The 48,350-nt window shown below is 70.3% G+C and carries 38 protein-coding genes; 16 read left to right on the top strand and 22 right to left on the bottom strand.

Going from position 1 to position 48,350, the window contains the following annotated elements; all coding sequences use genetic code 11:
• Together KUTG_RS44140 and KUTG_RS44135 are read left to right on the top strand one after the other, a co-directional pair.
• A partial coding sequence (locus KUTG_RS44140) for an alpha-hydroxy-acid oxidizing protein (protein WP_198047519.1) occupies window positions 1-489 on the top strand: 489 nt, incomplete at its 5' end.
• Window positions 490-558: 69 nt separating this feature from the next.
• Window positions 559-1,053 (top strand): hypothetical protein, encoded by a 495-nt coding sequence (locus tag KUTG_RS44135; RefSeq protein ID WP_198047518.1) that lies wholly within the window; start codon window positions 559-561, stop codon window positions 1,051-1,053.
• A gap of 171 nt (window positions 1,054-1,224) precedes the next feature.
• On the opposite strand, the gene KUTG_RS44130 is transcribed toward KUTG_RS44135, so the two are convergent.
• Window positions 1,225-2,478 (bottom strand): M48 family metalloprotease, encoded by a 1,254-nt coding sequence (locus KUTG_RS44130; RefSeq protein ID WP_084580507.1) that lies wholly within the window; start codon window positions 2,476-2,478, stop codon window positions 1,225-1,227.
• Window positions 2,479-2,542: 64 nt separating this feature from the next.
• Here KUTG_RS44130 and KUTG_RS44125 point away from each other — a divergent pair, with 64 nt between their 5' ends.
• Window positions 2,543-3,109: an LOG family protein gene (locus KUTG_RS44125; RefSeq protein WP_043725696.1), complete on the top strand. Its 567-nt coding sequence runs from the start codon at window positions 2,543-2,545 to the stop codon at window positions 3,107-3,109.
• On the opposite strand, the gene KUTG_RS59735 is transcribed toward KUTG_RS44125, so the two are convergent.
• A complete protein-coding gene (locus KUTG_RS59735) occupies window positions 3,085-3,444 on the bottom strand; it encodes a hypothetical protein (RefSeq protein WP_157495222.1) in 360 nt (119 codons plus the stop codon). The two genes, KUTG_RS44125 and KUTG_RS59735, sit on opposite strands and share 25 nt — an antisense overlap.
• Window positions 3,445-3,484: 40 nt before the next feature.
• Here KUTG_RS59735 and KUTG_RS44120 point away from each other — a divergent pair, with 40 nt between their 5' ends.
• Window positions 3,485-5,098 carry a hypothetical protein gene (locus KUTG_RS44120; RefSeq protein ID WP_157495221.1) on the top strand — a complete coding sequence of 538 codons (1,614 nt, stop codon included), beginning with the start codon at window positions 3,485-3,487 and terminating at the stop codon, window positions 5,096-5,098.
• A gap of 4 nt (window positions 5,099-5,102) precedes the next feature.
• Here the strand turns inward: KUTG_RS44120 and KUTG_RS44115 are convergent, their stop codons facing one another.
• Window positions 5,103-5,303, bottom strand: coding sequence for a PLD nuclease N-terminal domain-containing protein (locus tag KUTG_RS44115; protein WP_043725691.1), 201 nt, complete (start codon window positions 5,301-5,303; stop codon window positions 5,103-5,105).
• Window positions 5,304-5,474: 171 nt separating this feature from the next.
• On the opposite strand from KUTG_RS44115, the gene KUTG_RS44110 reads away from it, so the two are divergent.
• Both KUTG_RS44110 and KUTG_RS44105 read left to right on the top strand, forming a co-directional pair.
• The gene (locus KUTG_RS44110) at window positions 5,475-6,770 is read left to right on the top strand and encodes a sensor histidine kinase (protein WP_043732784.1); all 1,296 of its coding nucleotides are present in this window, start codon (window positions 5,475-5,477) and stop codon (window positions 6,768-6,770) included.
• Window positions 6,758-7,399, top strand: coding sequence for a response regulator (locus KUTG_RS44105; protein WP_043725688.1), 642 nt, complete (start codon window positions 6,758-6,760; stop codon window positions 7,397-7,399). The genes KUTG_RS44110 and KUTG_RS44105 overlap by 13 nt, the downstream gene beginning before the upstream one ends.
• A 191-nt stretch (window positions 7,400-7,590) precedes the next feature.
• Here KUTG_RS44105 and KUTG_RS59730 read toward each other — a convergent pair whose 3' ends face one another.
• The 4 genes from KUTG_RS59730 to KUTG_RS44090 are packed head-to-tail and all read right to left on the bottom strand — an operon-like array spanning window position 7,591 to window position 12,235.
• A complete protein-coding gene (locus tag KUTG_RS59730; RefSeq protein WP_157495220.1) occupies window positions 7,591-7,758 on the bottom strand; it encodes a hypothetical protein in 168 nt (55 codons plus the stop codon).
• Between the two features lie 58 nt (window positions 7,759-7,816).
• Window positions 7,817-8,755, bottom strand: a complete 939-nt coding sequence (locus KUTG_RS44100; RefSeq protein ID WP_369794585.1) for an LLM class flavin-dependent oxidoreductase — start codon at window positions 8,753-8,755, stop codon at window positions 7,817-7,819.
• Window positions 8,756-8,765: 10 nt separating this feature from the next.
• Window positions 8,766-11,003 (bottom strand): AfsR/SARP family transcriptional regulator, encoded by a 2,238-nt coding sequence (locus KUTG_RS44095; RefSeq protein ID WP_157495219.1) that lies wholly within the window; start codon window positions 11,001-11,003, stop codon window positions 8,766-8,768.
• Complete coding sequence (locus KUTG_RS44090; protein ID WP_052396116.1) at window positions 11,000-12,235, bottom strand: pyridoxal-dependent decarboxylase, exosortase A system-associated; 1,236 nt, start codon at window positions 12,233-12,235, stop codon at window positions 11,000-11,002. Before KUTG_RS44090 ends, KUTG_RS44095 begins: the two co-directional genes overlap by 4 nt.
• A gap of 246 nt (window positions 12,236-12,481) precedes the next feature.
• Between KUTG_RS44090 and KUTG_RS44085 the strand changes: the two genes are divergently transcribed.
• The 8 genes from KUTG_RS44085 (at window position 12,482) to KUTG_RS44050 (ending at window position 32,833) form a co-directional block, all read left to right on the top strand.
• Entirely contained in the window at window positions 12,482-20,044 is a 7,563-nt protein-coding gene (locus KUTG_RS44085; RefSeq protein ID WP_052396115.1) for a type I polyketide synthase, read from the top strand.
• Between the two features lie 11 nt (window positions 20,045-20,055).
• Window positions 20,056-24,570 carry a type I polyketide synthase gene (locus tag KUTG_RS44080; RefSeq protein ID WP_043725685.1) on the top strand — a complete coding sequence of 1,505 codons (4,515 nt, stop codon included), beginning with the start codon at window positions 20,056-20,058 and terminating at the stop codon, window positions 24,568-24,570.
• Between the two features lie 70 nt (window positions 24,571-24,640).
• A complete protein-coding gene (locus tag KUTG_RS54725) occupies window positions 24,641-28,804 on the top strand; it encodes a type I polyketide synthase (protein WP_052396114.1) in 4,164 nt (1,387 codons plus the stop codon).
• Window positions 28,795-29,640, top strand: a complete 846-nt coding sequence (locus tag KUTG_RS44070; protein ID WP_043725683.1) for a 3-hydroxyacyl-CoA dehydrogenase family protein — start codon at window positions 28,795-28,797, stop codon at window positions 29,638-29,640. The genes KUTG_RS54725 and KUTG_RS44070 overlap by 10 nt, the downstream gene beginning before the upstream one ends.
• 11 nt (window positions 29,641-29,651) lie before the next feature.
• On the top strand, window positions 29,652-29,897 hold the full coding sequence (locus tag KUTG_RS44065) for an acyl carrier protein (protein ID WP_043725680.1): 246 nt from the start codon (window positions 29,652-29,654) through the stop codon (window positions 29,895-29,897).
• 10 nt (window positions 29,898-29,907) lie between these two features.
• A complete protein-coding gene (locus KUTG_RS44060) occupies window positions 29,908-31,041 on the top strand; it encodes an acyl-CoA dehydrogenase family protein (RefSeq protein WP_043725678.1) in 1,134 nt (377 codons plus the stop codon).
• A complete protein-coding gene (locus tag KUTG_RS44055) occupies window positions 31,038-32,093 on the top strand; it encodes an HAD-IIIC family phosphatase (RefSeq protein WP_232241268.1) in 1,056 nt (351 codons plus the stop codon). The genes KUTG_RS44060 and KUTG_RS44055 overlap by 4 nt, the downstream gene beginning before the upstream one ends.
• A complete protein-coding gene (locus KUTG_RS44050) occupies window positions 32,090-32,833 on the top strand; it encodes a thioesterase II family protein (RefSeq protein ID WP_052396113.1) in 744 nt (247 codons plus the stop codon). The genes KUTG_RS44055 and KUTG_RS44050 overlap by 4 nt, the downstream gene beginning before the upstream one ends.
• Window positions 32,834-32,920: 87 nt before the next feature.
• Here the strand turns inward: KUTG_RS44050 and KUTG_RS44045 are convergent, their stop codons facing one another.
• The 5 genes from KUTG_RS44045 to KUTG_RS44025 form a co-directional block, all read right to left on the bottom strand.
• Window positions 32,921-33,637, bottom strand: coding sequence for a hypothetical protein (locus KUTG_RS44045; protein WP_157495218.1), 717 nt, complete (start codon window positions 33,635-33,637; stop codon window positions 32,921-32,923).
• 82 nt (window positions 33,638-33,719) lie between these two features.
• On the bottom strand, window positions 33,720-34,493 hold the full coding sequence (locus KUTG_RS44040) for an ABC transporter permease (RefSeq protein WP_043725668.1): 774 nt from the start codon (window positions 34,491-34,493) through the stop codon (window positions 33,720-33,722).
• Entirely contained in the window at window positions 34,483-35,316 is an 834-nt protein-coding gene (locus tag KUTG_RS44035) for an ABC transporter ATP-binding protein (RefSeq protein WP_043725665.1), read from the bottom strand. The genes KUTG_RS44040 and KUTG_RS44035 overlap by 11 nt, the downstream gene beginning before the upstream one ends.
• On the bottom strand, window positions 35,310-36,797 hold the full coding sequence (locus KUTG_RS44030; protein ID WP_043725663.1) for an acyl-CoA ligase (AMP-forming), exosortase A system-associated: 1,488 nt from the start codon (window positions 36,795-36,797) through the stop codon (window positions 35,310-35,312). The genes KUTG_RS44035 and KUTG_RS44030 overlap by 7 nt, the downstream gene beginning before the upstream one ends.
• On the bottom strand, window positions 36,790-37,050 hold the full coding sequence (locus KUTG_RS44025) for a phosphopantetheine-binding protein (protein WP_052396112.1): 261 nt from the start codon (window positions 37,048-37,050) through the stop codon (window positions 36,790-36,792). The genes KUTG_RS44030 and KUTG_RS44025 overlap by 8 nt, the downstream gene beginning before the upstream one ends.
• Window positions 37,051-37,220: 170 nt before the next feature.
• Between KUTG_RS44025 and KUTG_RS44020 the strand changes: the two genes are divergently transcribed.
• Both KUTG_RS44020 and KUTG_RS44015 read left to right on the top strand, forming a co-directional pair.
• The gene (locus KUTG_RS44020) at window positions 37,221-38,225 is read left to right on the top strand and encodes a helix-turn-helix transcriptional regulator (protein ID WP_157495217.1); all 1,005 of its coding nucleotides are present in this window, start codon (window positions 37,221-37,223) and stop codon (window positions 38,223-38,225) included.
• 184 nt (window positions 38,226-38,409) lie between these two features.
• Entirely contained in the window at window positions 38,410-39,108 is a 699-nt protein-coding gene (locus tag KUTG_RS44015; protein WP_043725658.1) for an alpha/beta fold hydrolase, read from the top strand.
• Between the two features lie 265 nt (window positions 39,109-39,373).
• On the opposite strand, the gene KUTG_RS44010 is transcribed toward KUTG_RS44015, so the two are convergent.
• The 10 genes from KUTG_RS44010 to KUTG_RS62360 all read right to left on the bottom strand — a co-directional run.
• Complete coding sequence (locus KUTG_RS44010; RefSeq protein ID WP_043725655.1) at window positions 39,374-40,321, bottom strand: 3-oxoacyl-[acyl-carrier-protein] synthase III C-terminal domain-containing protein; 948 nt, start codon at window positions 40,319-40,321, stop codon at window positions 39,374-39,376.
• Complete coding sequence (locus KUTG_RS44005; protein WP_043725653.1) at window positions 40,318-41,811, bottom strand: AMP-binding protein; 1,494 nt, start codon at window positions 41,809-41,811, stop codon at window positions 40,318-40,320. The genes KUTG_RS44010 and KUTG_RS44005 overlap by 4 nt, the downstream gene beginning before the upstream one ends.
• Entirely contained in the window at window positions 41,808-42,191 is a 384-nt protein-coding gene (locus tag KUTG_RS44000) for a holo-ACP synthase (protein WP_043725650.1), read from the bottom strand. The genes KUTG_RS44005 and KUTG_RS44000 overlap by 4 nt, the downstream gene beginning before the upstream one ends.
• Window positions 42,188-42,910, bottom strand: a complete 723-nt coding sequence (locus KUTG_RS43995) for a hypothetical protein (RefSeq protein WP_043725648.1) — start codon at window positions 42,908-42,910, stop codon at window positions 42,188-42,190. The genes KUTG_RS44000 and KUTG_RS43995 overlap by 4 nt, the downstream gene beginning before the upstream one ends.
• A complete protein-coding gene (locus tag KUTG_RS43990) occupies window positions 42,903-44,039 on the bottom strand; it encodes an acyl-CoA dehydrogenase family protein (protein ID WP_043725646.1) in 1,137 nt (378 codons plus the stop codon). Before KUTG_RS43990 ends, KUTG_RS43995 begins: the two co-directional genes overlap by 8 nt.
• Window positions 44,039-44,632, bottom strand: coding sequence for an acyl-CoA dehydrogenase family protein (locus tag KUTG_RS43985; protein ID WP_043725645.1), 594 nt, complete (start codon window positions 44,630-44,632; stop codon window positions 44,039-44,041). Before KUTG_RS43985 ends, KUTG_RS43990 begins: the two co-directional genes overlap by 1 nt.
• Entirely contained in the window at window positions 44,629-45,564 is a 936-nt protein-coding gene (locus KUTG_RS43980) for a 3-oxoacyl-[acyl-carrier-protein] synthase III C-terminal domain-containing protein (protein ID WP_043725643.1), read from the bottom strand. Before KUTG_RS43980 ends, KUTG_RS43985 begins: the two co-directional genes overlap by 4 nt.
• A gap of 2 nt (window positions 45,565-45,566) precedes the next feature.
• A complete protein-coding gene (locus KUTG_RS43975; RefSeq protein ID WP_043725638.1) occupies window positions 45,567-45,827 on the bottom strand; it encodes an acyl carrier protein in 261 nt (86 codons plus the stop codon).
• Window positions 45,827-47,095, bottom strand: coding sequence for a type III PLP-dependent enzyme (locus tag KUTG_RS43970; RefSeq protein WP_043725634.1), 1,269 nt, complete (start codon window positions 47,093-47,095; stop codon window positions 45,827-45,829). The genes KUTG_RS43975 and KUTG_RS43970 overlap by 1 nt, the downstream gene beginning before the upstream one ends.
• Window positions 47,092-48,350, bottom strand: a 1,259-nt coding sequence (locus tag KUTG_RS62360) for a preATP grasp domain-containing protein (protein ID WP_232241267.1), incomplete at its 5' end; no start/stop codon positions are given. The genes KUTG_RS62360 and KUTG_RS43970, both read right to left, overlap by 4 nt.

Genomic DNA, 48,350 nt, shown 5'->3' with positions numbered 1-48,350 from the left:
GTCGCTGCGACCGTCGGTCTGTGGGCCCAGCTCTTCGGCAATCCCCTGACCTGGGACGACCTGCCTTGGCTGCGCTCCATCACGTCGCTGCCGCTAATCGTCAAGGGCATCCAGCACCCCGACGACGCCCGCCGTGCCCGCGACGGTGGCGTCGACGGCATCTACTGCTCCAACCACGGCGGCCGCCAGGCCAACGGCGGCATCCCCGCCCTGGACTGCCTCCCTGCCGTGGTCGCCGCCGCCGACGGCCTCCCCGTGCTCTTCGACTCCGGCGTCCGCTCCGGCACCGACGTCGTCAAGGCTCTCGCCCTCGGCGCCACCGCGGTGGGCGTCGGCCGGCCGTACGCGTACGGCATGGCCTTGGCCGGCGCCGGCGGCGTCGTCCACGTCCTGCGCTCCCTGCTGGCCGAGGCCGACCTCCTCATGGCCGTCGACGGCTACCAGGCGCTGGCCGACCTCACCCCCGACTCGCTCCGCCCCACCGCCTGAACCCGCATTTCGGTGTGACGGTAAGCGGGACTCGCGGGGGAACCGGGCCGGGGTGCGCGCGTCCTGGTGATGGTGAGGGGTCGGTATCTCGGGTTTGTGGCGGCGCTGGTCGTGTTCCTGGTCGGGTTATGGCTTCAGATCACGGCCTACAGCCGGATCGCGGCCGGGGCCGACGAAGATATGGCCACGGAGACCTTCCGCACGGGTCGGTCCCAGTTGGCCAATCGGATCGGGGCGTCGTTGAACGGCGTGCAGCTGGACGTCTTGGAGCTCACGGCCTGGGTGCTGCTGGCGCTCACCGTGCTGGTGCTGTTCCGAAAGGCGTTCGCGGCCGTACTGGCGGTGGGGATCGCTTTGCCGTACGCGATATTCGGGGCGGTCAACGAGATCAATACCCTACGCCAAGCACCCAGCACGACGGCCCTGCACGACTGGGCACTGTTCTGCCGGCAGGCCGGCGGCCCGGTGATCGTGGCCGGAGCGATCGCCACCGGGATCACATTCGCACTGGCCCGCCACACGTTCAGCCCCGAACGCGACACCCGCCGCCCGGGCACGCCCTAGCTGAAACGCCCGCTCTCATCCCCGGCAGAACCGCGAGCGCGCAGTCCTTCGCAGAAACCGCGCCGGCCCACGTCGGCATTCCTTGACGAAGCCCCTTGCGCGCGTCATCAGTCTTTGCGAAACCCCCGACGCGCGCCTCCAGCTTTGCCAAAGCCGTTGGCGCGCGTCTGCTCAATCCTTGGCGGAACCGTTGGTGGGCGGCTCGTCGGTCTTGCCGGAACCGTTGGTCGGGGGCTCGTCGGAGGTGGACTCGCCGGCCCGCGAGGAGCCATTGGCCGGCGGCTCCCCGGCCTTGGCCGAACCACCGGCGGACGGCGCGTCCGTCGAACCACCGGCGGGCGGCGCGTCCGTCGAAGCGTCCGGGCCCTCCGGAGCGTCCTCGGAAGCCGAGGGGTTTGGCCGCGCGAACCGCGACCAGACCTTGCCGGCGGCCTCGGAGATCACGCCGCCGACCTCGTTGAGCACCTTGGCCAGCGGATCGGTGGTCTCCACGAAGGCGTCGCGGTAGGAGCGGGCCGCCGACTTCACGTCCTCGGTCCACTGGTTCTGCGGGTCGTCGCCCCGGTCGGGATAGGTGCCGCCGAGAATGTCCCGGTACTCCTCGTCCGCGGCCCACTTCTGCAGCTCGGCGGCCCGCACGACGGCGAGGGGATGGCTCAGGTCGATCACGTTCATCAGCTTGAGCACGCTGTCCCGCACGTCGCCTTCGGTCTCGTACTCCCGGGCCTGGGCGAGGAAGGCCTCGGTGTCCACAGCGGACGGATCGACGGCGCCGGCCATCATGATGTGGGTGCGCAGGGCGACGGTCGGGTCCTGCACGCACAGCAGCCCGGCGCGGTCGGCGGACAGCTCGGCCTTGCGGTACCACTCCTTGAGCGCGGCGATGATGGCCCGCAGGCCCCAGTAGCCGACAGGCATCCACGCCAAGCTGGTGAGCAGGCGGAGCAGCCGCTCAAGCATGGTCCGGTACAGCGCGTGACCGGACAGGGCGTGCCCGACCTCGTGCCCGATGACGAACCGCAGCCCGTCGGTGTCCAACGCCTCGACCAGGCCCGTGGTCATGACGATGAAGGGCTGGTCGAGACCGATCGTCATGGCGTTCTGGACGGGGCTGCGCGTGATGTAGAGCTCCGGCGCCGGGTCGACGTCGAGGATCTCGGCACACTCGTTGCGGATCGCGTCCAGCTCCGGGTACTGGCGGGGGCCGACGCGAATCGAGGAGGACAGGGACATGAGCCGCTCGCCCCGCTCGGCGAACGCGCCGCTGACGGCGCGCAGCACCTGGGCGAAGCCCGGCACGGATCGCAGCGTGGTCAACGCGCCACGGTCCGCCGGGTGTTCGTACGCCCGCGGGCTGATGCCCGGGAACCGCACCCGACCCTCGCTGAGGGCAACACCATCGGTCGAATCGTCCGCAGAAGTCACTCCTCCACAGTAACCACGCCCGAGGGCAGGCGTGGGCGAATCGGGTGATCGTTAGGATCGGGGCATGCGGATTTGCGTTTTCTGTGGTTCCTCCGACGGCGGCGAGGCCTACCTGGAGGCGGCCAGGACGGTCGGTCGCACGTTGGCCGAGCGCGGCATCGGCGTGGTGTACGGCGGCGCCAAGGTCGGCACGATGGGCGCGGTGGCCGACGGCGCGCTGGCGGCCGGCGGCGAGGTCATCGGCGTGATCCCGGAGAGCCTGGTCAACTGGGAGGTCGCCCACCAGGGCCTCACCGAGCAGCACATCGTCGACGGCCTGCACGCCCGCAAGGCGCTCATGGCCGAGCTGTCCGACGGCTTCATCGCCCTGCCCGGCGGCGTCGGCACGATGGAGGAGCTGTTCGAGGTGTGGACGTGGGCCCAGCTCGGTCTGCACTCGAAGCCCGTCGGCCTGCTCGACGTGAACGGCTTCTACGACCACCTGCTGCGCTTCACCGACACCATGGTGGAGGAGGGTTTCCTGCGCAAGCCGTACCGGGACGTGCTGCTCGTGGACGCCGACCTGCCGTCGCTGCTCGACCAGTTCGCCGCGTACCGGCCGCCCACCTACAAGTGGTCGAAGGAAAGCTGAGCAACCGGGTGACATGAGGTAATTCGCCGCCCGGCGGCTGCGACAATCGGTGGCGGGAGGTGCGTCACCATGAACACCCCTGAACCGAACACCGCCGCGCCGAACAACGCCGCACGAACCAACACTGCGCCAACGAACACCGCGCCGATCAACGCCGCGCCGATCGACACCGCGTCAACCAACGCTGCGGCACTCGAGACCGCGCCAGCCGACACCGCGGCAACCAACACCACACCAATCGACACCAGGCCGCACAACACCAGGCCCAGCAACGCTGCGGTAACCAACACCGCGCCAATCGAGACCGGGCCGCACAACACCAGGCCCAACAACACTGCGCTCCCGTTGACCTCCGTCCGTCCTTACTTCTCCGTCGTGGTTCTCGAGGGCGAGGATTTCGCTGCCCTCACCGACTTCCTGCTCACCTCCGGTCGCGGCGATGTCGTGGCCCGGCACCAGGCCGAGGATCTGCTGGCCTTCGTGCGCCGCCGCGAGGACCCGCCGACCTGGGCGGGACCCGACGCGGGTTATGTCGACGTCACCCATCAGCTCACGATTGTGCTGCGGCGTGGTGGTTTTCTCGTCGTCTGCACGGACCGGCCCACCCAGGAGCGGCTCCAGACCTGGCTGGACCGCCAGCGTTCACTGCGGCGCTACCCGTCCGAGGTGTTGGAGAGCGCGCTCATCCGTGGCGAGGTGAAGAACCTGTGGTTACGGGGAATTCACCGGCGCAGCAGCGTCAAGGCCGACGGCAAGGTCCTCAGCGGCACCAGCGTCGAGCAGACGCTCAGCCCGCACGAGGACGGCTCCTACGTCGCCGGCTCCGCCCGCGCCGCGCTGCCCTCACGGCCGGATCTCCTGCTGCTCAAGGGAAACGCCGGGACGACTCCGCGTAACGCCTTGGTGTGGCTGAGCACAAGGGCCGACTTCGAGACCTTCACCGCGATGGCCACCGAGTTACTCGACCTCCTCGAGGAGGCGAGGGCCAACGGCGCCGAACGCCCGGACTTCCTCACCATGCTGGCCAGCCCCGCCGACATCGCCGACGTGCGCGACGCCTTCGAGGTGATCGTCGAGGACCCCGACACCCTGCCGCCGGGCTCGCTCAGCGACGAGCTCCGCGACCTCGCACTGTCTGTACGGGATACTCCTCCTTCCGTCACGGGTTTCCCCGACTCCGCCTCGTTCGTGCTCGACGGCACGGTCGAGGTCACCCCCGAGCTCGCCGGCGACAAGGTCCGCCTCGACGGCGACTCCCCCATCCTCGATACCGACCTGCTCACCGTGTACTACCAGTCGGGGCACTCCTACAGCCGCGGCCGGTTCTGGCAGACACGCGCTCCCGAATACCCCTTTCGCAACTGGCGTTTCGAGGACTTCCACGGCTGGGACATCCGCCGCGAGAAGCCCCGCGCCGACTCGCCGCAGAAGATCCACGACAACATCGGCAGCGACAACTCGCTGTTCGACTGGGTCGCCCGCCACTACGGCCACGGCTGGCTGATCTGTGACGACGGCCCCGGCGAGGTGGCCGACTTCCTGCACATCGACGCCGCCCGCACCCTCAGCCTGATCCACGTCAAGTCGGCCAACAGCCACTCCCGTCTCCGCGACGTCTCGGCCGCCGCGTACGAGGTGGTGGTCAGCCAGGCCGTCAAGAACCTCATCTATGTCAGTCGCGGCCACCTCCGTCCCCAGCTCTCCCGGCCACCCGTCCGCCGGCCCGCGTCCTGGATCGACGGCCAGCGCGTCCGCGGCCGCCGTGACTTCCTGCGCCAGCTCGACGCCCGCGTCGCCACCGACGACATGCGGGTCGTCATCCTGCAACCGCACGTCAGCCAGCGCACCTACGACTCCCTCCGCGGCCCGGCCGGGCGCGGCTCCCCCGGGCTCATGCGGCTGCACCTGCTGGAGTCCATGCTCAACTCCGCACGCCAGTCCGCCACCGGCCTCAACGCCGACCTGGAGGTCATCGCCAGCAAGGAATGACCGGCTAGACCGAGGCCCCGCGGACGGCCCTGGACCTTCGCCCGAACACGAACCACGCCAGCGGGCCCACGACTGGCAGGAACAGGTCGGCCATGACCCAGCCCACCTTGGTGCCACCGTCGATGTCGCGCCGGAGCACGTCCACGATCGCGGCCACCTCCAGCACGAGCATGGGCAGCAGGATCAGTAGGTGAGTGGTGGTCATGTCGCTCGCTCCTTCGTCGATGCGCGTCCGATGAGGACGGTGCAAGCATCGCGCGCCGGGCGCGTGCGGCGCAGTAACGCAGGTATCCGTCTTTGGGGTGGTGCTAGGTACAGGTGAGACCGGGCACTGGTGCCATGGCCGACCCCGCCGGCGATCACTACCGTGGTGCCCATGCCGCTCCAGGTCCGAGCTGTCCTCCGCGCCCCGTGGTCCACACAGGCGTGGCAGGCGACCGTGCACCTGGCGGTGGGCGTCCCGCTCGGGCTGGTCAGCACGGCCGGCGTGGTGGGGCTGGCCGGACTGACGATCGCCTGCGCATCGCTACTGGGCCCGGCGGTGATGGGGTGGCTGGTGCCGCCACTGCAACCGCTGGCCACCGCACGGCCGTGGACGTGGGTGCTGGTCATTCCTCTGTTCACGGCGCTGCTGTGGTGGACCGTGCCGTGCACGAAGGCGCAGGGCCACCGGTTCACCCGGGCACTCTACGAAGTGCTGCCGAATCCGCCCCAGCGGCGGCGCCTGCTCGGCCTGGCGGCGCAGGCCTCCACCTGGCGTCAGCTCACCTACCACCTGCTCGCGGGCCCTCTCGGCACCGTCGAGTTCGCCCTGGTCGCCGCGCTGTGGCTGGTCGGGCCGCCGATGGCGGTGCAGCCGCTGTACATCTGGTGGCTGCCGAGTCACGGCTCGGTGGTCGAGGTCCTGCTGACGACCGTGCTCGGTCTGGCCGCGTTCCATCTGGCGCCGTGGATGGCGATGTGGTGCGCCGAGCTGGACATCGCCCTGGCGACCCGGCTGCTCGGACCGACCCGCCAGCAGCAGATGGAGGAGATGTCCGCGCGGATGCAGTCGCTGTTCGACAGCCGCTCGGACGTGATCGAGGCCGCCGACGCCGAGCGCCGCCGCATCGAGCGGGATCTGCACGACGGCGCCCAGCAGCGGCTCGTCTCGCTGGCCATGAACCTCGGCGTCGCCCGGCTCGACCTCGACGGCGTGCCCGACCACGTGCGCAAGTCCATCGTGGACGCCCACGAGGAAGCCAAGACGGCCATCGCCGACCTGCGCAGCCTTGTTCGTGGGCTACATCCGGCCGTGCTCGACGAACGAGGTCTCGACGCCGCCCTGTCCGGCATCTCCGCCCGGTCGTCGGTGCCCGTGACCCTGAACGTCAACCTGCCCCACCGTCCGTCCCGGACGACCGAAGCCGTCGCCTACTTCCTCGTCTCGGAGGCACTGACCAATGCCGCGAAACACGCCCAGGCGTCCCGGGTGGACATTCGGGTGAGCCATCGCAAGAACATCGTCGTCGTTGTCGTCACCGACGACGGACGCGGCGGTGCCCGTTCGGAGGGCAGCACGGGCCTGCGCGGGCTGATGCAGCGCGTCGGCTCCATCGACGGCTCGCTCCGTATCGACAGTCCCGTCGGCGGGCCGACCACCCTCACGGCGGAGCTGCCATGCGCGTTGTGATCGCCGAGGACTCCGTGCTGCTGCGCGAGGGCCTCGTCCGACTGCTGGAAGGCAGCGGCATCCAGGTCGTCGAGGCGGTGGGCGACGCCGACGAGCTGCTGCGGTCTGTCGCCGAGCACGAGCCCGACCTCGTGCTGCTGGACGTGCGCATGCCGCCCACCCATACCGATGAGGGGCTCCGGGCCGCCCTGGTCATCCGGCGCCAGTGGCCGGCCATGGCGGTGCTGGTGCTCTCCCAGTACGTCGAGGAGCGCTACGCCAGCGAGCTCCTCGCCACCGAGACCGCCGGCATCGGCTATCTGCTCAAGGACCGCGTCGCCGACGTCGGCGAGTTTCTGACCGCCCTGCGCCGCGTCGCCGACGGCGGCACCGCCCTCGATCCCGAGGCCGTCGCCCAGCTCCTGCTCCGCAAGCGCAGTGACCCGCTCAGCGTGCTCAGCCCCCGCGAGCGGGACGTCATCCGCCTCATGGCTGAGGGCCGCTCCAACGCCGGCGTGGCCGACGCCCTCATGGTCAGCGAAAGCGCCGTCGCCAAGCACGTCAACAACATCTTCCACAAGCTCGACCTGCCGCCGGCCGACAACGACCACCGTCGGGTGCTGGCCGTGCTGCGGTTTCTGAAGGGATGACGATGATCAGCGCGGGCCCGCGGGCAAGGGCGCCGGCCAGCCGCGCCATGTCGGCGAGTCGACGTGCTCGAACCGCAGCGGCCTGCACAGCGGCCTGCCGGAAAGCCCGGTGCGCCCGGAGGAACTGGCCGGCGTGGACGTCGCCGCCGTCACCCACGCCGGCGTCGACCACCGGGGCCAAGCCCTGGAGATCACGCGGGCCGGGAGGCGATCCTGGTCGGCGGCGACTTCTCGCTGCACCGGCCGGAGATCGCGGTGCTCCGCATGGGCGGCGTACGGGTGGGCCTGGTCCGGGCGATCGAGCTGCCGCCGGTCGAGGCGGCGATCGCCGTGCGCTGGTTCGGCACGGCCACGGTCATCGCCGTGCACTACCTGCCCGGCACCGGCGCAGCTCGCCGCCGATCTCGGCGAGGACGCTCAGGTCGTCGCGCTGGAGTTCGGCGACGCCTGGACGCACTGACCGGCCAGCTGCCACGTGCGTAGCCGGTCGGCGGCGGAGCGCATGCCGGACTGGATGAGGACGACGTCGGTGGCGCCGGCGTCGAAGTAGCGGCGGATGCCGGCGGCGACCTCGGCCTCGGAGCCGATGAGGGCGAGGTCGGCGGGATGGTCGACGCCCTCGGCGTCGAGGATCTGTCGGTAGGAAGGAATGTCGCCGTAGTAGCCGAGGCTGGCGGCGGCGACGGCGCGGACGGCGTAAAAAAAAATCGGTGACGACGGCGGGCACGGCGGCGACGATGCGTGGCTCGAAGGAGCGCCCCCCGGCGGGCACGATGAGGCGTTCGATGACGCGCGGCCCGGCCAGGAACGGAATGGTGCGTCGGCGAACTCGGCTGTGGCGCGCAGGGTCTGCGGAGCCATGGCGGCGACCAGCAGCTGTACGCCATCGCCGCCGGCCACGGCGGTGGGCAGCGGCGGCCGGGCGATGACGGAGGAGCCGGCGAAGGAGACCTGCTCGCCGTCGAGGGCCTGGTTGAGGACCTCCAGCGACTCCCGCAGCAGCCGAATGGGCGGCGGATACTCCAGCCCGTACGCGGGTTCGAGCAGGCCCCGCACCCCGAGCCCGACGCCGAGGGTGAAGCGGCCGTCGGTGGCGGCCTGCGCGGTCTGCGCCAGGGAGGCGATCACCAACGGGTGCCGCGAGTAGAGCGGCACGACGGCGGTGCCGACCTCGATGCCGGGCACCTCCCGCCCGGCCAGGGCCGCGAGGCTGATGGCGTCGTGGTCGAACAGTTGGGTGAACCACACGGACGTCAGCCCGGCGGTCGAGGCCTCCCGCGTCTGTGCGATCAGCTCGTCGACGATGTTCTTGGCGTGCAAGGCATCCCCGGCCGGCAGCACGGCTCCGATGGTCATGGTGTCCTCCTCAGCCGGCGAGTTCGGCGTGGCGCAGGTGCGGGGTGGTGGCCCAGTCGACGACGGCCAGAGAGCGCTCGGCCAACTCCTGCCAGCCGATCTCGCCGAGCCGGTCGAACATGCCCAGGGCCAGCCCGATCCGGGCGGAAGCCTCGGCGTAGCGGTGTTCCCGCAGGTCGAGCTCGCCGAGCAGGTACTGCATGGCGGCCTCGCCGAGCCGGTCGCCGATGCGTAGCGCCGCCCGCAAAGCGCATTCGTTGCTGTCGCGCCAATCGCCGAACATCCGTTGGGCCCCAGCCAGATCTGCGATGGCGACGGCGAGGTTCCAGCAGTGCTCGACGGCGTCGACCGAGGCGGCGTGGCGCACGGTGTCGAGCAGGGCAGCGCGTTCCTGCCCGTACCAGCCGGTCGGGTCGGCCAGCGCGGCCGTCTCGACCGGCCACCGGGAGGCATCGCCGCGCGTGCCGAAGCCTTGCCGTAACCGGGCCTCGTCGGCCAGTGCGAGCCAGGCGCCGAACAGGCGGGACAGGTAACCATCATTGTCTTGCACGGCAAGGAGTTCACGGGCATGGATCCGCGCCAGCTTGTGCAGACGGTAGCGGGTGCCGACGCCGGAGCCAGTGACGTCCACCAGCCGGGCGTCGACGAGCCCCTCCAACGCGTCGGCGGCGGTCACGGTGTCCAGGTCGAGCAGCGGGGCCGCCACCCAGGACGCGAAGCTGGCGGTTTCCAGTGAACCCAGCCGGGCGAACAACTTCCGCGAAGCCTCGGACAGGGCCGCAAACCCCCGCTGGAAGCTGGCCCGCACCTGCGGGTCGAGGTCGTCGCGAAGCCGGGCGACCAGATGCGCGAAGGTCCAGTGTGGACGGGCCGCGAGCATGGACGCCGCACGGCTCAAGGCGAGTTGCAGACCGCCGCAGAGGTCGACGACCTGGCCGGCCTCGGCCATCTCGGCCCACACGCGGTCCCGCCCGACCATGGCCGACAGCAGCTCGATGCCGTCCTGACCACGCAGCACATCCAGCTCGAACACCGAGGAACCCGGCAGCTGGGCGATCCGCGCCCGAGTGGTCATGATCAGGCGACTCGACGCGGCACAAGGGACCAGGGACCGGATCTGGGCCAGATCGTCCACGTCCTCGACGATGGTCAGCACGCGCCGGTCGGCGATGGCGCTGCGGTACAGCGCCGCCCGCCCCTCGACGTCGGCCGGGATGGCAGTGAAGCCCAGGGCCAGCAGGAACCGTTCGAGCACGTCGGCCAGGTTCTCGGTCATGCGGGCGTACAGCTGCCCGTCGGGGAACTGCTTGGCCAACGAGTGCGCGGCCTCAACGGCCACGGTGGACTTCCCGACGCCGCCACGCCCGGTGATCACGGCCACCAACGGGCCCTGATCATCGGTCAGCTGAGCCCGGAGGGCCATCAGCACAGCGCCGCTGCCGGTGAAGTACGGCACCCGCGCCGGCAACATCCGCGGCACCGAACCCGTCGAAGCGGCGGGCTTCGACGCCGGCTCGGCGTGGCCGTTGAGGATGTCCTGGTGCAGTCGACGCAGCTCATCGCCCGGTTCGAGGCCCAGTTCGTCCACAAAGGTCTGCCTCACCGCGCGGTACGCGGCCAGCGCCTCCACGCGGCGGCCGCAGCGGTGCAGCGCGGTCATCAGCTGGCCGACGAAGCGCTCCCGCAGCGGGAACTCCTCGACCATGGTGGAGATCTCGCCGACGATCTCGTTGTGCAGGCCCAGTTGCAGCTCGGCGTCGAAGCAGTCCTCGAACGCCTCCACCCGCCGCTCGGCGATGCGCACCTGGTTGGCCCGCACGGTGCCGCTGTCGACGCCGGTCAGCGGCTCCCCACGCCACAACGCCAGCGCGGATCGGAACGCCTCCCGCGCGGCCTCGGGCTTGGCCGCGGCCAGCTCGGCGCGGCCCCGGCTGACCAGGTCCTCGAAGACGTGCAGATCGAGCTCGGCCGGGGCCAGTTCGATCGTGTATCCCAGGCCGCGCACCCGGATCCGCTCGCCGACGCCGGCGGTCACGAACAGCCGGCGCAGCGCGGAGATGCTGGTCTGGATCTGCGCCCGGGCGGTGGCCGGCGGTGTGCCGCCCCACAGCGCGTCGAGCAGGCTTTCCAGCGGCACCACCCGATTGGCGTTGAGCAGCAGCATGGCCAGCACCACCTGCTGGCGGCGCGCGGTGACTCGGGCGGACCGGACCTGGAGCAGCCCGAGCATCCGGAAACTTGGCGTCATCGTCTCCACTTGGACTCCCCCAGAACGTGTGCCGTGCCGCCGACGAGCACCTCGCGCGGCGGCGGATGGCCGAGGAACGCGGTCGGGCTGGCGGTCAGCCCGTACGCCCCGGCCTGGAAGATCGCGATCAGGTCACCGACCTCGGCGCGGGCCAGCTCGACCTTGTCCCCCAACAGGTCGAGCGGCGTGCAGAGGCAGCCGACGACGGTGACGGTCTCCACAGTGGACTCCGAGGTGGCGACCGTGAGCGGATAGTTGCGTCGGATCTTCTGGCCGAAGTTGCCGGACGCGGCGAGCTGGTGGTGCAGACCGCCGTCCACGACCAGGAAAGTGGTGCCCCGCGAGTGCTTGCGGTCCACCACCCGGGTCACGTAGACGCCGGCCTCGCCGACCAGGTAGCGGCCGAGCTCGATCACCACGCGCGCGTCCAGCTGGCGCAACGAGGTGTCGACCAGCTTGGCCAGGTTCTCACCGATCGGCGCGAGGTCGAGGGCGTTGTCGCGGGCCGAGTACGGGATCCCGAAGCCACCGCCCAGGTTGACGTACCGAACGGGCGAAGGTGCGAGGGAGACCAGCCGCAACACGAGGTCGACCGTCGCCCGCTGGGCCTCGCAGATGCTGTCGGCGCGGAGGTTCTGGGAGCCGGCGAACACGTGGAAGCCGTAGAAGTCCAGGTCACCGAGCTGCGCCAGTACCGCCGGCACCTGCTCGGCGTCGATGCCGAACTGCTGAGCGCCGCCGCCGAGGGTCATGCCGGCGCCGCGCACCGAGAAGTCGGGGTTCACCCGCAGCGCCACCCGGGCTCGAATGCCCAGCCGTGAGCTGACGTCCTGCACGCGGCGAAGCTCGGTGATCGACTCCAGCTCGACGGTCACGCCGGCAGCGACGGCTTGGTGCAGCTCATCGGTGGTCTTGCCGGGGCCCGCGAAGCTGATCCGGTCGGCCGGCATGGTGGTGTCCAGGGCCAGTTGCAGCTCGCCGGCGGAGGCGACGTCGAAGCCGTCCACCTCGCCGCTCATGTGGTGCAGCACGGCGGGCATCGGGTTGGCCTTCACCGCGTAGCTCAGCGCGATCTCCGCCGGCAGCGCGGCCCGCAGCGCGGCGACCCGGCCGCTGAGCAGGTCACGGTCGTACGCGAAGAACGGCGTGCCGCCGACGCGGGCCGCCAGCCGGTCCACCGGCATGCCGCCCACGGTCAGCACACCGTCCACCCGGGGGAACGTGTTCGACATGGCACCCCTCGATCGCTTGCCGACTCAACTTCCGATCGAGACTGTGTCAAGCGGGGGCCTCCACCCACATGGGTAGCCCCTACCCATATTCGCCGGGCGGGTAGGGGCGCCCCCAGGGGACCCGCCGGTGTCCACTAGTTGCCGGCCTTTTCCGGCCTCCGCCGCCGCCTTGTCCCGGCCGTTGCGGGCAACGCACGATCGGCAGCGAATTTCCCCTCTCGTGACGGCGGTGAGCGAATGACTGGCATGGCTGCAAACGAGCCGATCGCCGTGGTCGGAATCGCGTGCCGGCTGCCGGGGGCGGCCGACCCCGAGCAGTTCTGGCGGCTGCTGGACGCCGGCGTCGACGCGATCACCGAGCCACCGAACGGCCGCTGGCCTGGTGCGACCGAATTCCGGCGCGGCGGTTTCGTCGCGGATGTGGACCGTTTCGACGCCGACTTCTTCGGCATTTCGCCGAACGAGGCCGCCGCCATGGATCCGCAGCAGCGGCTGGTGCTGGAACTGTCGTGGGAGGCGTTGGAAAACGCCCGGATCGCGCCGGATTCGCTGCGCGGCGAGGCCGCCGGCGTGGTCATCGGGGCCATCAACGGGGACTACGCGCTGCTGCACTCGAAACTGGGGGCCGGCCCCCATTCGCTCACCGGCACCCATCGCAGCCTCATCGCCAACCGGGTGTCCTACCTGCTCGGGCTGACCGGGCCGAGCCTGGCCGTGGACAGCGGGCAGTCGTCGTCGCTGGTCGCCGTGCAGATCGCGTGTGAGCAGCTGCGCCGCGGGTCGTGCACGGTGGCCCTGGCCGGCGGCGTCAACCTGAATCTGCTGGCCGAGACCACGGAGGCGATCGCCGAGTTCGGCGCGCTGTCGCCCGACGGCCGCTGCCACACCTTCGACGCCCGCGCCAATGGGTATGTGCGTGGCGAGGGTGGCGCCGTCATCGTGCTGAAGCCCCTGTCCGCCGTGTCTGACGGCGATCGGGTGCACGCCGTGATCCTCGGCGGCGCCGTCAACAACGATGGCGGCGGGGAGGGGCTCACCGTCCCCCACGGTGCAGCCCAGCAGGAGGTCATTCGCCTCGCCCACGCCGCCGCCGGTGTTTCGCCGGCCGAGGTCGGGTATGTGGAGCTGCACGGCACCGGCACCCGTGTCGGCGACCCGATCGAGGCTCACGCCCTGGGCACCGCGCTGCACGCCGATCGCACGCTGCTGGTCGGCTCGGTGAAGACCAACATCGGGCACCTTGAGGGCGCGGCCGGGATTGCCGGGCTGCTCAAGGTGATCCTCAGCATGCGGCACGGCGTTCTGCCGGCCAGCCTGAACTTCGAGACGCCGAATCCGGATATCCCGTTCGGGGAGCTGAACCTGGATGTGGTGCGGGAGAGGCAGTCCTGGCCGGACGGCCGCCGGGTCGCGGGTGTGAGCTCGTTCGGGGTGGGCGGGACCAACTGCCATCTGGTGGTGGCGGAGGGGCCTCGAGAGGAGGCACCGGCCTTTGAGTTCGGCGGTCCTCTCGTCATCACCGCCCGCTCTCCGCAAGCCCTTCAGGCCCAGACGCAAACGCTTTCGTCCACTATGGACGCCAATGTCGCCTACTCGCTCCTGCACACGCGGACCCAGTTCGAGCACCGCACAGTCGTTCTCAATCAGGAAGGCGCCGTAACGGGCAAGGTTTCGCCGGGTTCGACCGCCTTCGTCTTCCCGGGCCAGGGCGGCCAGTGGGCGGCGATGGCCCAGGGGCTGCTGGACGAGCCGGTGTTCGCGGACAAGCTCGCGGAGTGCGCTGAAGCGCTGAAGCCGTTCGTGGACTTCGATGTGTTGGAGGTTCTGCAGAACGGCGGCGATCTCAGCCGGGTGGACGTGGTGCAGCCGGCGCTGTGGGCGGTGATGGTGTCGCTGGCCGAGGTGTGGCGGGCCGACGGCGTCACCCCGGCTGTGGTGCTCGGACACTCTCAGGGCGAAGTGGCTGCGGCCACGGCGATCGGGGCGTTGTCGCTGGCCGACGGGGCAAGGGTGATCGCCCTGCGGAGCAAGATCGCGGGACGGCTGACCGGTGGCGGGCTGATGTCCGTCGGGGCGCCGGCCGAGTCGCTGACGCTCCCGCCCGGTGTGACGATCGCGGCGGTGAACGGGCCGAGGTCCGTCGTCCTGGCCGGGCCGGCCGAGGAATTGGCCGGGTTGCAGGAGCGCCTGGTCGACGTCCGGACGAAGATCGTGCCGGCCGCTTACGCCTCCCACTCCCCCGCAGTTGATGAGCTCCGTGAGGAGCTGCTGCCGCTGTTCGCGGCCGTCCGTCCACAAGCGACGGATGTCACGTTCATCTCCACCGTCACAGGCGAGCCCCTGGACACCCGCGAGCTGGACGCCGACTACTGGTTCGCCAACTTGCGGCAGCCTGTTCGATTCATCGACGCGACTAAAAGGGCACTCAATGACGGCGTCGGCCGGTTCATCGAGTGCAGCCCGCATCCGTTGCTGCTCACCAGCATCGACGAGACGGCGGACGAGGCCGGCCGCGAGGTGGCGGTGATCGGCACGCTGCGCCGTGACGAGGGCAGCCCCGACCGAATCCGCCACGCGCTGGCCGAGGCCTACGTCGCCGGCGCGCCGGTGGACTGGAAGATCACCGGCCGCAAGGTGGACCTGCCGACGTACCGGTTCCAGCGGGAACGCCACTGGTACGGCGAGACGGCCGAGGCGCAAACGGTTGCGCCGACCGGTGACGTGCGGGAGATGGTCCTCGCCGCCACCGCGCAGGTTTTGGGACACAAGGACGCGACGGCGATCGACGCCACGCGCCCGTTCAAGGAACTCGGGTTCGACTCGAACTCGCTGATGCGACTGCGCGCCCTGCTCTCGGCACAGAGCGGGCGCAAGCTGCCGACCTCGCTGCTCTACGACTATCCGTCCCCTCAGCGGCTGGTCGAGGCACTGCGCACGAGCGGTGAGCCGGCACAGGTCGCACCTCAGCGGGTTCCGGCGCCGGCACAAGCGCCAGGGTCGGACCCGGTCGCCGTGATCGCGATGGGCTGCCGCTATCCCGGCGGGGCCAATTCGCCGGAGGAGTTCTGGCGGCTCATCGCATCCGGTGCCGACGCCGTCACGCCGCTGCCGTCCAACCGCGGCTGGGATCTGGACGCGTTGTTCGACGGCGCGTGCGTGACGCGCAACGGTGGTTTCCTGCACGACGCCGACACTTTCGACGCCGCCTTCTTCGGACTGAGCCCCCGCGAGGCCCTGGCCATGGAGCCGCAGCAGCGGCTCATGCTGGAGGTCTCCTGGGAGGCGATCGAACGAGGCGGTCTGGACCCGGCCGACCTGCGCGGCTCGTCGACCGGGGTCTTCGTCGGCGCGATGGCCATGGACTACGGCCCGCGCCTGCACCAACCGACCGGTGTCGTCGACGGTCACCTCATGACCGGCACCGCGCTGAGCGTCGCCTCCGGCCGCATCGCCTACACCTTCGGCCTCACCGGGCCGGCGCTGACGATCGACACCGCCTGCTCGTCGTCGCTGGTGGCGATCCAGCTGGCCATGGAGTCGTTGCGGCGCGGGGAATGCTCGCTGGCGCTGGCCGGCGGCGCGACGCTGATGGCCAACCCCGGCAATCTCGTCGAGTTCACCCGCCAGAACGGCCTCTCGGTCGACGGGCGGGCCAAGGCCTTCGCTGACAACGCCGACGGAACGTCCTTTTCGGAGGGTGCCGGCGTCCTCCTGCTGGAGCGGCTGTCCGACGCCGAGCGCAACGGGCACCAGGTGCTGGCCGTGATCCGCGGCATCGCCGTCAACCAGGACGGCGCCAGCAACGGCCTCACCGCGCCCAACGGCCTGGCTCAGCGGCAGGTGATCGGCAAGGCGCTGGCCGACGCCGGTCTGTCCACCGCGGACGTTGACGCGGTCGAGGCTCACGGCACCGGCACGGCCCTCGGCGACCCGATCGAGGCCAACGCCATTCTCGCCACCTATGGCCAGAACCGGCCGGCCGACCGGCCGGTGTGGCTCGGCTCGGTGAAGTCCAACATCGGTCACGCCCAGGCCGCCGCCGGCGTCGCCGGCGTGATCAAGATGGTGATGGCCATGCGGCACGGCGTGTTGCCGCGGACCCTGCACGTCGACCGGCCTACGTCCAAAGTGGAGTGGGAATCGGGCAACGGCCGCGTGCTGACCGAGTCCGTGCCGTGGCCGGCCGGCCCCCGCCGGGCGGCGGTGTCCAGTTTCGGTATCTCCGGCACGAACGCGCACATCATCGTGGAAGGCGTCGACACAACCGAGCCCACGCCCGGCGACGGTCCCCTGCTCTGGGTCATCTCCGCCCGCAGTGAGAAGTCGCTGCGCCGGCAGGGTGATCGGCTGGCGGCATTCGCCGAGGCCGGCGACCTCCACGCGGCGGCCACAGTGCTGGCACGCAAGCCGTCCTTCGCTCATCGGGCGGTGGTTGTCGCCTCCTCCCGTGACGAACTGCGCGAGGCACTTCAGGCCTTGGCCGACGGCGAACCGCATCCGGCGCTCGTCACCGGCGAGGCAAGCCTTGAAGTGACACCGGTGTTCGTCTTCCCTGGTCAGGGCGCGCAGTGGGTCGGCATGGCGGTGGAACTGCTCCGCGAGAACGAGACCTTCGCCGACGAGCTGCGCCGCTGCGACGAGGCCCTGCGGCCGCACACGGGCTGGTCGGTGATCGACGTCCTGACGCAGGGCCGGCCGACCCTCGACGGCACCGACGTGGTGCAGCCGGTGCTGTGGGCGCTGATGGTGTCGCTGGCCAAGCTGTGGCGGTCGATCGGCGTCGAGCCGGCGGCGGTCGTCGGCCACTCGCAGGGCGAAATCGCCGGCGCAGCCGTGGCGGGGGCGTTGACGCTCAACGACGCCGCCAAGATCAGCGCCCTCCGCGGGCAGATCGTCGGAGCCCTGGACGGCACGGGCGGCGTGCTGGCGGTGGGACTGCCGGCGGACGAGGTCCGCGAACGGATCGCGCCGTGGCCAGGGAAGTTGTGGGTGGCGGTGGACAACGGCCCGTCGGCCACAGTGATCGCCGGCGACCTTCAGGCCATCGATGAGTTCGTTGCCGCGCAAGGCGAAGACGTGCAGCTCCGGCGCACGCCCGTCGCCTACGCGGCCCATACTCCGCATGTCGAGGCGGTCAAGGACGAGCTGCTGCGGCAGATCGGAACCATCGAGCCCGCCGAGGCGACGATCAAGATCTGCTCCACCTGTCACGGTGACTTCATGCCGGGCACGGCGATGACCCCCGACTACTGGTACCGCAACCTGTCCGAGCCGGTCAGCTTCGACACGGCCGTGCGGAAGTTCCGCGAGCGGCCGCTGTTCATCGAGGTCAGCCCGCATCCGATCCTGGCCGGCGCGGTGCGGGAGATCCTGGCCGACGAAGGCGTGGACGGCACGGCCGTGGGCACGTTGCGGCGCCACGAGGGCGGCCAGCACCAGTTCCTGATCGCCGCCGCGACCGCGTACACGCAGGGCGCGCCGGTGGACTGGCCGAAGATCGTCGGGCCGGTGACGTCGCACGTCGACGTTCCCACCTACGCCTTCGACCGGCAGCGATTCTGGCTGCACACCACCGAAGGCGGTGGCCACCCGCTGCTCGGCGACGCCGTCCCGGTGGCCGACACCGGCGGCCGTCTGTTGACCGGCAAGATCTCGCGCCACAGCGCGCCCTGGGTTGTCGATCACGCCGTCAATGGCACGGTCCTGTTGCCCGGCACGGCCTTCGTCGACCTGGCGCTGACCGCCGCCGACGGCGACCAGGTCGAGGACCTGACCCTGCACGCCCCGCTCATCCTGCCCGCCACCGGTGCCGTGCAGCTCCAGGTCACGGTCGGCGGCGAGGACAACGGCCGGCGCTGCATGGCCATCCACTCCCGCACCGACGGCGACTGGATCAAGCACGCCTCCGGAGTCCTGAGCGACGGCCCCCGCATCGCCGGCCGCCTCAACGCATGGCCCGTCGGCACGCCGATCGACCTCACCGACGCCTACGACCGGCTCGCGGCCAGCGGTTACGAATACGGGCCGGCGTTCCAGGGCCTGCGGAACGCCTGGCGCGACGGCGATGACTACCTGGTCGAGGTGGCGGTCCCGGACGCCGGCGACTTCACCGTGCACCCAGCGTTGCTGGACGCCGCCCTGCACATCCTGGTGCTCGATGCCGACGAGTTGCAGCTGCCGTTCTCCTGGTCCGGGGTCTGGTTCGAGGGCCGCGGCGTCGATCGGTTCCGCGTGCGGCTGAGCAACGGATCCCTGGCCATCTATGACGAAACCGGCGCGCAGATCGGTGGCGTCGAGTCGTTGACCCTGGCCCCGGCGCCGAAGGGTGGCGTCACCACGGCCGAGCTGTACCGGGTCGACTGGGTGGAAGCCGAACCTGCCGGTCAGGCCTCGCTGACGGTTGCCCGACAAGGCGACCTGAAGGGCGTGCTGGCGCAGGTGCAGCAGTGGGTGGAGAAGGACACCGACGAGCGACTGGTGTTCCTGGCCGATCCGTCCACCTTGGACGGTGGCAAGATCTGGGGACTGGTCCGTTCGGCGCAATCGGAGCACCCGAACAGGTTTGTGCTGGCCGACTGCGCCGAGGACGAGATTCCGACCACCGACGAGCCGCAGTTCGCCGTTCGTGACGGCAAATTCCTGGTGCCACGGGTCGTTCGGCACGTCAACACCGAGTCCACCATGGACCTCGGCGGCGGCACCGTGCTGATCACCGGCGGCAACAGCGGTCTCGGTGCCCTGATCGCCCAGCACTTGGCGTCGAAGGGCGTCACGGACCTGTTACGAGTGTCGCGAAGCGGCGGCCCCGGCGGGGTGGCCTGCGACATCTCGGACCGCGCCCAGCTGACCGAGCTGATCAAGGGCCGTCGCATCACAGCGGTGATCCACGCGGCCGGTGTCCTCGATGACGCCACCGTCGCGGAGCTGACGCCGGAGAAGCTGGACACGGTGCTCAGGCCCAAGGCCGAGGCGGCCTGGCTGCTGCACGAGCTGCTGCCGGACCTCAAGGCGTTCGTGCTGTTCTCCTCGGTCGCCGGCGTGCTCGGCAACCCCGGCCAGGGCAACTACGCCGCCGCCAACGGATATCTCGACGCGCTGGCCACGCACCGGCAGCGCCTGGGGCTGCCGGCGACCTCGATCGCCTGGGGCCTGTGGTCGCTGCCGACCACGATGACCGCGCACGTCAACAAGGTCGCGTGGGTGGCGCCGCTGAGCGTGCAGCAGGGCATGGACATGTTCGACGCGGCGATCGGCTCTCCGCACGGCCAGCTCATCGCCGCCCGCTGGAACCGTGAAGGTGATGACGTTCCGCCCGTGCTGCGCACGCTGTTCAAGCCGCGTCGGGTCGTCACGGTCGAGGCCGCGCCCACGCGGTTGGACACCGAGTCGATCTTCCGGCTGGTCCGGGACAACGTCGCGGTGGCGCTGGGACACCGGTCCGGCGCGACCGTAGACCCGGACAAGCCGCTCGGGGAGCAGGGGCTCGATTCGCTGACGTCGGTCGAGCTGCGCAACAAGCTCGGCGCGGCAACGGGTCTGCGGTTGCCGGCGTCGCTGGTGTTCAACCATCCGACGGTGACCAGGCTGGCCGCGTACCTGGCCGGCGAGCTGGCGCCGGCCGAGCCGGCGCCCGAGGACCTGCTGCGCGAAGCGCTCGACCGCATCGATCCGTCCACTCTGGACGACGATCACCGCGAGCGGCTGGCCGCCGTGCTCCAGGAGACGCTGCGTGTCCTGTCCCCCGACGCCCTCGGCCTTGATCTGTCCTCCGACGAGGAGATCTTCGCCTTCATCGACACTCAGCTGTGAAAGGGAATCCCATGGCCGGCGAGGACAAGCTCCGCGAGTATCTCAAGCGGGCGACGGTCGACCTGGCGAACGCGCGCCGCCGGCTGGCGGAGGCTGACGCGAGGGAGCACGAGCCCGTCGCCGTGATCGGAATGTCGTGCCGTTTCCCGGACGCGCCGGACGTGGCGTCGTACTGGGACATGCTGCGCGAGGGCCGGGCGGCGGAGATCACCGACTTCCCGCGCGGGCGATTCGACCACGACCCGGCCGCCGAGGACAACACCCTGTACCAGCCCAAGACCGGGGCCTTCCTGCCCGACGTCGCAGGCTGGGACGCGGAGTTCTTCGGCTTCCCGCCGCGTGAGGCGCTGCGCATGGATCCGCAGCAGCGGCTGCTGATGGAGCTGGCGTGGGAGGCGATGGAGGACGCCGGCACGCCCCCGAAAACGCTTGCGGGCAGCCGAACCGGTGTGCTGCTGGGGTTCTCCGACGCGTTCCAATATGGACAGTTGGAGCACGACCGCGAGGGCATCGACGTCTACACCGACCCGTACATGGGCCAGGGCAGCCTCGGCAGCGTCGTCGCCGGCCGCATCGCCTACCACTTCGACCTGCACGGGCCCACGTTCTCCCTCGACACCGCCTGCTCGTCCTCGCTGGTCGCCGTGCACCTGGCCGTGCAGGCCCTGCGCAACAACGAGTGCGACTACGTGCTGGTCGGCGGCGGATACCTGGCCCTGCACGAGTTCCTGTACATCTACAGCTGCTCCAACGCCCTGCTGGCCGACCGCTGCAACACTTTTGACGCCGGCGCCAACGGCTACATGATGGGCGAGGGCGGCGGCATGGTGCTGCTGACCCGCCTGTCCGACGCCGAGCGCAAGGGGCATCGTGTCCGGGCGGTCATCCGCGGCAGCGCCGTGAACCAGGACGGCCGCAGCAACGGGCTCACGGCCCCGAACCGCAGCGCCCAGGTCGACGTGATCCGCCGGGCCCACGCGGCGGCGCAGGTGAAGGCCGAGGACATCGCCTTCGTCGAGGCGCACGGCTCGGGGACCTCGCTCGGTGATGAGATCGAACTCGGGGCGCTGAACGACGTGTTCGGGCGGCGCGGAACGCCGCAGACGGCGGGGGCAAGCGTCGCGACCGAGCTCGGTGGCGCGACCGGGGCGGCGAAGCCGCTGCTGGTCGGGGCGGTCAAGACCAATGTCGGCCACACCCACACCGCCGCCGGCATCGCCGGCCTGATCAAGACGGTCCTCGTCCTCGAGAACGGTGTGGTGCCGCCGAACCTGAACATGTCCGAGCCGGCCGAGGCCGTCGTGGCCAGCAACACCGTACAGCCGGCCACGGCCCTGACCGAGCTGCCGGGCGGCGCGATCGCCGGGGTCAGCTCCTTCGGCTGGTCGGGCACCAACGCGCACGTCATCCTCGAAGCCGCCACGAAGCCTGCCCCGACCACAGCCGCAGGACCGGAGCTGCTCCCGGTTTCCGGGGCCTCGCAGAACGCTCTCCGAGACCGGTTCAAGGCTCTGAGCAGCACAAATACCGAGCTCGCCGACCTGGCCCACACGCTTCAGGTCGGCCGCACACACCACGAGTACCGCCGCGCGGTCGTGGCCACCGATGCCGCCGATGCCCGGGCCAGGTTCGGCACGGCCGAGCCGGCAGTCAAGGCGGGACACGAAAAGCCGAAGGTGGCGTTCCTGCTGCCCGGTGTCGGAGACCAGTACCGAGGGCTCGGGAAAGCGCTCTACCAGCACGAACCGGTGTTCGCGGCGGCGGTGGACGAGTGCCTGCAGATCGCCGCCGACCGCTGCGACGTGGACCTCCGCGAGATGTTCTTCGCCGAGCCGCCGACCGAGGTGCAGGTGCCCTCGCTGTTCGGCGGCGGCCCCTCCGACGACGTGATGGACCACGCGGAGATCGCACACCCGTTCCTGTTCACCGTCGAGTACGCGCTGGCCAAGCTCCTGGACCACCGCGGCATCAAGCCCGACCTGCTGGTCGGCTACAGCCTGGGCGAGTACGTGGCGGCCTGCATCGCCGGCGTCTTCACGCTGTCGGACGCGCTCTGGGTCGTCACCGAACGGGCGCGGCTGATCGAATCGGCGCCGGCCGGGCGGATGCTCGCGGCGGCGGCCGGCCCGGAGCAGCTCGGCGACCTGCCGGTGGACATCGCGGCGTTGAACGGCCCGCAGATGACCGTCCTCAGTGGATCCCCGAGCGACATCGAGAAGGTCTCGCAGCAGTTGCGGGCCAACGGGATCGCCAACCGGACGCTGCGCAGCGCGCACCCCTTCCACTCCACGCTGTTGCAGCCCATGCAGGACAAGCTGGCGGCGCTGATCGCCACCGTCGAGCGCAACGCCCCGAGCATCACGATCATCTCCAATGCCGCCGGCGTCGAGCTGACCGCGGGGCAGGCCACGGATCCGCAGTACTGGGCCGATCACCTATGCCGGCCGGTCCGCTTCGCCGAGAGCGTCCAGAACTTCGCCGCCGACGCGTACGTTGAGCTCGGCCCCGGCCAGACCCTCGGCGGCCTGGTGCGCCAGAACATCACCACCCGCCCGACCATCCTCGGCACGCTGCCGGCCCCGTGGCCGGCGGTGGACCGGCCGGAGGAGAACGTCAGCGTCCTGGAGACGTGCGGGCGACTGTGGGAAATCGGCGTCGACCTGAACTGGACGGCGTTCAACCGGGGCGGTCGGCTCGCGGAACTGCCGCCCTACCCGTTCCAGCGCACGCGCTTCTGGCCGCAGGCCAAGGAAAAGACGCCGACCGCATCCAACGGCCTGCTCTACAGCCCCATCTGGCGCACCGACCTCACCCGCCCCGAGCCGGCCGAGCTCGCCGGCACGTTGATCGTGTTCGCCGACGACGCCGGCATCGGCGGCCGGCTCGCGGACATCGCCGAGGCCGCCGGCATGCGGGTCGTCGAGGTCGCGCCGGGCACCGGACGTCGACGGGACGGCCGGCGCGTGGTGATCGACCCGACGGTTCCCGAGCTGTACCGGGAAATCCTCGCCGCCGAAGGCCCGGTGCAGGTCGTGCACCTGTGGAGCCTGCTCGCCGACTCCCCTGACACCGCCATCGCCCACGGCTTCGACACACTGTTGCTGGCCGTGCAGGCACTCGCCGGCACCGCCAAGGAGCACGGCGTCCGCCTGCTGACGGTCAGCTCCGGGTCGTCGGAGATCATCGGCAGCGACACCCCCACCCCGTATCGGTCGATCGTGCACGGCCTCGGCCGCGGCGTCCGCGCCGAGTACCCGGGCCTGAGCTGGCGCGGCATCGACCTCGCGCCGGAAACCGACCCGCTCGAATCCGCGAAGAACCTGGCCGAAGAACTCCGCCGTGGGCCGTGGGCGTATGAAGACGCGGCCGCCGAACCGGCGCTGATCGGCTGGCGCAACGGCCGCCGCTGGCTCAAGGGATACACCGAGATCACGCCGTCCGGCGAGCCCGGCTGGGCCGGCGCCTACCTGATCACCGGCGGCACGAAGGGCCTTGGGCTCCGTCTGGCCCGGCACCTCGCGGCCAGCGGCGTCCGCAAGCTGGTCCTGGTCAGCCGGACCGGCGGCGACGTCGAAGACATCGACGCCGAGGTGTTGGTGATCAAGGCCGACGTCAGCGACCCGGACCAGTTCCGCAGGGCCCTGCGGGAAGCCCAGGAGCACTTCGGCCCGCTGGACGGGATCGTGCACGCGGCCGGCGTCCCCGGCAGTGGTCTGGCCCAGCGGCAGACCCTGGACGAGGCGCATGCCGTGCTGGCCCCGAAGATCCGGACCCTCGAACCGTTACACGAACTGATCACCTCGGCCACACCACCGAAGAAGGTGATCCTGTACTCCTCGGTGTCCACTGTGCTCGGTGGCCTCGGCGAAGGTGACTACTGCGCGGCCAACACCGTGCTCGACGCCTACGGCACGGCACTGGCGTCCATTTCGGACACGCAGGTGATCACGGTCGTCTGGGGCCACTGGCAGTACGACGCCTGGCAGGACGGCAGCGAAGCTGTCGCCGACCGCGCCGCCTACCGCCGGCGCAACGGCTTCAGCGACGCCGCCGGCCTCGTGATGCTGGACAAGATCGTCGGCGGCACCAGCGGCACGGTCGTGGCGATGCGCCAGCAACTGCCGGCGGCGCAGCGGGAATGGACCGCGCTGAGCAACCTCGCCGACCTCGTCGAGACGGCCGCCGTGCCGGAGTCGACCCGGTTCCCGAGGCCGCCGCTGCGCACCGACTACGCCCCGCCGCGCACCGACCTGGAGACCACGGTCGCCGAGATCTGGGGCGAGTTCCTCGGCATCGACCGGATCGGTGTGCACGACCCGTTCTTCGACCTCGGCGGCACGTCGTTGGTCGGCATGGCCATGGTGGCCGCCATCGAGAAGGTCGTGGGTAAGGCGATCGCGCCGGCCGTGCTGTTCGCGCATCCCACGGTGGCCGCGTTCGCCACCGAGCTGACCGCCGATGACCAGGCCAAACCGGCGGTCGGGGCATCCCGGGGCGAGCGCAGAAGGCGGGCGAGGCAGCGGTGAGAACGGACATGGCGACAGTGAGCAAGAGCCCCGCGAGGCGGCAGCGTACACCCCGGAGGGGGACAGCATCGTGAGCGACGAGATCCAGAGCACCGACATCGCGCTGGTCGGCATGGCCGGCCGTTTCCCCGGCGCGGCCGACGTCGACGAGCTGTGGGCGACCATTCGCGCCGGCCGGTCCGGCATCCGCAGGTTCACCGATGACGAGCTGCGGGCCAACGGCGTCTCCCCCGACCTCGTCGACGATCCCGCCTACGTCAAGGCGGGCGCGGTGATCGACGGCATCGCCGAGTTCGACGCCGACTTCTTCGGGATCAACCCGAAGGAGGCGCAGATCCTCGACCCTCAGCACCGGCTGCTGCTGGAGCACTGCTGGCACGCGCTGGAGGACGCCGGCTGCGACCCGGCCCGTTTCGACGGCGCGGTCGGGGTTTTCGCCGGCACGGCCTGGAGCACGTACCTGATCAACAACCTGGTGCCGGCCGGGGCCGCCCGGGAGATGGGCGACATGGCGTTGGCCCTGGCCAACGAGAAGGACACCCTCGCGACCCGCGTGGCCCACCTGCTCGGGCTGTCCGGGCCGGCCTTCGCGATCCAGAGCGCATGCTCGACGTCGCTGGTGGCGGTGTGCGTGGCGGCCAGCAGCCTGGCCAACTTCGAGTGCGACCTCGCGCTGGCCGGCGGCGTCTCGCTGGCCGTGCCGCACGAAGTCGGCTACCTGTACCAGGAAGGCGGCATCGCCCCGCCGGACGCCGAGTGCCGCGCGTTCGACGCGTCCGGCCTCGGCGCCCCGCTGGGTGGCGGCGTCGGTGTGGTTGCCTTGCGGCGTTTGGAAGACGCCCTCGCCGACGGCGACCGGGTGTACGCGGTGCTGCGCGGCTGGGCCGTCAACAACGACGCCGGCCGCAAGGTCGGCTTCACCGCCCCCGGCGTCGAGGGCCAGGCCGCGGTGATCGCTGAGGCGCTGGCGGCGGCCGGCCTTGAGCCGTCGGACATCGATTACGTGGAGGCGCACGGCACCGGCACCGCGCTGGGCGATGCCTCGGAAATCGCTGCCCTGCAACGGGTGTTCCACGGTGAGAGCCTGAGAATCGGCTCCATCAAGACCAACGTGGGCCACCTCGACCGGGCCGCCGGCGTGACCGGCCTGATCAAGACGGCGCTTTCCCTGCACCACGAGGAGATCCCGCCGACGCTGAACCTGGAGACCCTGAACCCCCAGCTCGCGGCCGGCCGGGCCGACCTGGACGTGGTGACGACGGCACACCCGTGGCCTCGCCAGGAGCGGAAGCGCCGCGCCGGCGTGAGTGCCTTCGGCATCGGCGGCACCAACGCCCACGTGATCGTCGAGGAGGCGCCGGTCGTCGTCCGTGAGCCTTCCCCGCGACCGGAGCTCCTCGTCTGGTCGGCCCGAAACGCCCAGGCGGCCGACGAGATGGGCACACGGCTGGCCGATCACCTTGCCGTGACGGAAGACTCCCTGGCCGATGTCGCGAACACGTTGCAGGGCGGGCGGTCGGTGTTCCGCCATCGCCGGATCGTCGTCGCCAACGACGCGAAAGAGGCGGCCGACAAGATCCGTGACGGCGAATTCCTGACCCGCCACGACGGCCGCACCGACCGCGGCGTGGCCTTCCTGCTGGCCGGGGCCGGCGAGCAGTACCCCGGTATGGCCCGGCACCTGTACGAGTCCGAGCCGGCGTTCGCGATGGCCATGGATGCCTGCATCGAGATCATCGGCCTCGCCCCCGTGCAGGACATGCTCCAATCGCGCCGGGCCACTTCCAACGGCCTCGCCCAGCTCATGGGCCGCGCCACCACGGCCCCGCAGGACGCCACCGATCGCCTCCACCCGGCCCTGTTCGCCGTCGAATACGCGCTGGCGCAACTGATCCGGTCCTGGGGTGTGGAGCCGTCCGTGCTGGTCGGTTACAGCCTCGGCGAGTACGTCGCCGCCTGCCTGGCCGGCGTGTTGTCGCTGGAGGACGCCCTGAAGCTGGTCGTGCACCGGGCGAAGCTAATCAACGCCCTCCCCGGTGGCGAAATGGCGGCGGTCCCCCGCTCGGCCGAGGAACTCCGACACCGGCTGGACGGCGTGGACATCGCCGCGATCAACGGCCCGGACCTGACGGTCGTGTCCGGCGCGTCCTTGACGGAGTTGCGGCGGAAGCTGGCCGAGGACTCGATCCCCTGCCGCCCGCTGTCCACGACCCACGCGTTCCACTCCCGCATGCTGGCCCCGATCCGGGACGAGCTGACCGAGTGGATCAAGGCGAACATCACGCTGCACGCCCCGACCATCCCGTACGTCTCCAACGTCACCGGCGAGCCGATCACGACCGCTCCCGCTCCGGAGTACTGGGCCGAGCACATGTGCGCCCCGGTGCAGTTCGACCGGGCCGTTGAGACCATGCTGGCCCAAGGTGATCTGGCGTTGGTGGAGATCGGCCCCGGCCAGTCGCTGGGCGCCATGGTCCGCGGCCATCGCGACTGCCAGCCCGAGCGCTGGCCGCTGATCGTCGCCACGCTGCCGGCTTCCGACGACCGCCGCGGCTCGGTGCTGGCCGAGGCCGCCGGACGGCTGTGGCTGACCGGCGTCGCCATCGATTGGGCCGGATACCAGGGCGATCGCGAACTGGGCCGGGTTGGCCTGCCGCAGTATCCGTTCCAGCGCCAGCGGTACTGGATCGACGCGCCGAAGCCGGTGATCAGGGACAACGTCGAACTGCTCACCCAGAGCTGGCTACCGGCACATCCCGGTGACGCGGCCGAGCCTGCGCAGTTCGTGATCATCCCGGACGCCGGCGGAGTGGGTGAGACGCTGACGGAACTGCTGTGCCAAGCCGGCTTCGACGCCGAACTCAGCGGCGGTGACCTGTACGGCACCGTCGTCGATCTGTCCGCTTTGGACGCTGTCGACGAGGTCGCCGCGGTGACGGCCACGGCCAGGACGTTGAGCACCGGCGCGGACCTGACCGTGCTCGTCGTGACGCGAGGCGGTCAGGCCGTCGGCGAACCGGTGTCGCCGATCCAGGCGGCCATCGCGGCGCTGCCCGTGGTCGCCAACCAGGAATACCTCAACCTGGACGCCCGCAGCATCGACCTCGACCCCGCGTACACGGTGATCGAGGCGGCGCAAGCGCTTGCCGCCGAGCTGACCCGGCCCACCGAGTCCGTGCTGGTTGCGCACCGCGGCGACCGCCGCTACTCCCCCGCCTACGAACCCGTGACCGTCCACGCTGGACAGACCGTCAAGCGGGGTGGGACGTATCTCATCACCGGTGGCCTCGGCACGGTCGGACGTCAACTGGCGCAACACTTCGTGGACGCCGGGGCGCGGGTCATCGTGACCGGCCGCAGCGGCGGCGAGATCGAGAACGCCGAGGTGCGGTCGATCGACGTCACGGACGTCGACGCCATGCGCGCCCTGTTCGAGCAGGGCCGGATCGACGGCGTCGTGCACGCCGCCGCCTCGGCCGGCGTCGACCAGCTCCTGCCGTTGGCACAAAGCGGCGAATCCGTTGTGGCGCAGCACTTCAGTGCTAAGGTCGAGGGCGCACGGGTGCTGGCGACGGTGATCGCGACGCTACCCGAAGTGGACCGCCCCGACTGGTGCGTCCTGTTCTCCTCGACCTCGTCCGTGCTCGGCGGCATGACGCTCGGCGCGTACGCGGCGGCCAACGCGGCGCTGACCGCCTTGGCCCGCAACGAGAACTGGACCTGCGCCGCCTGGGACACCTGGCCCGGCACCCTCGACCGGCTGGACGGCCGGATCGGCGCCACCATGGCCAAACACGCGATGACCCGCACCGAGGCATTGACGGCCTTCGACCGGGTCGTCACGCACGGCGGCCAGCTGGTGGTCGCCGCCGGCGGTCTCCAGGACCGGCTGCCGGTCAGGACCGCCACGCAGACGCTGCCCCGGCAGCAGACCACGAGCAAGCGATACCCGCGACCCGAGCTGCCGCAACCGTTTGTGGCGCCCGGCGACGACAACGAGCGCGCCCTGGCCGACATCTGGTCGTCCGTGCTCGGCGTGGAGCCGGTCGGGTCGCGCGACAACTTCTTCGACCTCGGGGGCAACTCGCTGATCGCGCTGCACATGCTGGCGCTGGTCAGGGAACGCCTCGGCGTCTCGGTCCCCACGGCGACGCTGTTCGAGCGGCCCACCGTGCGGGCGCTCGCCGCACAGGTCATGGACACCAACACGGAAACGGAGCAGTCATGGCAGTGATCGGTGTGGTGGGCGCGGGTGTGATGGGCATCGGCGTCGCGCAGAACGTGGCCACCGGCGGGCACGACGTCGTCCTCGTGGACACCAGCGAGCAGGTCCTGGCCGACGCGCGGACCGCGATCCACCGCAACTGCCGCCTGTCCCGCATGATGGGCGGCCCCACCCTCGACCCGGACGAGGTGCTCTCCCGCATCACCACCGCCGTCGGCCTGGACGCGCTGACCAAAGCCGAGCTGGTGATCGAGAACGTCACCGAGAACTGGGAGGTCAAGCGCGAGGTGCACGCCGAGCTGGACCGCGTGCTGCCGGCCGACACCGTGGTGGTGGCCAACACCTCGGCCATCCCGATCACCCGGATCGCCTCCGTGGGAACGCATCCGGAGCGGGTCGTGGGCGTGCACTTCATGAACCCGGTGCCGGCCAAGCCCGTCGTCGAGCTGATCCCCGGCTTCCACACCACGCCGGAGACCCTCCAGCGCACCCGGGACCTGTTGGCCAGCATGGGCAAACGCTGGGTGGACGTGAAGGACGCGTCCGGCTTCGTTTCCAACCGGGTGCTGATGCTGACCATCAACGAGGCGGCCTACCTGGTGCACGAGGGCGTGGCCACGGCCGAGTCGGTGGACGACGTGTTCCGCGGCTGCTTCGGGCACCCGATGGGGCCGCTGGAGACCGCCGACCTGATCGGCGTGGACACCATTCTCTACAGCGTCGAGGTGCTCTACGAGCACTACGCGGACAGCAAGTACCGGCCGTGCCCGCTGCTCAAGCAGATGACCGACGCCGGACTGCACGGCCGCAAGAGCGGCCGCGGCTTCTACACCTACAACAACTGAGGGGCAGCGACATGGACACCACGGCACGGATTCTCGCTTTCATCACCAACCGCTTCCCGCAGGCGGAGATCACCGACACCGAGGACATCTTCTCCCTGGGCTACATCAACTCCCTGTTCGCCATGGAGCTGGTCATGCACATCGAGAAGGAGTTCACGGTCACCATCCCCAACGACGAGCTGCGCATCGACAACTTCCGCACCGCCAAGGCGATGACCGAGCTGGTGGACGGCCTGCGGTCCGCGGTCGTCCGTTAAGGAGCGTGACATGACCCAGCAACTGGCCCCCACGCTCGACCGGGCCTACGCGCGGTCCTTCGTGGACTCCGAGATCAGGCCGGAGGCGGACGCCTGGGACCGGGCCGGCGCGATCCCGGAGGAGCTGCTGGACCGGATCGCCGACGCCGGCCTGTGGGCCCCGTTCCTGCCGGTCGAGATCGGCGGATCGGGCATCGGCATGGTGACGCTCGGCGAGATCCACGAGGAGGTGGGCCGCGGCTGCTCGTCGGTGCGCAGCCTGCTCACCGTGCACACCATGCTGTCCTGGGCGCTGCAACGCTTCGGCACCGCCGCCCAGATCCAACAGTGGGGGCCGGCGCTGGCCACCGGCCGCACGCTCGGCGCGTTCTGCCTGTCCGAACCGGGCGCCGGCAGCGACACCGCGGCGATCACCACGACCGCCGTGCCGCACAAGGGCGGCTGGCTGCTCAACGGCCTGAAGAAGTGGACCACCAACGGGCAGCGGGCCGACCTGTTCCTGGTGTTCGCCAAGGGGCCGGCCAGCACCATCGCGCTGCTGGTGCCCAGCACCGCGCCCGGCGTGCTGGTGAACCCGATCGACGACATGCTCGGCACCCGGTCGTCGATGCTGGCCGAGATCGCCTTCTCAGATGTCGAGCTGGGACCCGAGGCCCTGTTGGGGCCCAGTGGTTTCGCTTCGGGCATGGTGCTCACCGGCACGCTGGACCTCGGCCGTTACAGCGTGGCCGCCGGCTCGGTCGGCATCATCCAGGCCTGCATCGACGCGTGTTCGGCCTACGCCGCCGAGCGCCGCGTGGGCGGCACCGCGCTGCGGGATCTGCCGTTGATCCAGGCCAAGCTGTCGGACATGGTCACCGATGTGCGGGCCGCGCGTCTGTTGCTGGCCGAGGCCGGCCGGCTCAAGGACCGCGGTGACGCCGCCACGATCATGGCCACGTGGATCGCCAAGTACTTCGCCTCCACCGCCGCCGCCCGGCACGCGTCCGAGGCGGTGCAGGTGCACGGGGCCAACGGATGCAGCCCGGAGTTCCCGGTCGGGCGCTTCTACCGTGACGCCAAGGTCATGGAGATCATCGAGGGCAGCACCGAGATCCAGCGGATGACCATCGCCGCCGAGGCCTACCGGAAGTGGGAGCCGTGACCGCCGAGCTATTGGCCAAGCCCGTCCAGGGCAAGATCAAGTGTGTGGTGTGGGACCTGGACAACACGCTGTGGGACGGCGTGCTGCTGGAGGACTCCGCCGTCACGGTCCGACCGTCCGTCGTGGACCACATCCGCCGGCTGGACTCGATGGGCGTGCTGAACTCCGTGGCCAGCAAGAACGACCACGAGGCGGCCATGGCCAAGCTGGCCGAGCTGGGCCTGGCCGACCTGTTCCTGTGGCCGCAGATCTCGTGGAACGCCAAGTCCTCGTCGGTCGAGCGCATCGCGGCCAAGCTCAATCTCGGGCTGGACGCGTTCGCCTTCGTCGACGACCAGGAGTTCGAACTGGCCGAGGTCGGCCATGCGCTGCCCCAGGTGACCTGTGTGGACAGTGCCGCGATGGACGAGGTGTTGTCCCGCCCGGAGTTCCGGCCGCGGTTCGTGACCGACGAGTCGGCCCAGCGCCGCGGCATGTACCAGAGCCAGCTGGCCCGGGACGAGATCGAGTCCGACTTCGTCGGCACCAGCGAGGAGTTCCTGGCCAGCCTGGGCATGACCTTCACCATCGCCCCGGCCCGGCGGGAGGACCTTCAGCGGGCCGAAGAGCTGACCGTGCGCACCAACCAGCTCAACTCCACCGGTCGCACGTACTCCTACGACGAGCTGGACGCGCTGCGGGAGTCGCCGGACCATCTGCTGCTGGTGGCCTCGCTGACCGACCGCTTCGGCTCGTACGGGAAGATCGGCCTGGCCCTGGTGGAGAAGGACTCTCCGGACTGGCGACTGAACATGATGCTGATGTCGTGCCGGGTGATGTCCCGCGGCGTCGGCACCGTCCTGCTTGGACACATCATGGGCCTGGCCCACGCGGCCGGCGCCGGGCTGCGGGCCGACTTCGTGGAGACCGGGCGGAACCGGATGATGCAGATCACCTACGCCTTCAGCGGCTTCCGCGAGGCCTCCCGCGACGGCAAACACGTCGTGCTGGCCGCCGACCTGAGCCAGATCCAGCCGCCGCCCGGCTACGTCGTCATGGAGGTCGTCGAGTGACCGCCACTGTCGGTCACAGCCGCTGGCTGCCCTTTCCGGACACGGAGGGCGGCCTTCGGCTGTACTGCCTGCCGCACGCCGGCGGCTCCGCCTCAGCCTTCCGCCCGTGGATCGGCCGGATTCCCGGCGTCAGCGTGCTTCCCGTGCAGTATCCCGGCCGGGAGACCCGGCTGCGGGAGACCCCGCACGTGGATATCCCTTCCCTGGCCTCGGAACTGGCCGAGGCGCTGCTCGCTGACGCCCAGGACGCTCCCTATGCGGTGTACGGCCACAGCTTCGGGGCGTTGACCGCTTTCGAGGTGCTGCACGTCATCCGAGGCCTGGGCGGGCCCATGCCGTCCCACCTCATCGTGTCCGGGTTCTCCGCCCCGCAGTCCGAGGACTTCGCCGACGACGCCGTGACCGACGAGGAGATCATCGCCCTGCTGCGGGATCTCGGCGGCACGCCCGAGCAGTACCTCACCGACCGGAGGATACTCAAGATGATCATGCCGCCGCTGCGCGCCGACCTCACCGCCAAGGTCGCCTACCGCTACATGCCCCGCCCCGAGCTCGATGTCCCCATCCTGGCGCTGGGCGGCATCGAGGACCAGCAGGCCACCTACGACTCCATGCGTGGCTGGGCCGACCAGACCACCGCCGGCTTCGGCCTGCACCCGTTGAACGGCGGCCACTTCGCCGTGCTGGAGCAGCCCGAGGAGACCCTGCGGGTGATCGCCGGCGCGCTGCGCCGATCATGACCACCTGGGGAAAACGAATCACCTTCGCCGCCGGCGCGGCCATCGCGCTGGCGGTTTCCCCTGGGCGTGCTGGCCTTCCGGAACGAGTCACACAGCCTGGCTTCGTCGTGGACGTGCTGAGTCCGTCAAGGCCGTGACGAACGCGTGCGGGTCGTCGGCCGTCATGTGCAGCCGGCCGACAGGCCCCACCGGTTTGTCCCGAAAGGACAGTTCGACGGCCGGATCCAGTTCCAGGGTCACGGTCGTCTCTCCGCAGCAGAAGGTGGCCTCGTCGCCGTCGACGATCACCCGGCCGGGCTTGGCCTCGGGCCGGCGGTTCGGGCGCGCGGACAGGATCGCCTCGCGCGGCACCACGAACTCGGCCAGGTAGGCATAGCGCAGCCGCAGCTCCGTGTCGGTGATCCGGTGCGGCAGCACGACCATCGAGCCGTAGAAGCCGAACGCCCACAGCATGGCGTAGACGTCCAGGTCGAACAGCGCCCAGATCCACCACCGGCTGCCGAAAATGGCCAGCAGCACCGCGTGCATGCCGAGCGACTCGAACACCAGCAGGGCGATGAACACGATGACGAGCGGCTTCTTCTCGCGGTTGTAACGGAAATGGCCGGGTGTGCCGCCCGGATGTCGGCGCAGGACCCATCGCGCCAGGCACACCAGGACTCGCGGCTCGTACAGCACGATTCTGGCCACCCGGCGCGGCATCATCTCGCCGAGGCGCCGCTCGGCCGCGAGCCAGCCGTCCACGCCGCGCGCCCGTTCCCGCCGCACGTCCCGGACCGCGACTGCTGTTCGGATCTTTTTCATGCCGTCAACGCTGCACCATGACGTCACGAGAAGGTCAAACGCGCGCTCCCCGGTTCGGGAAGCGCGCGTTCGTCGTCAGGCGTCACACGAGGTGGCTGCGGCCCCAGCCGTGCGCGAGGCGGAACGTGGCCACGGCGCCGCAGATCAACCCGATGACCAAGCAGATCACCCCGGGTTGCAGGGTGCCGACCACGTCGCCCTGGACGGCGGAGCGCAGCATGGACAGGCCGTAGGTGCCGGGCGAGAAGGTGGTGATGGCCTGGGCCCACGGCGGCATCAGGTCGACGGGCAGGATGGCGCCGCCGATGGAGCTGATCAGCAGCGCGCCGACGTCGCAGGCGACGAACAGGTCGCCGCGGCTGCGGACGATGGTGGACAGCATGGCCCCCATGCCCAGCAGGGCGAAGCCCCACACGCACATGGCCAACGTGAGCAGCCCCAAGGACTTCGGGAACGGCATGCCGACCACGGCCCAGCCGAAGACGATCAGCACGGCCTGCTGGATGAGCAGCACGAAGAACACCGGAAGGGCCTTGCCGATGAGCAGCTCGGCCCGGGCCGCGCGGCTGGCGCGCAGCCGGTCCCAGGTGAGCCACTCGCGTTCGACGAAGATCGAGTTGGCCACGATGGACATCGCGAACACCGAGAACATCATCAGCTGCCCGGTGACGGCCTGGATCGAGCCGTAGTCCAGCGCCTTGGTGTACAGGGGCTGGAACATCACCATGAACACCATGGGCGCGACCAGGTAGCTGATCAGCTGGGACGGGTCGCGCAGCCGCAGCAGCGAGTTGTACTTGATCAGCGCGCCCGCCCGGATCAACGGCTCGGGAACGCGCAGGGTGTCAGTGGACATCGGAGACCGCCAGGGAACGGTAGAGGTCGTCAAGGTCGGGGTTGCGCAGTTCGACGGACTCGACGGTGCCGCGGGCCTCGGCGAGTACCGCCATCAGCGCGGCGGTCGGATCCGTTGTGGCGCGGTGGTATTCGTGGTCGGTCGTGCGCACGCGGACCTCGCCGGGCAGGCCGTCGAGCAACTCGGCGCTGCTGCCGCGGGCGATCACCTTGCCGTGCGAGGCAACCGCGAGACTGGCCTTGAGATCGGCCAGTTCGTTGAGGTAGTGCGTGGTGTAGACGATCGCCGCGCCTTCGGCGGCCCGCTGCTTGACGACGTCCAGCAGCGCCTGCCGGGTCTCGGGGTCGGCGCCGGCGGTCGGCTCGTCCATGAGCAGCAGCTTGGGCCGGTGGATCAGCGCGGTCGCGGCCTGGGTACGCCGCTGCTGGCCGCCCGACAGCAGACCGGCGCGGCGCTCCAGGAAGCTGGTGAGCTGCATGGCCGTGGCCAGTTCCTCGATCTCGGCCTTGAGGGCCTTGCGCCGCAGGCCGGCCAGCCGGCCGTACAGCTCCAGGTGCTCGCGCACGCTCAGCGGCCGGTACAGGGCGATGTGCTGCGGCGAGATGCCGATCTCGCCCCGGGTCTCGTGCGGCGGCACGCCGTCCACGAGCACGGCGCCGCTGTCCGGCCTGAGCAGCCCGGACACCATGTCCACGAAAGTGGTCTTGCCGGCGCCGTTGTGGCCGACCAGCCCGCAGATCTCGCCGGCGGCCACGGACAGGCTGAACCCGTCCAGCGCCTGCACCTCGTCGTACTTCTTGGTCAGGTCGGTGGCTTCTAACACGACAGCTCCTTGGCCAGTAGGTGCCGGTCGAACTTGCCGTTGACCGACCTGGGCAGCTGGTCCCGCACGTCGACGCGGTGCGGAAGCATGTACGCCGGCAGCGCCTCGGAAAGGGCTTTCCCCAGATCCCCGGCGCCGCCGAGCAACGTCACGACGAGCACGATGTGCTGGCCGAGCCGCTCGTCGTCGACGCCGAGCGCGACCGCCTCGCCGACGAGGCCGGTCGCGTAGGCGGCCTCCTCGATCTCCGTGGGGCTGACCCGGTAGCCGGAGGTCTTGATCATGTCGTCGCCGCGGCCGACGAAGTACAGGAAGCCGTCCTCGTCCTGGTACACGGTGTCCCCCGACCAGACGGCGATCTCGCTGCCGTAACTCGTCGGCAGGGGACGGAATCGCTCGGCGGTACGCACCGGATCGCGCCAATAGCCTTGCGCCACCAGGGCTCCGCGGTGCACGAGCTCGCCGGACTCACCGGGTTCGCACGGCGTGCCGTCCGGACGGACGACGAGGATCTCGGCGTTGGGAATGGCTTTGCCGATGGAGTCCGGCCGGCGATCGGCCTCGGCCGGGTCGAGGTAGGTGGAACGGAACGCTTCGGTGAGCCCGTACATGAGGTACGGCTCGGCGGCCGGGAAGATCTCGCGCAGCCGGGCGAGGGTGGCGCGGGGCATGCGTCCGCCGGTGTTGGCGAAGTAGCGCAGGCTCGCGGTGGACTCCGCCGGCCAGGTCTGCGTGACGAGTTGCAGCCACAGCGGAGGCACGCAGGTCAGGCCGGTCACGCCATGCTTGGCACACAGCTTCACGATCTCGCGGGGCAGTAGGTAGTTCACCAGCACGAGGTGCGCGCCGACCAGGAACGACGTGGTCAGCTGGCTGAAGCCGGCGTCGAAGCTGAGGGGCAGCGCTGCCAGCACGACGTCGTCGGCGCGCTGCTTGAGGTAGCTCGCCACGCTCTCCGCGCCGGCGAGGATGTTGCGGTGCGACAGCACAACGCCTTTGGGGCCGCCGGTGCTGCCGCTGGTGTACATGATCGCGGCGACGTCCTGGTCGATGACAACAGGTGTTGTCGACGGCTCGGACTCACTCAGCGTCCGCCACTGCTCGGAGCCGAACACCACCACCGGGATCTCCGGCGACGCGTCACGGACCGTGTCCAGGCGCTCGGCGGTGGTGATCACCAGGCGGGGCGTGCAGTCCTCGATGACGTGGGCCAGGTGCCGGGCCTTGAACAGCGGGTTCACCGGCACGAAGGCGGCCCCCGCGGCGGAGATCGCCATCAGGGCGACCACCGTGTCGATGCGCTTCTCCGCGTACACCGCGACCCGGTCGCCCCGGCGCACCCCGAACCCAGCCAGGCCGGCGGCCAGCCGCGCGACCCGGTCGGCCAGTTCCCGATAGCTCAGCGTGGCGTCCTTGAAGGTCAACGCCGGGCGGTCCGGGTCCCCATGGCCGAGGAGTTGATCGACCCGGACCTCACGCATCGCTGAACTGCCCCGCGGGCACGAGTTCGGCCACCGTGGCCCACAGCGAGCCGGCGGTCGCGAAGGTCTCCTCCGTGATCAGCTCGTCCGGCAGCTCCAGGCCGAAGGTCTCCTCCAGGTCGGTCAGCAGCTGCACCAGGCCCATCGAGTTCAGGCCGAGCGCGGCCAGGTCGTCGGCGGCGGTGAAGTCCTCGTTGACCGCGTAGGGCAGGTGGGCCAGCAGGGTCTTGCGGAAGGAGCGCGGTATGTCCATGGATTCCTCACTCGGCTGCGGGGTCGGGCTGGACGCTTCGCCGAGTCGACCATGTGCCTCGCTCACGCCACCATCACCGCGCCATCACCGGAGCAGTGGCGCGTCAGTAGTGGCGCGAGAAGATCGTTTGACACCGTGGATGTCGCTGAGCACAAGGACTGGGAGGCGACATGTCCGTGGTTACCCTGGGGCCACTGCCCGTTGTCGACGGTGTGCCCGACGACCGTGAGGCGGAGGTCTACCGCTACGCCGTGCGCGTCGGCGAGATCATCTCGCCGGAGCGGGCCGCCGCCGACCTCGCGCTGCCCATCGCCGAGGTGTTCGCGGCCGTGACCCGCCTGGTGGAGCTGCACCTGCTGCGCACCGACGGGTCGACCGGCCGGTACCTGCCGATGGATCCCGAGGTCGCGGCGACGCTGCTGATCTCCCCCATCGAGCGGGCCATGTACCAGCGGCGGGAGCTGGCCGACCGGCTGCGCGACCGCATCGACTCCATCACCCGGCCGTCGGTCGACGTGAGCGAGCCCGTCGGCGCGATCGACAGCCTGGAGGGCGTGGCCGAGATCCGCGGGCTGTTCAAGCTGGCCGCCGAGGTCTGCCGGGACGAGATGGTCGTGCTGCGGCCCGGCCATGACGACGATGAGCTGCTCGACGAGCTCCTCGCTCCGTGCTACTCGGTGTTGGAGCGGTCGGTGTCCGTGCGGGTCGTGTGCCCGCACCGCAGCCGCGCCGGCTTCGCCTCCCGGGCCAAGGCCAAGCGTCTGATCGCCGACGGCGCGGAAATCCGCACTCTGAGCCAGGTTCCGCAGGCGGCCGTGGTCTTCGACCGCTCGCTGGCCGTCATGTTCAGCTTCGACGACGACATGCCCACCGCCCGCCGGGTCCGCGACCGCAACGTCGTGCGGTTCCTGCTGGACATGTTCGGGCAGCTCTGGGACAACGCCACCCCGTTCGCCTCCGAGGACACCGGCTACGCCGACGCCATCGACGACCTCCAGCAGAGCGTGGCCCGCCTGATGGCCCAGGGCCTCACCGACGAGGTCGTCGCCCGCCGCCTCGGCATGTCGGTGCGGACCTGCCGCCGTCACATCGCCGCGCTGCTGCAGAACCTCGACGCCGTCAGCCGTTTCCAGGCCGGCGTGCTGGCGGCGTCACGGCTGACGATGAGCGCTTAGGTCCTTCTGTCCCGATAGGAGGGCAACACGTCCGGTCCCGCGGTGCGGGTCGGTCCCACCGCCAGACATCGTGAACCAGGCCGCCCAGCCGGGTGACCCGTGACACATCGTTCACAACTTGATTGTGCACGATGTAATCGCCTACTGTTCTCGATGTCAGCGAGAGACCGAAGGAGACACCGAGATGAGCACCCAGCCGACCGTGATCCTCGTGCACGGCGCGTTCGCCGACTCCGCCAGCTGGAACGGCGTGATCGCCGACCTGACCGGCCGCGGCTTCCCGGTCATCGCCGCCGCCAACCCGCTGCGCGGCCTCGCCGCCGACGCCGCCTCCGTCAAGGCCCTGGTCCAGAGCGTCGACGGGCCCGTCGTCCTGGTCGGCCACTCCTACGGCGGCGCCGTCATCAGCAACGCCGCCGTCGACCAGGCGAACGTCAAGGCGCTGGTCTACATCGCCGGCTTCCTGCCCGAGCAGGGCGAGAGCGCCCTGGAGCTGTCCAACAAGTTCCCCGGCAGCACTCTCGGCGACACCCTGCAGACCGTCGCCCAGCCCGACGGCAACACCGACTTCTACGTGCGGCAGGAGCTGTTCCGCAACCAGTTCGCCGCCGACGTGCCCGCCGACCAGGCCGCCCTCATGGCCGCCACCCAGCGCCCCGTCACCGAGGCCGCCCTCACCGAGGGCTCCGGCGCCCCCGCCTGGCACACCGTCCCCGCGTGGTCGCTCATCCCCACCGGCGACAAGAACATCCCGCCGGCCGCCCAGCACTTCATGGCCCAGCGCGCCAACGCCACCGTCGTCGAGGTCCCCGACGCCTCCCACGCCGTCCTCGTCTCCCAGCCCGCCACGGTCGCCACCCTCATCGCCACCGCCGCCGCCTGACCCCCGCGAGTCACGCTCTGGGAACTGCACGGGAGGCATCAGATTTTTGCACGACATTCTCTCTAAGCACTAATTTGGTCATGGTAGTTTGATAATAGAATTCTGATCTGGTCACAATTAGGACGAAGGCGGATCTAAATGGGTGTATGTTACTGTAGCGTAAATGTTGTGCCAATTAGCACGCCACCGGTGGAGGGCCAAACCAGAAGTCGATACTCGGTGAGGGAATCATTTCGGTGTGCCGGAGAGCGTGACTCGCGGGGGGTCAGTCCGCCAACACCTCGATGATCGTGGACTGGAAGTAGGCGCCCTGGCCGATGGCGATCATCGCGCAGCGGTCGCCGGGGCGCAGCCGGCCGACGCGGTCGGCGTGCTCCATGGCCATCAGGGCGTCGGCCCCGAAGCTGTGTCCGGTCTCGGGCATCAGGTCCAGGCAGATCTTGTCCCGTGGGATGCCGGACTGGATGCTGAACGTCCGCCAGAACATCTTGTTGTTCAGGTGCGGCAGCACCCAGTCGAGCTGATCCAGGGTCATGCCCGCGGACGCCGCCGCCCGTTCGACGGTCTCGACGACCTGGGCGGAACACACCTTGGCGAACAAGGCGTTCTCCTCCTTGGTCATCCGGATGTTCCGATGGAACCGGGCATCCCGACCTCCGGCCCCTCCAAGGTAGCGGTAACGGGCCGACTGTCCGTTATGGACGATGACACCGGCGGCGCAGTCCCCGCTGACGGTGGTGCCGGCGATGACCCGGGCGTCGTCGCCGACGCTGCCCTGGTCGCCGCCGAGCACCAGCACCCGCTCGGAGCCCGAAGCCCCCGGCCGGGCCAGGTACATACGGGCGTACTCCACACCGCGCAGCACCGAGGCGCAGTTGATGTGCGAGAGGCCGTAGAACCGCGCATCGCTGAGGCCCAGGCGAGCCCGCAGCCGGTCCGGGAACTCCGCGCACAGGTCGGTCTCGGCCATCAGCATCGTGTGTCCATACAGGACGAGATCGGCGGTGCCGCCGGCCAGCGCGGCCCGACCAGCCTCGACGAGGACGTCCTCGTACGACTCGTCGGGTGCCAACGACGGGATGTCCCGCAGGCCGTAGACCTTGGTGAACATCTTGCGCTCGGTGACCGGCCGCCCGGCCCGCACCATGATGTCGTCGACCGGCTCCACCCAGCTCGGCAGCCGCACCGCCACCCGGGACAGCCCGACGCTCACAACCCGCTCCTGATCTGGGCGGTGAGCACCGGACGGTCGGTCTTCCGGTTGCTGTTCAACGGGAACTCGGCCAGGTGCTGGTAGTGCAGCGGGATGAGGTACCGGGGGAAGAATGTGCCCATCTCCTCCATGAGGTCGGCGGCCGGCCGCTCCTGGCCCAGGTAGAACGCGTACAGCTCGCCGTCCAGGGCGATGGCAACGGCGTCGGTGACGCCGCCCAGCCGCCGCAGGCCACTCTCCACTTCGGACAGCTCGACCCGCACGCCGTGGATCTTCACCTGGTGGTCGCGGCGGCCGAGAAAGGCCAACTCCCCGTTGGGTTCCAGCCGTGCGATGTCACCGGTGCGGTACCAGCGCCGGCCGTCGTGCTCCAGGAACCGGCCGGAGTCGTCACGCGGATCCAGATAACCGGGGAACATCTGCGGCCCGGTCACGCACAACTCGCCGGAAGAAACCCCGACGACCCCATCCGGGTCGACGAGGACATAGTCCAGGCCCGGGTGCATGGTGCCGATCAACACGATGTCGTTGACGCACAGCGAAGGCGACGTCACGGGATCCCACGTGTGCACGCTGCACGAGATCGTCAGCTCGGTGGGGCCGTACAGGTTCTCCACCAGCCCACCGGTCGCGGCCTGCCACTCGGCGGCGTCGTCGCGCAGCAGCGGCTCGCCGCAGAACACGGCCAGTCGCATGGACGGCATGCATCCCGGCGTCAGCTTTCCCATGCGCCGCACCAGGGAGATCACGCTCGGCGATGAACACCACACGGTGATCCCATGCTTGCGCACGAACTGCGGCACGGCCACGAAGGCCTGCGGCGGCATGCACACCAGCGTCCCGCCGCATCCCCAGGCGCTGAAGATGTCGAACATCGCCAGGTCGAAGGTCAGCTCGCCGGTCTGCGAGAACACGTCCGACGGACCGAAGCCGTAGCGGTCGTGCACGAACCGCAGGTAGAACTCGACGTTGCGGTGCCGCACCGGCACGCCCTTGGGCCGCCCCGTCGAACCGGACGTGAACAGGATGTAGGCGATGTCGTCGGGCTCGGCCGAGTGCGGGTGCTCCAGCGGCGGCGCGGTGGTCTCCAAGATCACGGGCGCGCCGCCGAGCGCAGAACCCAACTCCCCCAACAACGGCCGGCCGTTGTCGTCGACCAGCAGCGCGTCGAGGCCGGCGGCGGTGATCATGCCCTGGGTCCGCTCGGCCGGGAAGTCCGGGTTCAGCGGCACCACCGCGGCGCCGGCGTAACCGGCGGCCAGGATGCCGGCGTAGGCGAGCTCGCTGCGGCTGGCCAGCAGGCCGACACGGCGCGGCTGCGTGCCCAGGCGGGCGACCAGCTCGCCGGCCAGCGTCAGCGCGTGGTCGTGGATCTGCTGGTACGTATACGATTCTCCGGCCACCCGCAGCGCGACCGCCGTCGGGTTCCGGCGCAGACTGCGCAGGAACCAGCCGTGCAGCACGCCCTCGGTGGCGATGCTCCTGGTCATGACGTTCCCTTCCGCACGGCGGCGGCCACCGCGACGACAAGATCCACTTGATGGGTGATGGAGACGGCGATGTCACCGAGCCGCGCCGCGTCGGCCAGCTGCTCGGCCCCGCCGTGCAGGGTCACCGCGGGCGCTCCCCACTCGTCCGCGATCACCTCGATGTCCCGCCAGCGCAGGCCCTGCCCGAAGCCGCGGCCCAGCAGCTTGCAGACGGCTTCCTTGACGCAGAACCGGCCGGCCAGCCGCTCGGCGTGCCGCGCCGTGCCGGGCTCCCCCGCCTGCGCCAGCTCGCCCTCGGTGAACACGAGCCCGCGGTAGCGGCGGTGTTCGGCGACCCGGCTGAAGCGGGACACCGACAGCAGGTCGACGGCGATTTTCATGCCAGTTCCACCGCCGCGGCCTCCACGACCTGGGCCAGCAGCCAGCCCTCACGCAGCGGGCCCTTGGTGTGCAACAGGATCCGGTCGCCGTCGGCGACGTCGCCGGCGCTCAACGCCGCGTGCACGTCCAGCCAGCCGTCACATGCCCCGGCCCCGGTGAACCGCCACTCGACGTCCGAAAAGGACCCCGGGGCGCCCTCGCCCACGTCGAGAACCCGCAGCGGACCGGGTCCCTGCTGCACGCGCAGGCCCACGGTGGCGAAGCGGCCGGCGCCGACGCGGGCGTCGGCGAACACCGGCTCGTCGCAGATCAACACCGTTGCCACGGAGGGAACCGCCCAGTCCAGCAACTCGAACCCCACCGTGCCGCCGAGTTCGTCCAGGTGCGTGATGCCGATGTCGTCGCCGCGCCAGCCGAACTTCAGCACCATGCGCGCCAGCAGCGTGACCATCGGGTCGCGCAGCGGGCCGGAGCGGATCAGGAACAGCGGCTGGTCGTCGTCCGGCACGCCGACCGCGGCCAGCGCCAGGTCGCTCAGCTCGGGCAGATCCGAGTCGGCCGGGTTGACGACGATCAGGTGCTCCTGCGGGATGCCCTCCTGGATCGCCGCCTCCACCCGCTGTTTGGGCAGCAGGTCGTCCGGAAAGGCCGTCAGCGGAAGGTAGTCCGTGTGCGTCCGAACGGCCGCACATAACCGAGTGATACTCAGATCAGACATCTGCGTCTCCCGACTGGTAGCCGCGGGCCACGTGCAGGCGCTGAATGTTGCTGGTGCCGTCCATGAACTCGAAGGCCCGCACGTCCCGGGTCCACTTCTCCAGCAACGGATGCTCGATCAGGCCGGCCGGACCGATGGACGCGATGGCCCACTGCGCGGTCTGCTGGGCCATGCGCACGGCGCTGAGCTTGGACGCGCTGGCGAAGTAGCCCCGCTCCGGGTCGGCGTCGAGACGGGCCGCGGCCTGGAAGATCAGCTGCTTGCCGGCCTCGGCCCGGGCCAGCGCCAGGTCCACGCCGGGGGCGTTCTTCCGGTGCTCGGCCACGTATTCCGTGATGGCCATCGCGGTGCCCACGGCCGAGGCCGAGATCTGGATCCGCATGTTGTTCAAAGTCTTGACCGCGCCCCAGATCCCGCGCCGGGTGACCGGCAGGTGTTCGCCCAGCAGCATGTCCGCGGCCACCGGCACGCCGTCGAACTGAAGCTCGGACAGGTAGGCGCCACGCAGGCCGACCGTGTTCAGGCGCTGCGCCGTGAATCCCGAGGCCGGCACCTCGACCATGGCGGCCCGGATCGACAGCGCGGAACGGCCCGTGCGGCCGAAAACCAGGCCGATGCCACCGCGCGCGCCGTGGCCGATGTACCGCTTGGCACCGTACATCAGGTAGCCGCCGTTGCCGTCCTTCTCCAGCCTGGTGGTCATGTTGGTGGCGTCGCTGCCGGCCCCCGGCTCGCTCATCGCGAAGAACGTCCAGGTCCGGCCGCCGTGCAGGCGTGTGTAGAACTTCTCCTGCTGCGCCGGGTTGCCCAGCAGGCTGACGTACACGCCGGCCAGCGCCGGGCACGGGCAGGCGAACATGGTGGACATGTCGCCGCGGGCCAGCTCGACCATGCCGACGATGTCCTCCAGCACCGACTTCGCCTTCATCAGACGGAATCCGCCGGGAACGGACTCACGGTACTCCGGCGGCGTGTTGGACAGCCGGATCATGGTGTACACGGGCGAGTTGAAGTGCGACTCCATGTCGTCCGGGTCGGCGTCGATGGACAGGGCCCGGGAGCGCATGTCCTCGACGGCATCCCGGCAGTCGTCGCGCACGGCCCGCAGCTTCTCGTCGAGCTCGATCATCACGCCGCTCCCCTCCGGTCGATCCAGGTGTTGGCCACCAGCGCCGACACGTACAGCGCCCGCACCGGGTGGTCGGCGATGTAACCGGCCGCGCCGAACAGCTGCGTCACCTGCCAGCCCAGGTCGTCGAGCTTGGTGTGCAGGTCGGCCAGTGCGTCCGGGGCCAGCGGCACGGAGGCGTAGGCCCGGGCCATCTCCAGCTCGGCGGCGACGTCCCCGATCGTGCCGGTGATCAGCTGCTTGCGGATCAGGGGCTCGTCGCCGACGGTCCGCTCGGTCAGGTAGGCGACGGCCTCATCCAGCAGGCGGCGCACGGTGCCGATGCGCACCGCGGCCAGCAGCCGTCCGATCTCGGCCAGCGTGTAGTCCGCGGCCGGCCGCTCACCCGGGCAGGCCAGGAACACGATGTCCTCAAGGTCGGCCAGGCTGTGCGTGCGAATATCCGCACCTGCTGGCACGACCGCCTTCGGCACGGCGGCATGGGATCCGGGTGCGGCGGCGGTGACCTCGGTGCCCGACAGCGCGGCGGCCAGGCCGGCGGCCAGACCCTCGTCCCGCGCGATCCGCTCGCACTGCTCGAGAACAGTGCTCATGAGTCCTCCTCGACTTCGACGATCGCGGTGTGGAAGTACGCGCCCTGGGCCACCGAGACCAGGGCGCAGCGGTCACCGGGGCGCAGCCGGCCGGTGCGGTCGGCGTGGTCCAGCGCCATCAGCGCGTCCGCGCCGAAGTTGTGCCCGCACAACGGGATCAGATCCAACAGGACCTTCTCCCTGGGGATGCCCGCGCGGCGGCTCACGCTGCCCCAGAACATCCGGTTGGACAGGTGCGGCAGCACCCAGTCCAGCTCGTCCACGGTCATGCCGACCGCGGCGGCGGCCTTGTGCAGCGTGTTCACGGTCTCGTCGCAGCAGACCCGGCTGAACTCCTCGGCCTCCCGCGGCGACATCCGCATGTTCCGGTGGAACCGCAGGTCACGGCTGGTCACGCCGCCGAGGTAGCGATAGCGGCCGCGAGCCGAGACCGTGAGGCCGACGACCCCGTCGCCGCCGATGGCGATGCCGGGGATCACCCGGGCCACGTCGTGCACGCTGCCGTGGTCGCCGCCCAGCACCAGCACCCGGTCCTCGGGGTGGCGGGCCAGGTAGCGCCGGGCGAAGTCCAGGCTGCGCAGCACCGACGTGCAGTTCACGTGCGAGAGGCCGAAGAACCGACTGCCGGACAGCCCCAGCCGGGCCCGGACCCGGTCCGGGAATCCGCCGCGCAGCCCGAACTCCTGCGTGAGCATGGTGTGCCCGTAGAGCACCAGCCCGGCCGTGCCGCCGTCGAGGGCGGCCCGGCCGGCCGCCACGAACAGGTCCTCCATCTGCTCGTGGTCGGCCAGCGTCGGGCTCTCGCGCAGGCCGTGGATCTTGGCGAACATCTTGCGCTCCATGGCGTCCCGCCCGGCGCGCAGCAGGATGTCCGGCACCGGCTCGGACCGTCCCGGCAGCTGGACGGCCACTTTGGACAGTCCGATCGGCATCGTCAGACCGCGGCCTTGGCGAAGCCGTGCTGGATGTAGTCGGTCAGGCTGCCCACCGTCTGGAACACCTCGGGGCCCAGCTCGTCCGGGTCGATCTCCAGGCCGATGGTGTCCTCCAGCGACATCAGCAGCTCGATCACGCTGGTGGAGTCCAGCGCCAGGTCCTCGAACAGGCGGGACTCCGGCGACAGCTCGCCGACCTCCTTGTTCAGCACGGCCGACAGGGCGACACGCAGGTGGGCGACGATCTCTTCGCGGTTCATCAGGACTCCTTCTTGGTGTTGACGAGGATCTGGTGGCGGAGCAGGTCTTCCGCCTCGTCGCGGCGGCGCACCAGGTGCGCCTGCCCGCCGGTGACAAGGACCTCGGCCGGGTAGCCGTGGCTGAGGAACAGGCCGGGCGAGGCCGTCGGCCCGTACGCGCCGGAGTTGAGGATGCCGATCAGGTCGCCGGGCTTGAGCGCGGGCAGGTCGGCGTGCTTGAGGACCGAGTCGTTGGGCGTGCACAGCGGACCGGTGACGTTCCACGGCTCCGGCTCGCCGACGTCCTCGCGGCGGGACAGCAGGGCCGCCGGGAAGTTGCGCTTGACGAAGGAGCCGATGCCGACCGCCGCCATGTGGTGGTGGGTGCCGCCATCGGCGATGGCGAAGCGCTCCCCCATCGACTCCTTCACGTACCGCACGCCCATCACGTAGACGCCGGCGCGGCCGGCCAGGAAACGCCCGGACTCCATGACCAGCCGGGTCTCCGGGTGCGCGCCGACGAACTTGTCCAGCAGCGGGTTGATCTCGGTGGCCACGTCCACGGCGTCGATGTCCTGCTCGCCGTCGAAGTAGGCCACGCCGAGGCCGCCGCCGATGTCCACAGTGTCCAGTCGGATGTGGCACGCCTCGGCCACCCGCTCGGCCAGGTCCAGGATGTAGCGGGTGTTCTTGCCGACCACGTCCGCGTCCAGGATCCGGGTGCCCATGTACACCTGGATGCCGGCCACGTCCGCGTGCAGGTACTTGGCGGTGAGGTCGCCGGCCGCCAGCACCTGCGCCTCGTCGATGCCGAACTGGCGGGGCTTGCCGCCCATGGTCAGCCGCGACCCGCTGATCGCCAGGGCCGGGTTGATGCGCAGCAGAACCCGTTGGTACACGCCCCATTGCGCGGCGATGCGCTCGATGTGGTCGAGCTCGTCGAAGGACTCGCAGACGATGGCGTACACACCGGTCTCGACGCAGGCCCGCAGCTCGCACTCGCTCTTGCCGGGGCCGAGGAAGATGATGTCCTCCGGGGCAGTGCCGGCCTGCAGCACGGTGCGAAGCTCCACCAGGGAGGAGACTTCGGCGCGGGCGCCGCCGGCCTTCAGCGCGGCGTACACGCTGACGTTCGGGTTGGCCTTGAGCGAGTAGAAGATCTCCAGCTTCGGGTGCAAGGCCTTGCGCAGCCCCGTGATCGTGTCGGTGAGCACGTCGCCGTCGTAGACGTAGAGCGGGGTGCCGAACTGCTGCGCCAGCTCCTCGTATTCGATGCCCTGGATCTTCATGACTGGTTCCCCACCATTCTCTGCAGGCGTGCTTCGGCTTCCTGGCGCAGTTCCAGCGCCGCGTCGGCGCTCTCGGCGACGCAGATGGCGTACAGGCGGCCGTGGAAGCTGCCGTCGGTGGCGGCGGCGTTGAGCGTCGCGAAGTTGTTGACCAGCACGCCGGTGGTGCGGCCCTCGTCCAGCAGCAGCTCGCCGAGCGCGGCGGTGACCTCGGCGAAGGTGTGCACCCGGGACGGGCGCAGGCCGAAGGTGGCGGCGATGGCGTGCGCGCCGTCGGGGATGAAGCGCTCGGCGATCCGGCTCTGGTACGTGGACATGTTGAACCGGGCGTTGATCTCCAGGCACGGGTAGAGGGTTCCGTCGGTGGCGAGCATCGCGTCCACGCCGACGAGGCCGAAGAAGCCCTCCTCGTGCAGCGCCCTGCCGATCTTCTGCACGGCCTCCTGGAGCTCGGCCGCGGCGACCGGCGGCAGCTCGACCGGGAAGCGGTGGCCCTGGTGCACGCCGTCCTTGAGCACGGCCGCCTTCACCGTCTCGAAGCGCACGTCTCCGTTGCGGGACACCACGAACTGGTAGTTGAGGTCCTGGGCGTGCTCGATCCACGACTCCACGACCAGGTTGGCCGGCGCGTCCAGGCCGCGGCGCTCGATCAGCCGCAGCAGCCGGCCGGCGGCCTTCTCGTCGGCCACGACGACCATGCCGCGTCCCGACACGCCGAGGGATTCCTTGACGACGACGCGGCCGCCGTCGGCCAGCAGCTCGGTCAGCGCGGGGCGGAGCTCGCCGACCGTGCGCACGATCCGGCCCGGCACCTCGCGGATGCCGATCTCCGAGACCAGCTGGCGGCTGAAGATCTTGCCGTTGACCGCCTTGCAGGTCTGGGCGGTGGTGCCGGCCAAGGGAAGCCCGGTCTCCTTGGACAGCTCCTCCTCGGCCGCGGAGATGCCCAGCGGCATCAGGTAGGTGCGGCCGTCGGCCAGCTTGCGCAGCTCCTCCAGCAGCAGCGGGGAGTTCAGCGCGTCCTCGGTGACCATCAGCTCGGGGTTGCTGTTCTCGGCGTTGACGGTGCGGCCGGCGGCGGCGCCGAGGCGGCCCAGGTAGGCGGCGAACTCGTCGTCCATGGCCGCCTTGAGCACGACCACGTCGCCGGCGTCGGCCAGCAGCGCGCCCATCTCCTCCATGCGGTTCCGGTCGCGCCGGCGAAGGCGATGCCGGCCCCGGGCAGCTTCGGCTCCCCGACCGCCCAGCTCCGCTC

Source organism: Kutzneria sp. 744 (assembly GCF_000568255.1).
In the GTDB taxonomy this organism is placed as follows: domain Bacteria; phylum Actinomycetota; class Actinomycetes; order Mycobacteriales; family Pseudonocardiaceae; genus Kutzneria.
Note: the sequence above shows the minus strand (reverse complement) of the source record. Positions and strands in the feature narration are given on the sequence as shown.

What these genes read in the sequence shown, in the direction of transcription:
- KUTG_RS44135 (WP_198047518.1), top strand. Translation starts at nt 559, where the DNA reads ATGGTGAGGGGTCGGTATCTCGGGTTTGTGGCGGCGCTGGTCGTGTTC.
- KUTG_RS44125 (WP_043725696.1), top strand. Translation starts at nt 2,543, where the DNA reads ATGCGGATTTGCGTTTTCTGTGGTTCCTCCGACGGCGGCGAGGCCTAC.
- KUTG_RS44115 (WP_043725691.1), bottom strand. Translation starts at nt 5,303, where the DNA reads ATGACCACCACTCACCTACTGATCCTGCTGCCCATGCTCGTGCTGGAG.
- KUTG_RS44110 (WP_043732784.1), top strand. Translation starts at nt 5,475, where the DNA reads ATGCCGCTCCAGGTCCGAGCTGTCCTCCGCGCCCCGTGGTCCACACAG.
- KUTG_RS44105 (WP_043725688.1), top strand. Translation starts at nt 6,758, where the DNA reads ATGCGCGTTGTGATCGCCGAGGACTCCGTGCTGCTGCGCGAGGGCCTC.
- KUTG_RS59730 (WP_157495220.1), bottom strand. Translation starts at nt 7,758, where the DNA reads ATGACCGTGGCCGTGCCGAACCAGCGCACGGCGATCGCCGCCTCGACC.
- KUTG_RS44100 (WP_369794585.1), bottom strand. Translation starts at nt 8,755, where the DNA reads ATGACCATCGGAGCCGTGCTGCCGGCCGGGGATGCCTTGCACGCCAAG.
- KUTG_RS44095 (WP_157495219.1), bottom strand. Translation starts at nt 11,003, where the DNA reads ATGACGCCAAGTTTCCGGATGCTCGGGCTGCTCCAGGTCCGGTCCGCC.
- KUTG_RS44090 (WP_052396116.1), bottom strand. Translation starts at nt 12,235, where the DNA reads ATGTCGAACACGTTCCCCCGGGTGGACGGTGTGCTGACCGTGGGCGGC.
- KUTG_RS44085 (WP_052396115.1), top strand. Translation starts at nt 12,482, where the DNA reads ATGGCTGCAAACGAGCCGATCGCCGTGGTCGGAATCGCGTGCCGGCTG.
- KUTG_RS44080 (WP_043725685.1), top strand. Translation starts at nt 20,056, where the DNA reads ATGGCCGGCGAGGACAAGCTCCGCGAGTATCTCAAGCGGGCGACGGTC.
- KUTG_RS44070 (WP_043725683.1), top strand. Translation starts at nt 28,795, where the DNA reads ATGGCAGTGATCGGTGTGGTGGGCGCGGGTGTGATGGGCATCGGCGTC.
- KUTG_RS44065 (WP_043725680.1), top strand. Translation starts at nt 29,652, where the DNA reads ATGGACACCACGGCACGGATTCTCGCTTTCATCACCAACCGCTTCCCG.
- KUTG_RS44060 (WP_043725678.1), top strand. Translation starts at nt 29,908, where the DNA reads ATGACCCAGCAACTGGCCCCCACGCTCGACCGGGCCTACGCGCGGTCC.
- KUTG_RS44045 (WP_157495218.1), bottom strand. Translation starts at nt 33,637, where the DNA reads ATGAAAAAGATCCGAACAGCAGTCGCGGTCCGGGACGTGCGGCGGGAA.
- KUTG_RS44040 (WP_043725668.1), bottom strand. Translation starts at nt 34,493, where the DNA reads ATGTCCACTGACACCCTGCGCGTTCCCGAGCCGTTGATCCGGGCGGGC.
- KUTG_RS44030 (WP_043725663.1), bottom strand. Translation starts at nt 36,797, where the DNA reads ATGCGTGAGGTCCGGGTCGATCAACTCCTCGGCCATGGGGACCCGGAC.
- KUTG_RS44025 (WP_052396112.1), bottom strand. Translation starts at nt 37,050, where the DNA reads ATGGACATACCGCGCTCCTTCCGCAAGACCCTGCTGGCCCACCTGCCC.
- KUTG_RS44020 (WP_157495217.1), top strand. Translation starts at nt 37,221, where the DNA reads ATGTCCGTGGTTACCCTGGGGCCACTGCCCGTTGTCGACGGTGTGCCC.
- KUTG_RS44015 (WP_043725658.1), top strand. Translation starts at nt 38,410, where the DNA reads ATGAGCACCCAGCCGACCGTGATCCTCGTGCACGGCGCGTTCGCCGAC.
- KUTG_RS44005 (WP_043725653.1), bottom strand. Translation starts at nt 41,811, where the DNA reads ATGACCAGGAGCATCGCCACCGAGGGCGTGCTGCACGGCTGGTTCCTG.
- KUTG_RS44000 (WP_043725650.1), bottom strand. Translation starts at nt 42,191, where the DNA reads ATGAAAATCGCCGTCGACCTGCTGTCGGTGTCCCGCTTCAGCCGGGTC.
- KUTG_RS43995 (WP_043725648.1), bottom strand. Translation starts at nt 42,910, where the DNA reads ATGTCTGATCTGAGTATCACTCGGTTATGTGCGGCCGTTCGGACGCAC.
- KUTG_RS43990 (WP_043725646.1), bottom strand. Translation starts at nt 44,039, where the DNA reads ATGATCGAGCTCGACGAGAAGCTGCGGGCCGTGCGCGACGACTGCCGG.
- KUTG_RS43985 (WP_043725645.1), bottom strand. Translation starts at nt 44,632, where the DNA reads ATGAGCACTGTTCTCGAGCAGTGCGAGCGGATCGCGCGGGACGAGGGT.
- KUTG_RS43980 (WP_043725643.1), bottom strand. Translation starts at nt 45,564, where the DNA reads ATGCCGATCGGACTGTCCAAAGTGGCCGTCCAGCTGCCGGGACGGTCC.
- KUTG_RS43975 (WP_043725638.1), bottom strand. Translation starts at nt 45,827, where the DNA reads ATGAACCGCGAAGAGATCGTCGCCCACCTGCGTGTCGCCCTGTCGGCC.
- KUTG_RS43970 (WP_043725634.1), bottom strand. Translation starts at nt 47,095, where the DNA reads ATGAAGATCCAGGGCATCGAATACGAGGAGCTGGCGCAGCAGTTCGGC.